Origin of the sequence: Nocardia sp. NPDC052316, assembly GCF_044547795.1 — a bacterium.
Taxonomy (GTDB): domain Bacteria; phylum Actinomycetota; class Actinomycetes; order Mycobacteriales; family Mycobacteriaceae; genus Nocardia.
The window spans coordinates 628,835-683,636 of the sequence record NZ_JBIUBB010000005.1 but is presented as its reverse complement, the minus strand read 5'-3'; the positions used below and the strand labels follow the sequence as shown (position 1 = coordinate 683,636).

56 protein-coding genes and 4 tRNA genes (2 of these 60 cut by a window edge) are annotated in these 54,802 nt (G+C 67.0%); 29 read left to right on the top strand and 31 right to left on the bottom strand.

Going from position 1 to position 54,802, the window contains the following annotated elements; all coding sequences use genetic code 11:
• Positions 1-99: the 3' end of an RDD family protein gene (locus tag ACIHA7_RS26700; RefSeq protein WP_397293659.1), read on the top strand. 615 nt of this gene lie to the left of the window's left edge; only the last 99 of its 714 coding nucleotides appear in the window; its start codon lies off the left edge, out of view; the stop codon is at positions 97-99.
• A gap of 74 nt (positions 100-173) precedes the next feature.
• On the opposite strand, the gene ACIHA7_RS26695 is transcribed toward ACIHA7_RS26700, so the two are convergent.
• Positions 174-707: a DUF4190 domain-containing protein gene (locus tag ACIHA7_RS26695; protein WP_397293658.1), complete on the bottom strand. Its 534-nt coding sequence runs from the start codon at positions 705-707 to the stop codon at positions 174-176.
• 32 nt (positions 708-739) lie between these two features.
• Between ACIHA7_RS26695 and ACIHA7_RS26690 the strand changes: the two genes are divergently transcribed.
• The gene (locus tag ACIHA7_RS26690) at positions 740-1,516 is read left to right on the top strand and encodes a queuosine precursor transporter (protein ID WP_397293870.1); all 777 of its coding nucleotides are present in this window, start codon (positions 740-742) and stop codon (positions 1,514-1,516) included.
• A gap of 51 nt (positions 1,517-1,567) precedes the next feature.
• Here ACIHA7_RS26690 and tgt read toward each other — a convergent pair whose 3' ends face one another.
• The 5 genes from tgt to ACIHA7_RS26665 all read right to left on the bottom strand — a co-directional run bounded on the left by tgt (position 1,568) and on the right by ACIHA7_RS26665 (position 7,817).
• On the bottom strand, positions 1,568-2,812 hold the full coding sequence (tgt, locus tag ACIHA7_RS26685) for a tRNA guanosine(34) transglycosylase Tgt (protein ID WP_397293657.1): 1,245 nt from the start codon (positions 2,810-2,812) through the stop codon (positions 1,568-1,570).
• 55 nt (positions 2,813-2,867) lie between these two features.
• A complete protein-coding gene (locus ACIHA7_RS26680; RefSeq protein WP_397293656.1) occupies positions 2,868-4,787 on the bottom strand; it encodes an ABC transporter ATP-binding protein in 1,920 nt (639 codons plus the stop codon).
• Positions 4,784-6,517, bottom strand: a complete 1,734-nt coding sequence (locus ACIHA7_RS26675) for an ABC transporter ATP-binding protein (RefSeq protein ID WP_397293655.1) — start codon at positions 6,515-6,517, stop codon at positions 4,784-4,786. The genes ACIHA7_RS26680 and ACIHA7_RS26675 overlap by 4 nt, the downstream gene beginning before the upstream one ends.
• 153 nt (positions 6,518-6,670) lie before the next feature.
• On the bottom strand, positions 6,671-7,180 hold the full coding sequence (locus tag ACIHA7_RS26670) for an RrF2 family transcriptional regulator (RefSeq protein WP_397293654.1): 510 nt from the start codon (positions 7,178-7,180) through the stop codon (positions 6,671-6,673).
• A 43-nt stretch (positions 7,181-7,223) separates the two neighbouring features.
• The gene (locus ACIHA7_RS26665; RefSeq protein WP_397293653.1) at positions 7,224-7,817 is read right to left on the bottom strand and encodes a TetR/AcrR family transcriptional regulator; all 594 of its coding nucleotides are present in this window, start codon (positions 7,815-7,817) and stop codon (positions 7,224-7,226) included.
• A gap of 198 nt (positions 7,818-8,015) precedes the next feature.
• On the opposite strand from ACIHA7_RS26665, the gene ACIHA7_RS26660 reads away from it, so the two are divergent.
• On the top strand, positions 8,016-10,310 hold the full coding sequence (locus tag ACIHA7_RS26660) for an MMPL family transporter (protein WP_397293652.1): 2,295 nt from the start codon (positions 8,016-8,018) through the stop codon (positions 10,308-10,310).
• A 205-nt stretch (positions 10,311-10,515) separates the two neighbouring features.
• Positions 10,516-12,816, top strand: a complete 2,301-nt coding sequence (locus ACIHA7_RS26655) for an MMPL family transporter (RefSeq protein ID WP_397293651.1) — start codon at positions 10,516-10,518, stop codon at positions 12,814-12,816.
• A gap of 74 nt (positions 12,817-12,890) precedes the next feature.
• Here ACIHA7_RS26655 and ACIHA7_RS26650 read toward each other — a convergent pair whose 3' ends face one another.
• The 3 genes from ACIHA7_RS26650 to ACIHA7_RS26640 all read right to left on the bottom strand — a co-directional run bounded on the left by ACIHA7_RS26650 (position 12,891) and on the right by ACIHA7_RS26640 (position 13,840).
• On the bottom strand, positions 12,891-13,073 hold the full coding sequence (locus ACIHA7_RS26650) for a hypothetical protein (RefSeq protein ID WP_373889170.1): 183 nt from the start codon (positions 13,071-13,073) through the stop codon (positions 12,891-12,893).
• A 138-nt stretch (positions 13,074-13,211) separates the two neighbouring features.
• A complete protein-coding gene (locus ACIHA7_RS26645; RefSeq protein ID WP_397293650.1) occupies positions 13,212-13,412 on the bottom strand; it encodes a hypothetical protein in 201 nt (66 codons plus the stop codon).
• Positions 13,413-13,639: 227 nt separating this feature from the next.
• Positions 13,640-13,840: a hypothetical protein gene (locus ACIHA7_RS26640; RefSeq protein WP_397293649.1), complete on the bottom strand. Its 201-nt coding sequence runs from the start codon at positions 13,838-13,840 to the stop codon at positions 13,640-13,642.
• A gap of 371 nt (positions 13,841-14,211) precedes the next feature.
• Between ACIHA7_RS26640 and ACIHA7_RS26635 the strand changes: the two genes are divergently transcribed.
• From ACIHA7_RS26635 to ACIHA7_RS26625, 3 genes are read left to right on the top strand one after another with little or no spacing between them, the layout of a single operon-like run.
• The gene (locus tag ACIHA7_RS26635; RefSeq protein WP_397293648.1) at positions 14,212-14,532 is read left to right on the top strand and encodes a hypothetical protein; all 321 of its coding nucleotides are present in this window, start codon (positions 14,212-14,214) and stop codon (positions 14,530-14,532) included.
• Between the two features lies 1 nt (position 14,533).
• Positions 14,534-15,151, top strand: coding sequence for a carboxymuconolactone decarboxylase family protein (locus ACIHA7_RS26630; protein ID WP_397293647.1), 618 nt, complete (start codon positions 14,534-14,536; stop codon positions 15,149-15,151).
• Positions 15,152-15,197: 46 nt separating this feature from the next.
• A complete protein-coding gene (locus ACIHA7_RS26625) occupies positions 15,198-15,635 on the top strand; it encodes a hypothetical protein (protein ID WP_397293646.1) in 438 nt (145 codons plus the stop codon).
• Between the two features lie 10 nt (positions 15,636-15,645).
• Here ACIHA7_RS26625 and ACIHA7_RS26620 read toward each other — a convergent pair whose 3' ends face one another.
• Positions 15,646-16,500, bottom strand: a complete 855-nt coding sequence (locus ACIHA7_RS26620; protein ID WP_397293645.1) for an NAD(P)H-binding protein — start codon at positions 16,498-16,500, stop codon at positions 15,646-15,648.
• A gap of 62 nt (positions 16,501-16,562) precedes the next feature.
• Between ACIHA7_RS26620 and ACIHA7_RS26615 the strand changes: the two genes are divergently transcribed.
• Positions 16,563-16,952 (top strand): winged helix-turn-helix transcriptional regulator, encoded by a 390-nt coding sequence (locus tag ACIHA7_RS26615; protein ID WP_397293644.1) that lies wholly within the window; start codon positions 16,563-16,565, stop codon positions 16,950-16,952.
• Between the two features lie 59 nt (positions 16,953-17,011).
• Here the strand turns inward: ACIHA7_RS26615 and ACIHA7_RS26610 are convergent.
• The 3 genes from ACIHA7_RS26610 to ACIHA7_RS26600 form a co-directional block, all read right to left on the bottom strand.
• Positions 17,012-17,102, bottom strand: a tRNA-Ser gene (locus ACIHA7_RS26610).
• 140 nt (positions 17,103-17,242) lie between these two features.
• Complete coding sequence (locus ACIHA7_RS26605; RefSeq protein WP_397293643.1) at positions 17,243-17,701, bottom strand: nucleoside deaminase; 459 nt, start codon at positions 17,699-17,701, stop codon at positions 17,243-17,245.
• A 1-nt stretch (position 17,702) separates the two neighbouring features.
• A complete protein-coding gene (locus tag ACIHA7_RS26600; protein WP_107653664.1) occupies positions 17,703-18,242 on the bottom strand; it encodes a tRNA adenosine deaminase-associated protein in 540 nt (179 codons plus the stop codon).
• A gap of 58 nt (positions 18,243-18,300) precedes the next feature.
• Here ACIHA7_RS26600 and ACIHA7_RS26595 point away from each other — a divergent pair, with 58 nt between their 5' ends.
• A complete protein-coding gene (locus ACIHA7_RS26595) occupies positions 18,301-19,251 on the top strand; it encodes a prephenate dehydrogenase (protein ID WP_397293642.1) in 951 nt (316 codons plus the stop codon).
• Positions 19,252-19,284: 33 nt separating this feature from the next.
• Here ACIHA7_RS26595 and ACIHA7_RS26590 read toward each other — a convergent pair whose 3' ends face one another.
• From ACIHA7_RS26590 to ACIHA7_RS26570, 5 genes are all read right to left on the bottom strand, one after another.
• The gene (locus ACIHA7_RS26590; RefSeq protein WP_107653662.1) at positions 19,285-19,902 is read right to left on the bottom strand and encodes a putative glycolipid-binding domain-containing protein; all 618 of its coding nucleotides are present in this window, start codon (positions 19,900-19,902) and stop codon (positions 19,285-19,287) included.
• 51 nt (positions 19,903-19,953) lie between these two features.
• Positions 19,954-21,780, bottom strand: coding sequence for an ABC transporter ATP-binding protein (locus ACIHA7_RS26585; protein ID WP_397293869.1), 1,827 nt, complete (start codon positions 21,778-21,780; stop codon positions 19,954-19,956).
• Between the two features lie 53 nt (positions 21,781-21,833).
• Complete coding sequence (locus ACIHA7_RS26580) at positions 21,834-23,657, bottom strand: ABC transporter ATP-binding protein (protein ID WP_397293641.1); 1,824 nt, start codon at positions 23,655-23,657, stop codon at positions 21,834-21,836.
• Between the two features lie 313 nt (positions 23,658-23,970).
• Complete coding sequence (gene fadD32 / locus ACIHA7_RS26575) at positions 23,971-25,896, bottom strand: long-chain-fatty-acid--AMP ligase FadD32 (protein WP_397293640.1); 1,926 nt, start codon at positions 25,894-25,896, stop codon at positions 23,971-23,973.
• Between the two features lie 105 nt (positions 25,897-26,001).
• Complete coding sequence (locus ACIHA7_RS26570) at positions 26,002-27,249, bottom strand: KasA/KasB family beta-ketoacyl-ACP synthase (protein ID WP_397293639.1); 1,248 nt, start codon at positions 27,247-27,249, stop codon at positions 26,002-26,004.
• A gap of 390 nt (positions 27,250-27,639) precedes the next feature.
• On the opposite strand from ACIHA7_RS26570, the gene ACIHA7_RS26565 reads away from it, so the two are divergent.
• The 3 genes from ACIHA7_RS26565 (at position 27,640) to ACIHA7_RS26555 (ending at position 30,218) form a co-directional block, all read left to right on the top strand.
• On the top strand, positions 27,640-28,773 hold the full coding sequence (locus ACIHA7_RS26565) for a DNA cytosine methyltransferase (RefSeq protein ID WP_397293868.1): 1,134 nt from the start codon (positions 27,640-27,642) through the stop codon (positions 28,771-28,773).
• Positions 28,774-28,838: 65 nt separating this feature from the next.
• Positions 28,839-29,270, top strand: a complete 432-nt coding sequence (locus ACIHA7_RS26560) for a very short patch repair endonuclease (protein WP_397293867.1) — start codon at positions 28,839-28,841, stop codon at positions 29,268-29,270.
• Positions 29,271-29,519: 249 nt separating this feature from the next.
• Positions 29,520-30,218: a DUF998 domain-containing protein gene (locus ACIHA7_RS26555; RefSeq protein WP_397293638.1), complete on the top strand. Its 699-nt coding sequence runs from the start codon at positions 29,520-29,522 to the stop codon at positions 30,216-30,218.
• Here ACIHA7_RS26555 and ACIHA7_RS26550 read toward each other — a convergent pair whose 3' ends face one another.
• Complete coding sequence (locus ACIHA7_RS26550) at positions 30,219-31,790, bottom strand: esterase-like activity of phytase family protein (protein ID WP_397293637.1); 1,572 nt, start codon at positions 31,788-31,790, stop codon at positions 30,219-30,221.
• A gap of 119 nt (positions 31,791-31,909) precedes the next feature.
• Between ACIHA7_RS26550 and ACIHA7_RS26545 the strand changes: the two genes are divergently transcribed.
• Together ACIHA7_RS26545 and ACIHA7_RS26540 are read left to right on the top strand one after the other, a co-directional pair.
• Positions 31,910-32,302: a RidA family protein gene (locus ACIHA7_RS26545; protein ID WP_397293636.1), complete on the top strand. Its 393-nt coding sequence runs from the start codon at positions 31,910-31,912 to the stop codon at positions 32,300-32,302.
• Positions 32,303-32,410: 108 nt separating this feature from the next.
• Entirely contained in the window at positions 32,411-33,142 is a 732-nt protein-coding gene (locus ACIHA7_RS26540) for a maleylpyruvate isomerase family mycothiol-dependent enzyme (protein ID WP_397293635.1), read from the top strand.
• Positions 33,143-33,189: 47 nt separating this feature from the next.
• On the opposite strand, the gene ACIHA7_RS26535 is transcribed toward ACIHA7_RS26540, so the two are convergent.
• The gene (locus tag ACIHA7_RS26535; RefSeq protein ID WP_397293634.1) at positions 33,190-33,567 is read right to left on the bottom strand and encodes a hypothetical protein; all 378 of its coding nucleotides are present in this window, start codon (positions 33,565-33,567) and stop codon (positions 33,190-33,192) included.
• A gap of 189 nt (positions 33,568-33,756) precedes the next feature.
• On the opposite strand from ACIHA7_RS26535, the gene ACIHA7_RS26530 reads away from it, so the two are divergent.
• A complete protein-coding gene (locus ACIHA7_RS26530) occupies positions 33,757-33,900 on the top strand; it encodes a hypothetical protein (protein WP_397293633.1) in 144 nt (47 codons plus the stop codon).
• A 45-nt stretch (positions 33,901-33,945) separates the two neighbouring features.
• Here ACIHA7_RS26530 and ACIHA7_RS26525 read toward each other — a convergent pair.
• From ACIHA7_RS26525 to ACIHA7_RS26515, 3 genes are all read right to left on the bottom strand, one after another.
• A tRNA-Arg gene (locus ACIHA7_RS26525) sits at positions 33,946-34,018 on the bottom strand.
• Between the two features lie 35 nt (positions 34,019-34,053).
• Positions 34,054-34,143, bottom strand: a tRNA-Ser gene (locus ACIHA7_RS26520).
• Positions 34,144-34,234: 91 nt separating this feature from the next.
• A complete protein-coding gene (locus ACIHA7_RS26515; protein WP_397293632.1) occupies positions 34,235-34,960 on the bottom strand; it encodes a dienelactone hydrolase family protein in 726 nt (241 codons plus the stop codon).
• A gap of 117 nt (positions 34,961-35,077) precedes the next feature.
• Here ACIHA7_RS26515 and hisC point away from each other — a divergent pair, with 117 nt between their 5' ends.
• Entirely contained in the window at positions 35,078-36,157 is a 1,080-nt protein-coding gene (gene hisC, locus ACIHA7_RS26510) for a histidinol-phosphate transaminase (RefSeq protein WP_397293631.1), read from the top strand.
• Positions 36,158-36,169: 12 nt separating this feature from the next.
• On the opposite strand, the gene ACIHA7_RS26505 is transcribed toward hisC, so the two are convergent.
• Entirely contained in the window at positions 36,170-37,240 is a 1,071-nt protein-coding gene (locus ACIHA7_RS26505; RefSeq protein WP_397293630.1) for an alpha/beta hydrolase, read from the bottom strand.
• An 852-nt stretch (positions 37,241-38,092) separates the two neighbouring features.
• On the opposite strand from ACIHA7_RS26505, the gene ACIHA7_RS26500 reads away from it, so the two are divergent.
• Positions 38,093-39,220, top strand: coding sequence for a nitric oxide synthase oxygenase (locus ACIHA7_RS26500; RefSeq protein ID WP_397293866.1), 1,128 nt, complete (start codon positions 38,093-38,095; stop codon positions 39,218-39,220).
• A 10-nt stretch (positions 39,221-39,230) separates the two neighbouring features.
• Here the strand turns inward: ACIHA7_RS26500 and ACIHA7_RS26495 are convergent, their stop codons facing one another.
• From ACIHA7_RS26495 to ACIHA7_RS26480, 4 genes are all read right to left on the bottom strand, one after another.
• Entirely contained in the window at positions 39,231-39,488 is a 258-nt protein-coding gene (locus tag ACIHA7_RS26495; protein WP_107653649.1) for a DUF4235 domain-containing protein, read from the bottom strand.
• Positions 39,485-40,114, bottom strand: a complete 630-nt coding sequence (locus tag ACIHA7_RS26490; protein ID WP_397293629.1) for a DUF3618 domain-containing protein — start codon at positions 40,112-40,114, stop codon at positions 39,485-39,487. Before ACIHA7_RS26490 ends, ACIHA7_RS26495 begins: the two co-directional genes overlap by 4 nt.
• Positions 40,111-40,524 (bottom strand): phage holin family protein, encoded by a 414-nt coding sequence (locus ACIHA7_RS26485; RefSeq protein WP_397293628.1) that lies wholly within the window; start codon positions 40,522-40,524, stop codon positions 40,111-40,113. The genes ACIHA7_RS26490 and ACIHA7_RS26485 overlap by 4 nt, the downstream gene beginning before the upstream one ends.
• Positions 40,525-40,643: 119 nt before the next feature.
• The gene (locus ACIHA7_RS26480; protein ID WP_397293627.1) at positions 40,644-41,954 is read right to left on the bottom strand and encodes a PucR family transcriptional regulator; all 1,311 of its coding nucleotides are present in this window, start codon (positions 41,952-41,954) and stop codon (positions 40,644-40,646) included.
• 219 nt (positions 41,955-42,173) lie between these two features.
• Here ACIHA7_RS26480 and ACIHA7_RS26475 point away from each other — a divergent pair, with 219 nt between their 5' ends.
• The 7 genes from ACIHA7_RS26475 (at position 42,174) to ACIHA7_RS26445 (ending at position 48,281) form a co-directional block, all read left to right on the top strand.
• Positions 42,174-42,932, top strand: a complete 759-nt coding sequence (locus ACIHA7_RS26475; RefSeq protein ID WP_397293626.1) for an ABC transporter ATP-binding protein — start codon at positions 42,174-42,176, stop codon at positions 42,930-42,932.
• Positions 42,929-43,654, top strand: coding sequence for an ABC transporter ATP-binding protein (locus tag ACIHA7_RS26470; protein WP_397293625.1), 726 nt, complete (start codon positions 42,929-42,931; stop codon positions 43,652-43,654). The genes ACIHA7_RS26475 and ACIHA7_RS26470 overlap by 4 nt, the downstream gene beginning before the upstream one ends.
• 2 nt (positions 43,655-43,656) lie before the next feature.
• Entirely contained in the window at positions 43,657-44,538 is an 882-nt protein-coding gene (locus tag ACIHA7_RS26465) for a branched-chain amino acid ABC transporter permease (RefSeq protein WP_397293624.1), read from the top strand.
• Positions 44,535-45,590 (top strand): branched-chain amino acid ABC transporter permease, encoded by a 1,056-nt coding sequence (locus ACIHA7_RS26460; RefSeq protein WP_397293623.1) that lies wholly within the window; start codon positions 44,535-44,537, stop codon positions 45,588-45,590. The genes ACIHA7_RS26465 and ACIHA7_RS26460 overlap by 4 nt, the downstream gene beginning before the upstream one ends.
• Positions 45,580-46,830 (top strand): ABC transporter substrate-binding protein, encoded by a 1,251-nt coding sequence (locus ACIHA7_RS26455; RefSeq protein WP_397293622.1) that lies wholly within the window; start codon positions 45,580-45,582, stop codon positions 46,828-46,830. The genes ACIHA7_RS26460 and ACIHA7_RS26455 overlap by 11 nt, the downstream gene beginning before the upstream one ends.
• A gap of 297 nt (positions 46,831-47,127) precedes the next feature.
• A complete protein-coding gene (locus ACIHA7_RS26450; protein WP_397293621.1) occupies positions 47,128-47,664 on the top strand; it encodes a GNAT family N-acetyltransferase in 537 nt (178 codons plus the stop codon).
• Positions 47,665-47,747: 83 nt separating this feature from the next.
• The gene (locus tag ACIHA7_RS26445) at positions 47,748-48,281 is read left to right on the top strand and encodes a GNAT family N-acetyltransferase (RefSeq protein WP_397293620.1); all 534 of its coding nucleotides are present in this window, start codon (positions 47,748-47,750) and stop codon (positions 48,279-48,281) included.
• 53 nt (positions 48,282-48,334) lie between these two features.
• On the opposite strand, the gene ACIHA7_RS26440 is transcribed toward ACIHA7_RS26445, so the two are convergent.
• Positions 48,335-48,419, bottom strand: a tRNA-Ser gene (locus ACIHA7_RS26440).
• Positions 48,420-48,443: 24 nt separating this feature from the next.
• Positions 48,444-48,854, bottom strand: a complete 411-nt coding sequence (locus ACIHA7_RS26435; protein WP_397293865.1) for a MarR family winged helix-turn-helix transcriptional regulator — start codon at positions 48,852-48,854, stop codon at positions 48,444-48,446.
• Between the two features lie 277 nt (positions 48,855-49,131).
• Between ACIHA7_RS26435 and ACIHA7_RS26430 the strand changes: the two genes are divergently transcribed.
• Positions 49,132-50,121, top strand: a complete 990-nt coding sequence (locus ACIHA7_RS26430; protein WP_397293619.1) for an NAD(P)H-quinone oxidoreductase — start codon at positions 49,132-49,134, stop codon at positions 50,119-50,121.
• Between the two features lie 52 nt (positions 50,122-50,173).
• Here ACIHA7_RS26430 and ACIHA7_RS26425 read toward each other — a convergent pair whose 3' ends face one another.
• Complete coding sequence (locus ACIHA7_RS26425; RefSeq protein ID WP_397293618.1) at positions 50,174-51,376, bottom strand: cysteine desulfurase-like protein; 1,203 nt, start codon at positions 51,374-51,376, stop codon at positions 50,174-50,176.
• A gap of 251 nt (positions 51,377-51,627) precedes the next feature.
• Here ACIHA7_RS26425 and ACIHA7_RS26420 point away from each other — a divergent pair, with 251 nt between their 5' ends.
• The 4 genes from ACIHA7_RS26420 to ACIHA7_RS26405 all read left to right on the top strand — a co-directional run.
• Positions 51,628-52,233 carry a bacterial proteasome activator family protein gene (locus tag ACIHA7_RS26420; protein WP_397293617.1) on the top strand — a complete coding sequence of 202 codons (606 nt, stop codon included), beginning with the start codon at positions 51,628-51,630 and terminating at the stop codon, positions 52,231-52,233.
• Between the two features lie 352 nt (positions 52,234-52,585).
• Positions 52,586-53,428, top strand: a complete 843-nt coding sequence (locus ACIHA7_RS26415) for an ABC transporter permease (protein WP_397293864.1) — start codon at positions 52,586-52,588, stop codon at positions 53,426-53,428.
• Positions 53,429-53,438: 10 nt separating this feature from the next.
• On the top strand, positions 53,439-54,278 hold the full coding sequence (locus ACIHA7_RS26410; RefSeq protein WP_397293616.1) for an ABC transporter ATP-binding protein: 840 nt from the start codon (positions 53,439-53,441) through the stop codon (positions 54,276-54,278).
• Positions 54,275-54,802 carry the 5' portion of a glycosyltransferase gene (locus tag ACIHA7_RS26405; RefSeq protein ID WP_397293615.1) on the top strand. The gene runs 477 nt beyond the window's last position, so only the first 528 of its 1,005 coding nucleotides appear in the window; the start codon lies at positions 54,275-54,277; its stop codon lies off the right edge, out of view. Before ACIHA7_RS26410 ends, ACIHA7_RS26405 begins: the two co-directional genes overlap by 4 nt.

Genomic DNA, 54,802 nt, shown 5'->3' with positions numbered 1-54,802 from the left:
GGTCTGGCGATCTACATCATGGTCACCATCTCGCAGGACCCGAACAAGCAGGGTTGGCACGACAAGTTCGCCGGCGGCACCCAGGTCGTCAAGTCCTGACGCCGAACGGCTGATATACGCGCAGGGGCGCACCCGTTTCCGGGTGCGCCCCTGACGTTTTCGGCGGGCCGTTGCTACACGCCGCTGAATCCGGCTACGAACGCGACGACGAACCACAGGATGCCGAGCACGATGGAGCCGACGCCGATCCAGATGCCGGCGAGCGCCATGCCGCGGCCTTCCTGACCGGACTGCTTGACCTGGTTCAAGGCGATGGCGCCGAGGATGATGCCGATGATCGAGCCGAGGCCACAGGTGACGAACCCGGCCAGCGAGGAGATCAGCGCGCCGATCGCCATGCCGTTGGTGCCCTGCTGCGGCGGCATGCCGTAGGGCTGGTAGGCGGGCTGGTATCCGTAGTTGGGCTGCTGACCGTACGGCTGCTGCGGCTGGCCATACGGTTGCTGCTGATATCCCGGGTACTGCTGCTGCGGCGGGGGCGTCATGGGCTGGGCTGGCTGTTGCGGGTATTGCGGTGTCGACGGGTACCCCGATGGCTGGTCAGCGTTCGGGTGTTGCGGAACAGAGCTTTGCGCACCGGATTCCGGCGATACGCCTTGGCCGCCGTACTGCTTCCACCATTCGTCGGAATCGCCGGGATTCGTCATTGCTACAGGGTATTCCACAACCTGGTTGGATGATGCGGGTGAGTGAGCCGAATAAACCCCAAGCCCCCGAACCTGGGCACCCCGCGCCGCCACATGCGGCATTCGCCCAGGTAGCGCGGGGGTACTACACACCGATCGTGGCGTTGTTCACGGCGACGCTGATCATCTCCAACATCTGCGCGACCAAGGGCGTGCAGTTCTTCACCGAACAGTCGGTCAAGATCGGGCCGGTGGAGCTGCTGCCGATCAGCACCGACGGCGCCTTCTTCCTCTTTCCCCTCGCTTACATCCTCGGCGATGTGCTGAGCGAGATCTACGGCTTCCGGTCCGCGCGCCGGGCCATCTACTACGGCTTCGCCGTCCTGCTGCTGACGGTGGTGTGCTTCAAGATCGCCATCGAGTTGCCCGCCGCGGCGTTCTACGAGAATCAGGACGCGTTCCGCTCGGTCATCGGCAGCACGCCGCAGCTGGTGGCCGCCGGCCTGGCCGGCTACTTCGTCGGCGAGATGCTGAACTCCGCGACGCTGGTGCTGATCAAGGAGCGGACCAAGGAGAAGCACCTGTGGGCGCGGCTGATCGGCTCCACCGTGGTCGGTGAGTTCGGTGACACGCTGATCTTCTGTTCGATCGCGGCCACCGCCATCGGTATCGACTCGTGGAGCCAGTTCGTGAACTACGTGATCGTCGGCTTCCTGTGGAAGACGCTCGCGGAGATCCTCGTGCTGCCGATCACCTATCGGGTGATCGCCTGGCTGAAGAAGAACGAGCCGACCTACGCACCCCGCAAAGAACCCGCACTACAGAGCTGAAAGACGGTGGCGGCCATCGGACTGCACGCGGTGGAGTCCGGGGCCGCCGGTCTACGGCGTCGGGATGCGGCCCTTCCAGCGACCGAGCGTCTCGGCCTTGTGCTCGTCGAAGTAGCCGCCCTCGATGCTCTCGCGGATACGGTCGACCAGCCGAATCGTGTAGCGCTCGTTGTGAATGGTGCACAGGGTGGCGGCAAGGATCTCCTTGGCCTTGAACAGATGGTGCAGGTAGGCCCGGGTGTAGTTGGCGCAGGTGTAGCAGTCGCAGGTCTCGTCGATGGGCGTGAAGTCACGCCGGAAGCGACTGGTGTTGATGTTGAATCGGCCCTCGGCGACATAGATGGCGGCGTTGCGCGCGACCCGCGACGGGTTCACGCAGTCGAAGGTGTCCGCGCCGTTCTCCACGGCGGTGAAGATGTCCTCGGGCTCGCTGATGCCGAGCATGTGCCTCGGCTTGTCCTCGGGCAGTTCGTCGCAGCACCAGCCGACGATGGTGCCGAGGTTGTGCTTCTCCAGCGCGCCGCCGATGCCGTAGCCGTCGAAACCCGTTCCCGCGCTGCCACGCAGCGACTCCAGGCCGCGACAGGCCTTGCGCCGCAGGTCTTCGTACTGCGCGCCCTGGATCACGCCGAACAGCGCCTGGTACGGGCGATGGGTACGGGCTGCGGTCAGTCGCTCGTGTTCATCGAGGCAGCGCTGCGCCCACTCGTGCGTGCGCTGCAACGACTTCTCTTGATAGCCGCGGGTATTGAGCAGAGTGGTGAGCTCGTCGAAGGCGAACATGATGTCGGCGCCGAGCTGATGCTGGATGCCCATCGACACCTCGGGGGTGAACCGATGCTTCGAGCCGTCGAGGTGCGAGCGGAAGGTGACGCCGTCGTCGTCGACGGTGGCCAACCGCTCCTTGCCCTTCGCGATCACGTCGTCGCTGCGGACGTCCACCGCTTCCATCGCGAGCACCTTCTTGAAACCGACGCCCAGCGACATCACCTGGAAGCCGCCGCTGTCGGTGAAGGTGGGCCCCGGCCAGTTCATGAACTTGCCGAGCCCGCCCGCCTCGTCCACGATGTCGGACCCCGGCTGTAGATAGAGGTGGTAGGCGTTGGCGAGCAGCGCCTGCGCGCCGATCTCCTTCATCGTCTCCGGTAGCACCGCCTTCACCGTCGCCTTGGTGCCGACGGGGATGAACGCGGGGGTGGCGATATCGCCGTGCGGCGTGCTGATCACGCCCGATCGGCCGTGCCGCGCTTCCAGGCGCTTACGAACAGCGAACGAAAAAGATCCAGGTCCAACCACTCGGCCATCCTCCCAGGTCCGCGACTCGGCGCTCACCGAGGCAACCGATAGCCCGCTACACCTCTGCGGCCGCCGCCGCGAACTGCGCGTTGTAGAGGCGGTAGTAGGCGCCGCGTTCGGCCAGCAGGCGTTCGTGGGTGCCGTGTTCGACGATGCGGCCCGCCTCCATCACGACGATCAGGTCGGCGTCGCGGATGGTGGACAGCCGATGCGCGATGACGAAGCTGGTGCGGTCGCGGCGCAGCGCCGCGGTCGCGTGCTGCACCAGCAGCTCGGTGCGGGTGTCCACCGAGCTGGTCGCCTCGTCCAGGATCAGAATGGACGGCTTCGCCAGGAAAGCCCTGGCAATGGTGATCAGCTGCTTCTCCCCGGCGCTGACACCGGAGCCCTCCTCGTCGATGACGGTGTCGTAGCCGTCGGGCAGCGCGTGCACGAAGCGATCCACGTACGCGGCCCGCGCGGCGGCGAGGATCTCCGCTTCGCCGGCGTTCGGGTTGCCGTAGGCGATGTTCTCCCGGATGGTCCCCTTGAACAACCAGGTGTCCTGCAGCACCATGCCGATGCGCGACCGCAGGTGGTCGCGGCTGATCCGGGTGATGTCGACACCGTCGATAGTGATCGCGCCGGAGTCCAGCTCGTAGAACCGCATCAGCAGATTCACCAGCGTGGTCTTGCCCGCCCCGGTCGGGCCGACGATGGCGACCACGTGGCCGGGCTCGGCGAGCAGCGACAGCCGTTCGATCACCGGCTGCTCCGGTTCGTAGCGGAACGAGATGCCTTCGAACTCGACTTGCCCGCGGTCCACCGGGCGGGTGTCGGCCTCGACCGGGTCGGGGCTCTGCTCCTCGGCGTCGAGGATCTCGAAGATCCGCTCGGCCGAGGCGACGCCGGACTGCAGCAGGTTGGCCATCGCGCCGATCTGGGTGAGCGGCTGGCTGAACTGCCGCGAGTACTGGATGAAGGCCTGCACATCGCCGAGCGAGAGCTGGCCGGTCGCGACCCGCAGGCCGCCGACCAGCGCCACCAGCACGAAGTTCACATTCCCGAGGAACATGATCGCGGGCATGATCAGCCCGGAGATGAACTGCGCCTTGAAACTCGACTGGTAGAGCTCCTCGTTGCGCTTGTCGAACTCCGCCCCGACCTCACGATTGCGGCCGAACGCGGTGACGATCTCGTGCCCGGTGTAGGCCTCCTCGACCTGGGCGTTCACCAGGCCGGTGTTCTTCCACTGGGCCACGAAGTGCGGCTTGGAGCGCTTGGCGATCAGCGCGGTGACGTACACCGCGGCGGGCACGGTGAGCAAGGCGATCAGCGCAAGCAGCGGCGAGATCCAGAACATCATGACCAGGATGCCGAGCACGGTGAACACCGAGACGATCAACTGGCTCATCGTCTGCTGCAGGCTCTGCGCGACGTTGTCGACGTCGTTGGTGACCCGGCTCAGCACGTCACCGCGCGGTTGAGAGTCGAAGTAGCGCAACGGGAGTCGGTGAATCTTGTCCTCGATGTCGCTGCGCAGCCGCTTGACCGTCCGGTTGATCACCAGGTTGAGCAGGTAGGCCTGCAACCAGCCGAACACCGACGCACCGAGGTAGAGCGCCAGCACCAGCAGCAGCACCCGGCCGACCGCGTCGAAGTCGACGCCGACCCCGGGCACCACGTGCATGGCGCTGAGCATGTCGGCAAAGGTGTTGTCGCCCTTGGCCCGCAGGTACTCGACCGCCTGCTCCTTGGTGGTCCCCGCGGGCACATCCAACTGCTTGCCGACCACACCGTCGAAGACGATGTTGGTCGCCTTACCGAGCAGGTACGGACCGAGCGTGTTCAGCACCACCGAGACGATGGCGAGCACGACGACGAGCCAGACGAACAGGCGTTCCGGCGCGAGCCTGCGCAGCAGCCGCTTGAGCGACGGTACGAACGACTTCGGCTTGGCGTCCGGCGCACCGGGGGCCGGCATTCCTGGCCTCATCGCACCTCCTCCGCGCTCAGCTGGGACGACACGATCTCTTGGTATTCCTTACAGTCGCGCATCAGTTGCTCGTGGGTACCCACCCCGGCCATCTCGCCGTCCTCGAGCACCACGATCTGGTCCGCGTCACGAATCGTGGTAATCCGTTGCGCCACAATGATGACCGCGCAGTCCCGGGTCGCCGGCCGCAGCGCGTCCCGCAATCGGGCATCGGTCGCCACGTCGAGCGCGGAGAAGGAGTCGTCGAACAGATAGACCCGCGGCTGCTTGACCAGTGCCCGCGCGATGGCGAGCCGCTGGCGCTGACCACCCGAGACGGTCGTGCCGCCCTGCGCGACCGGAGTTTCCAAGCCCTGCGGCATGTCTCGCACGAAGTCGGCGGCCTGCGCGATCTCCAGGCAGCGCCACAGGTCCGCGTCGGTGGCGTCCGGATTGCCGTAGCGCAGGTTGCTGGCCACCGTTCCGGAGAACAAATAGGCCTTCTGCGGGACCAGGCCGATCTGTGCCCGCAGCAGTTCGAGGTCGATGTGCCGGACATCGGTGCCGCCGAGGTAGACCGCGCCGTCGGTGACATCCATCAGCCGCGGAATGAGGTTGAGCAGCGTGGTCTTGCCCGAACCGGTGGCACCGACGACGGCGGTGGTGGTGCCCGGCTTCACCTGGAACCGAATGGCTTTCAGCACCGGCTTCTCGGCGCCGGGGAACGCGAACTCGGCGAACTGGAAGTCGACGTCGGCGGGGTCACCCTGGAACGGTTGCGGCAGCGGCGGCGCGGCGACCGACGACTCGGTCTCCAGCACCTCGCCGATCCGGTCGGCCGAGACCGCGGCGCGCGGCGCCATCATGGCCAGGAACGAGGCCATCATCACCGCCATCAGGATCTGCATGATGTAGGACAGCAACGCGGTGAGCGAGCCGATCTGCATGGTGCCCGCGTCGACGGCGTGCCCGCCGAACCAGATCACCGCGACGGCGGTGACATTGCTGATCAGCATGACCAGCGGGAACATCAGCGCCATCAGCCTGCCGACGCGCAGCGCGGTGTCGGTCAGCTCGGAGTTGGCGACGCCGAAGCGCCAGGTCTCCTGACGCTCCCGGACGAACGCCCGCACCACGCGGATACCGGTGATCTGCTCGCGCAGCACCCGGTTCACCTCGTCGATCCTGGTCTGCATGTCCCGGAACCCGGGCACCATCTTGCTGATGAGGAAGGCCATCGACAGCCCGAGCGCGGGCACCGCGATCAACAGCAGCCAGGACAGGCCGAGGTCTTCGCGCAACGCCATGACGATGCCGCCGACGCACATGATCGGCGCCATCACCAGGATGGTCGCCGACATCGCGATGAGCAGCTGCACCTGCTGAATGTCGTTGGTGTTGCGGGTGATCAGCGAGGGCGCGCCGAACATGCCGACCTCCCGCGCGGAGAAGGTGCCGACCCGGTGCAGCAGTGCGCCGCGCATATCGCGGCCCGCGCCCATGGCCGCCTGCGCGCCGAGGTACACCGAGCAGCCCGAGGCGATGATCTGCACGCCGGTGACCGCGAGCATCCACAGGCCGGTGGTCCAGATGTAGCCGATATCGCCCTTGGTGACGCCGTAGTCGATGAGATCGGCGTTGAGACTCGGCAGATACAACATGGCAATCACCGAGATCAACTGCAGCACAACGACCCCGGCCAGCTGGGCGCGGTAGGGGTACAGATAGGTGCGCAGTAGTCGAATCAGCATGATGGATCGCAGGCTACCGGCAACCGGTGGTGGTCGTCGTAAACATTTCTGACCAGCATCAATACCCTCCAGTCGAGGCGCTTGCCGCGGCGCCTGCCGTCCGATCACCCGGCCCTGGCGGCTGATTCAGCCGATGCTTCGTCATCCGGCGGCCTAATTCAGCGGATGCTCTCTGCGCGCCCACGCGCCAGGGTCGTTGGTGAGTGCGTCGATGAACTCCGGCAGCCGATCGTCGGCGACCTCCTCGATCGACACGTTCTCCAGTACCGCACGGATGTTCACCCGCAAGGCGATCCAGACCCGCTGCAGCGACTCGGCCGCACCCGAATAGGTCACGTCCTCGGGCCGTTCGCCGCGCACCGAGGCGAGCGGGCCCTCGATCGCCCTGATCACATCCGCGACGGAGATCTCCGACGCCGGGCGGGCCAGCCAGTAGCCGCCGTCGGGGCCGCGCCTGCTGATCACCAGATCGGCGCGGCGCAGATCGCCGAGGACGGTCTCGAGCACCTTCGGCGGAATGCGCTGCGCGGTCGCGATGGCGTCGGCCTTGACGACCGGCGCCGCCTGCACGACGGGGCCGCTCGGCACCTGGTTCAACCGCGGCGCGCGGGCGATTTCGAGCAGCGTCCGCACCGCGTAGTCGACCTTCGCGGTGATGTGCACAGCGTCTCCTGGCGTTTGCGGTGGTCCGACGAGTAGCTGCAATCTACGCGCTACGCAGCGGAGTCAGCACGCAGGTCGCCGCATCGAGCAGCGTGGCTTCCACCAGCGCGTCGTCGGCGCCCGGCGCGAACTCCTTGGACATCAGCGCGACGCCGAGCATCGCCAGCGCGGCGCTGGCGCGCAGTTTGGCCTCATCGGTGGGCTCCGGACCGGCCAGCCATTCGCGCAGGGCCTGATCGTCGTCGACGAGGTCGGGGTGTCGGTCGGCCACCGCATTGACGATGGTCACGGTGTCACGCAGCACCAGCGCTCCCGCGTCCCGGTGGTGCACCATGCCGCGCAGATAGGAGCGCAGCACGTAGCGGATGCCGTCCGCGTCGTGCGGCGTCCGGTCCAGATCGACGACCACCGAGCGGAGGTGATCGATGATCGGATCGATGATCGCATGCAGCAGATCGAGCTTCGAGGCGTAGTGATAGTAGAGCGACGCCTTTGTGATTCCCACCGCATCCGCGACCTCGCGCAGGCTGGTCTGTTCGAATCCTTTGTCACCGAACAGCTTCACCGCGGCGTCGCGTATCGCGGATTTAGTGCCCCGACCAGCGGCAACGGTGGCGGGGACGGAACGAGCGGCCATCAAGTGATCCTCTCACCATTCGTGTGCCGAGCTAACGATGCCCGCGAAATTGAGGTTGTGCCTCCGCTTAGACCTCGATAGTCTACCTACCGCACGGTAGGCAGAAAGCGCCAGTGGAGGCGGGGGCATGCAGGGCATCCCGCGAGTGCTGTCTACGGCTTAATCAGCACGCACCCAGCTATCGCTAGGAGATCCTTCGTGTCCGTTTATCTGTACAGATGGGGAAAGTTCGCTTTCCGAAAAAAATGGATAGTGCTTCCCGCCTGGCTCGTCCTGTTCCTGCTCCTCGGCGGCCTCGGCGCCCAGCTGAGCAAGCCGATGACCAACGACTTCAGCATGCCGGACCTGCCGTCCGCACGCGCCAACGACATTCTCGACCAGCACTTTCCCGGCGCCTCCGAGGCGTTCAAGTTCGATGCGGTCACCGGTACCTATGTGATCGGCGCGCCGGCAGGCCAGAAGCTCACCGACCAGGTGAACCGGACGGCACTGGACGCCTTCATCGCCAAGCTCGGCGCGCTCGACATCGTCGATCACAGCAAGCCGATCGTGAACCCGGTCGAAGCGGCCGACAAGATGGGCTGTCTGGCCAATCCTGATCCGGCTCAGTGCAGTGGCGCGCCGTTGAACGTCCTGAGCAAGACCGTGCCCGACTCGGTCGCGGTGCTGAACGTGCCGTTCGCCATCAAGAAGTTCACCGACGTCACCGACGAGCAGCGCGACGCGGCCTACGCGGTCGCCGCCGACGCGCGCAACGCCGGGCTGACCGTCGAGATGAGCGGCTCGATCGCGATGAAGCAGGAGGCGCCGAGCGGCAAGTCCGAGCTGATCGGCATGGGCGTCGCGCTGGTCGTGATGATCGTGGCGTTCGGCGCGATCGTCGCCGCCTTCGTGCCGATCGTCACCGCGATCGTCGGCCTCGGTGCGGCCACCTCGCTGATCATGCTGGGTACCTCGGTGATCGAGGTGCCGAGCTTCACCACCTTCCTCGCCTCGATGATCGGCATCGCGTTGTCCATCGACTACGCACTGTTCATCGTCTCGCGCTACAAACACGAACTGGCAGTGCAGGATTCACCAGAAGAAGCGGCAGGCACCGCGCTCGGCACGGCCGGATCCGCAGTGGTGTTCGCCGGTCTGACCGTGATCATCGCGCTCGGCGGGCTCAGCATCGTCGGCGTGCAGTTCATGACCTTCATGGGGCTGGGTGGCGCGATCGCCGCCGGATTCGCGGTGCTCACCGCGATCACACTGATGCCCGCGCTGCTGGGCGCGTTCGGCCGGTTCCTGTTCAAGCAGAAGCTGCCGCTGGTCGCCAAGCACGACCCGGAGGACGACAACTCGGTCACCAACGGGATGCGCTTCGGCAAGCTGATCGGCAAGGCGCCGTGGGTGGCGCTGATCCTGAGCGTCGTGGTGCTCGGCGCGCTGGCCGCGCCCGCGGCCGGACTGAACCTCGGCCTGCCCGGCGACGACAGCCAGCCGAAGACCTCCACCATCCGCAAGGCCTACGAGCTGCGCACCGAGGGGTTCGGTGAGGGCAGCAACGGCGTGCTGAACGTGGTCGCCGACCTGTCGAAGGTGCCTGCGGAGAACCGGGACAACGCGGTCAAGGCCTTGCGCGACAAGCTGTCCGCCTACCCGGGCATGGACTACGTGACCGAGCCGCAGTGGAGCAAGGACAAGCAGGGCGTGCTGCTCGACGGCGTGCCGAAGTCGGGTCCGAACAACCAGGCCACCAAGGACCTGGTCAGCGACGCCCGCGACGCGGAAGGTCAGCTGAAGGCCGAGTTCGGCATGGAATACGGCATCACCGGCACCACCGCCATCTATGCCGATGTGGACAACGTGCTGCTCGGCAAGATCGTGCCGTACCTGGCGATCGTCGCAGGCGCCGCGTTCGTCCTGCTGATCCTGGTGTTCCGCTCGATCCTGGTGCCGCTGACCGCGGCCTTGGGCTTCCTGCTCTCCATGGCGGCGACGTTCGGCGCGACCGTGCTGATCTTCCAGGAGGGCAAGTTCGGGCTGATCGAGGACCCGCATCCGCTGGTCAGCTTCCTGCCGATCATGTTGATCGGCTTGGTGTTCGGCCTCGCGATGGACTATCAGGTGTTCCTGGTGACCCGGATGCGCGAGGAGTTCGTCAACGGCAAGTCGCCCAAGGAAGCGGTCGTCGCCGGTTACCACCACGGCGCCCGCGTGGTGACCTCCGCGGCGATCATCATGATCTCGGTGTTCGGCTCGTTCCTGATGGAGACCGACGTGACGGCGAAGTCGTTCGGCTTCGCGCTGGCGGCCGGTGTGCTGTTCGACGCGTTCATCGTCCGGATGGTGCTGATCCCGTCGCTGCTGATCCTGATGGGCAAGTGGTCATGGTGGATGCCGCAGTGGCTGGACCGGATCCTGCCCGACATCGACGTCGAGGGCGCGAAGCTGCGTGAGCTGCAGCAGCGCTCGGCGGACACGGCGAAGGAGCCGGTCAGCGTCGACTGATCGCCGGTAGTACCGCTCGGCCCCGCCCCCGTTTCCGGGTGCGGGGCCGAGTCGTCTCCGGGGTCGGTTCTTGATCTTGTGCGCTGTCCACAGCAGACTCAGTAGCAGTTCGGCCTCCAGCTCGGTAGTTCCCCGGCGGGTGCAGTCGGCCCGCGCGCGTTTGTCGCTCGATCCGGCACGACTCGATCACCGCGAGGAGAACCCTGTGTCCGTCTACCTGTACCGATGGGGAAAATTCGCCTTCCGCCACAAGTGGATCGTGCTGCCCATCTGGATCGTCGGCTTCCTGGTTCTCGGTGCGCTGGGAACCCAGTTGAAGGAGCCGATGAGCGACGACTTCAGCATGCCCAACCTGCCGTCGGAACGCGCGACGCAGATCCTGGACAAACACTTCCCCGGCATGTCCGAGGCGTTCAAGTTCGACGCCGTCACCGGGACCTACGTGCTCGGCGCGCCCGCGGGGCAGCGGCTCACCGACCCGGTCAATCGGCAGGCGATCGACGCGCTGATCGAGAAGCTGAACCAGCTCGACATCGTCGACCACAGCAAGCCGATCCCCAACCCGATCACCGCGACCGAGGAGATGGGCTGCCTCGTCCCCGACCCGGACGCCTCGAAATGCAGCGGCGCGCCATTGAACGTGCTCAACAAGACCGAGCGCGACACCGTCGCGTTCTTCAGCGTGCCGTTCGGCATCAAGAACTTCACCGACGTCACCGCCGACAACCGCAAGGCCGCCTACGACGCGGCCGACCAGGCGCGCGGCGCGGGGTTGTCGGTCGAGCTGAGCGGCACCATCGCGATGGAGCAGCAGGCGCCGAGCGGTAAATCCGAGCTGATCGGCATGGCCGTCGCGTTGATCGTGATGATCGTGGCGTTCGGCGCGATCGTCGCCGCGTTCGTGCCGATCATCACCGCGATCGTCGGACTGAGCGCGGCCACCTCGCTGATCTTCCTCGGCACCTCGTTCCTTTCCATCCCCAGCTTCACCACGTTCCTCGCCTCGATGATCGGCATCGCGTTGTCCATCGACTACGCACTGTTCATCGTCTCGCGCTACAAACATGAACTGGCAGTGCAGGATTCACCGGAAGAAGCGGCAGGCACCGCGCTCGGCACGGCCGGATCCGCGGTGGTGTTCGCCGGCCTGACCGTGATCATCGCGCTGGTCGGGCTCAGCATCGTCGGGGTTCGATTCCTCACCTTCATGGGTTTGGGTGGCGCGGTCGCCGCGGCGTTCGCGGTGCTCACCGCGATCACCCTCATGCCCGCGCTGCTCGGCGCGTTCGGCCGGTTCCTGTTCAAGCCGAAACTGCCGGTCATCGCGCAGCACGATCCGGAGGACGACAGCTCGGTCACCAACGGCATGCGGGTCGCCCAGGCGATCGGCAAGGCGCCTGCTGTCGCGCTGATTCTCAGCGTTGTCGTGCTCGGTTTGCTCGCCCTGCCCGCCGCCAATATGAACCTCGGGCTGCCCGGCGAGGACAGCATGCCCAAGACCTCCACCGTCCGAAAGGCCTATGAGCTGCGCACGGCCGGGTTCGGTGAGGGCAGCAACGGTGTCCTGCAGATAGCTGTGGATCTCAGTGCCGTACCGGCCGAGAAACGCACGGCGGCACTCAACTCCCTGCGCGACGAACTGGCGTCCTACCCGGACATGGACTATGTGACCGAGCCGCGGCTGAGCCAGGACGGCCTCGGCGCCGTCATCAACGGTGTGCCGAAATCAGGTCCGAACGATCAATCCACCAAGGACCTGGTCCGCGACGCCCGCGACGCCGAGGGGCGGCTCGAATCGGAGTACGGGATGGAGTACGGCATCACCGGCACCACCGCCATCTACGCCGACATCGACCATGTGCTGCTCAGCAAGATCGTGCCGTACATGGCCATCGTCGCAGGCGCCGCGTTCATCCTGCTGATCCTGGTGTTCCGCTCCATCCTGGTGCCGCTCACCGGTGCGCTCGGCTTCCTGCTCTCCATGGCGGCGACCTTCGGCGCGACGGTGCTGATCTTCCAGGAGGGCAAGCTCGGGCTGATCCAGGATCCGCGGGCCATCGTCAGCTTCCTGCCGATCATGTTGATCGGCTTGGTGTTCGGACTCGCGATGGACTACCAGGTGTTCCTGGTGACCCGGATGCGCGAGGAGTATGTGCACGGTAAACCGCCGAAGGAGGCGATGATCAGCGGTTATCACCACGGCGCCCGGGTGGTCACCTCCGCGGCGATCATCATGATCTCGGTGTTCGGCTCGTTCCTGCTGGAGTCCGACGTCACCGCGAAGATGATGGGTTTCGCGTTGGCGGCCGGCGTGCTGTTCGACGCCTTCCTGGTGCGCATGCTGTTGATCCCGTCACTGCTCGCGCTGATGGGCAAGTGGGCCTGGTGGATGCCGCGCTGGCTGGACAAGATCGTGCCCGATATCGATGTGGAGGGTGCCAAGCTGTTCGCGTTGCGCGGCCAGCCGACGCCGGGTGCGGCGCGGCAATCCGCTGACGTCGGTTGATGCCACGAACTCGCCCCACCGCGCGGTGGGGCGAGTTCGTTTACTGGCTCGACTGCGCGATGGGGCGAGTTGGTTTACTGGCTCGGCTGGGGCAACGTGCAGTCGTCGACCTTCGGGTTCACACCCATGTAGTTGAGCGGGCCCGCGATCGCCGTGACGGCGATCGTGCCCCAGCCCGCGCAATTGGTCGGGCTGCTGTCGAAATAGTGACGCTGACCGGCGGCGAGCAAGCCGACGGCCAACCAGATCAGCAACAGAAAGCTGAAGAACCGGGTACCTGTATGGCGCACTGCTCGACCGCGGGCACCGCGGTCGCGAATCTCGTGGTCGCGCATGTCGTCGCTCCCTTTCCGTGCTCCCCACCTGGGAATACCCCTCTGAGCACGGTTTATCCCCTACGGGCTCGGCTGCGGCACGTTGCAGTCGGCGACCTTCGGATTCACGCCCAGATAATTCAGCGGGCCGGCGAGGATGGTGAGCGCGGTATTGCCGAATCCGGCGCAATTGATCGGACCGCTGTCGAAGTAGTCGCGCTGGCCCGCGGCGATCACGCCGACCACCAGCCAGAGCACGACAATCAAGCTGCCAAGTCGCATCGCTGCCTCGTTCGTCGGCGTCCGTTGAGCAACATCATTATGTGGCGCGGAACGCGACGCGCCGAACGCGGCGAGGGAGCCTGCGCGCCGTCGGCGCGGCGGAGAACTCCTGCGGGGCGGCGGAACCGCTGCGCTCCCGCACCCGGCGGACCTCGCGCCCACTGCCGGGCGCGAGGTCACCGAATGGGTTGGGCCGGTGCGCTATCCGCGATCACCGGATCTGTCGACTACGGGCTGGGTTGCGGGACATTGCAATCGTCGACCTTGGGGTTCACACCCATGTAGTTGAGCGGACCTGCGATCACGGTGACGGCGATGGTGCCGAACCCGGCGCAGTTCACCGGGCCACTGTCGAAGTAGTCGCGCTGGGCCGCGGCGACAATGCCGATCAGCAACCAGACCAGGACAATAATGCTTCCGATTCTCATGTTTCTCTCGCTCATCGGTCTCGAGCGGACTGTTCGACGGCGCATGGGCCACCACGTCCTTCCCGCGTTTAGCTATCCGGCGTATACCCCGGTTCGCTCGAAATATCCGTTGCGGGCGAACTATTGCTCGCCGGCGCGCGAGCGGGCGTGTCGTCGCTGGTCAGAGGGTTGCGGCACTTGTAACCGGCCGAGACGGAGTTGGACCACGGTGCATCGGTGTCGATGCCGCGCGACGAAGGGACGGAAACCGCACCCCATCGGTGTCGCGCACCGTAATGCCGCGACCCGAGGGCACGAAGGGCGAATGAGCTTGTCCCACCGAGCCTTCCGATAGTGAGCCGTCGGCACGCCACGCGAGGGATGATGTGTCGATGGAGCGGTCGATGGACGAGCAGTGGCAGCGGTTGGGCGAACATCTCGAGTCCGCGCCGGGACGGCTACCCGGCGAGGTGCGGCGGCAGATCCGCGAGCGCGCAACCGATTCGGCCGACGGTGCCGGCATTCCCGCCGAGCTCGCCGCCTTCACCGATCTGGTCGCGCAGCGTTCCTCCCGGGTTACCGCGGCGACCGTCGCCGCGCTGACGGCGGCGGGTCACAGCGACGACGAGATCTTCGAGGCGGCCGCCGTCGCGGCGTACGGTGCCGCCGATCGGCGCCTGCGTGCCGCCCGCCGCGCCTGGGAAGGACGCTGAAATGTGGCTTACCGCAATCGAATCCGGGCACGATCGGGCGACCCGGTTGATGTTCGCCATGATGCGGCTTTTCACCAGAGGCGACGTGCCCGCGGTGCTCAAGGTGATGTGCTATCGGCATCGCTTTCTCGGGACACCCCTGTCCGACCTCACCCAGCGGGCCATGCGCGGCCCCTCGTTCTGGACCGAGGCCGAACGGGAGATCTTCGCCACCGGCACGGCGCAGACCAACGAGTGCCCCTTCTGCGCGTCGGCCCATCACGCGATCGCCAGCGCGTATGTGGACAGCAACGTCGTGCGTCTGGCCTTGGCGGCCGGCGACGATTCGCCGCTGCGCCCTGAGGCGCGGGCGATGCTCGAATTCCTCGAGCAGCTCGCCCGCGACCCGGACGGACTCACCCCGGACGACGCGGACAAGGTACGGCAAGCGGGCGTCAGCGCCGAAGCGTTCGACGAGGCCGTGTGGGTGGGTGTCACCTTCGGCGTGACCACCCGCATGATGAACATGGTCGGCGCCGATCCGTTGCAGCCCGAAGAAGCCCGGGTCGGCGCACGATTCATCAAGAGTTTCGGTTACCGGATGCCGCCACCGATTACGCTCATGTCACGCGGCACTTGACCCTTGCAGCTCGCCCGCATACCCCACCTGTCCAGGAGGTAGCACGATGAGCAGGTCCTTTCCCCGAACCATCGTGAGCGCCGCGGTCTTCGCCGCCCTCACCGTCACCGCCGCCACCGTCGGTCCGCCGGCCAACGCCGACGTGGTCTCCGTCAGCGCCGCCGTCGGGGCCGAGGGACTGCTGACCGGCTGTCGCTACACCGTGACGGCCACCGTCACCGACGCGATGATCCCGCCAGGCTCGGTGTTCTTCATGCTGGCCGGCGGGGTGATCCCGGGTAACGGTGAACGGATCCCCGGCGAGGTCGTGCACCATCCGGAGAGCAACACCGTCACCGCCACCTGGACGCCGACCCGGATCGGCTCGCAGAATCTGATCGGCATCCAGAGCGAACCGGGCAAGTACACCTCGACGAAGTTCATCACCGTCGAGGTCGTCGGCAGCGGGCTCGACACCGGCAGTTCCTGCGTGCGGATCGGTTAGCCGCGTTCCGTCAGGCGAAGTCCGCGGCGTGGTCGACGGCCCACTGCTGGTAGCTGCGGGCGGGTGACCCGGTGACCTCCTGAACAGTGGATGTCGGCTGTCCGGGTGCGTCGACCATCGCGGCGAGCCCGGACAGCACGAAGTCGGCGTATTCCGCCGGGAGCCAGGTCATCTGCTGTGCGGCCTGCTCCGGCGGAAGTTCCACCCATTCCAATGAGCGGCCGAGTGCTGCGTCGATAGCGGCGACCTGCTCGACTCTGCTCAGCGAAATCGGGCCGGTCAGTTCATATTTCGCACCGGCATGCCCGTCGGTGGTCAGCGCACGAACGGCGACCGCAGCGATATCCGCCTCGTGCAGCAGCGTCATCGATGCCGCACCGTAGGCACCGCGCACGACATTGCCCGCGCGGGTCTGCGGCGCCCACTCCAGGGTGTTCGTCGCGAAACCGTGTGGGCGCAGGAAGGTCCACTCCAGCCCGGACTCGACGATCGGTCGTTCGACCGCCGCGTGTGCCGCGCCGATCGGGTTGTCCTGCTCAACGATGTCGTCACGCACCGCGCCGGAGGACAGCAGAACAATACGATCCGCGTGCTCAGCGATCACCCGAACCGCCGAGTTCGCCACGGAGGCAGGCAAAGTGGGCCAAGTCAGGTACACGGCGTCCACACCGTCGAGTGCGCGAGCCAGCGTCTCCGGCGCGGTCAGATCGCCGGGCGCGATCTCGACATCGGCAGGCAGCGATGCCGCTTCGGGTCGGCGAACCAGTGCACGCACCGCCACCCCGGTTTCCGCCAACTGTGAAACCACTTGTCCGCCAACATGACCGGTCGCGCCGATCACCAGAATTCTGTTCGGTTGAGCCATGCGCTCACGATACGAAGGAAGCTAACTTCAGGTAAGTCCCTACCTCGAAGTAAGCTCATAGCGTGGACGTAGGTTTCCAGAGCAGCAAGCTGCCACCCGCTCCGCAGCGTGACGTATTCGACAGCGACTGCCCCGCCCGCACCGTCCTCGACAAACTGACCAGCCGCTGGGGCGTCCTCATCCTCTCGGCTCTGCGCTGCGGCCCCATGCGCTTCCACGCCCTGCGCGACCACATCGGTGGCATCAGCGAAAAGATGCTCTCCCAAAACCTCCGCACCTTCACCAATTACGGCCAGGTAGCCCGCACCGTAGAACCCACCACCCCACCCCAGGTCACCTACGCCCTGACCCCCATGGGTATAGAAGTGGCCGAACAATTACATGGCCTACTGTCCTGGGTCAGCACCAATGCCGCAGCCATAGTGCAGTTCCAATCAGACTCGGCACCCTGAGGACGAGGCAACCGGCATAGAAAAAGCCCTTCACCTGCTAGTGCAGCTGAAGGGCTTTTTGGCGGTGGCGGAGGGATTTGAACCCTCGGAGGGGGGTTACCCCTCACACGCTTTCGAGGCGTGCTCCTTAGGCCGCTCGGACACGCCACCGCCGACAACCATACCGGAATGCCTCCGGATCACTAAATCGCCAGCGCACCCACGGGCCGGGTGTGACTTGACGCACGGAAGGTGCTCCTGAAGGAGGTTGCAACCTGCCTCAGGAGGACGGACGGTGCGTCAGGTGCGGATTAGCGCTGGGTGTGGAAGAAGGTGTTGAGGAGGGCGGCGCAGTCGGGTTCCAGGATGCCGCCGTGGACTTGGGGACGGTGGTTGAGGCGGCGGTCGCGGACTACGTCCCAGAGGGAGCCTACGGCGCCGGTTTTGGGCTCCCAGGCGCCGAAGACCAGGCGGGAGATGCGGGCCAGGACCAGGGCGCCTGCGCACATGGTGCAGGGCTCCAGGGTGACGGCCAGGGTGGCGCCCTCGAGACGCCAGCCGTCGCCGTGGCGTTCGGCGGCGCGGCGGAGGGCGAGGATCTCCGCGTGTGCGGTCGGGTCGCCGAGGGCCTCGCGCGCGTTTGCCGCGCGCGCGAGTTCCCTTCCGGTGGAGTCGAATACGACGGCGCCGACGGGGACGTCGCGTGGGTCGGCCGCCGCGGCGGCGGCGATCGCGGCGCGCACCATGTCGGTGTCCGACGGGACGGTCATGTCAACGGGGGAGCTTGTCCAGCACCGCCGCTAGTTCGTCGGCGAAGCCGAGGCGTTGGGCGATCATGCCGAGCTGCTCGTCGGGGTAGAGGTCGGTCTCGGCGAGGATGACGCTCAGCACCGGCTCGGGCAGACCCAGATCGGCGAGCACGCCGAGGTCGCCCTCTTCCCACGGCTCGATGTCGTCGAGTTCGTCCGGGTCGATGTCCGGAATTTCCACGTTGAGGGCGTCGAGGACGTCCGCGGCGATGTCGTAATCAATGGCGGCGGTCGCATCCGAAACCAGCATTCGGGTGCCGCTCGGCGCGGGCCGGACGACGATGAAGAACTCGTCATCGATGTCCAGCAGGCCGAACACGGCTCCTGAGCTACGCAAGGCCTTCAGTTCGTTTTCCGCGGCGGACAAATCCGTGAGCGCGGCCTGGCTCAACGGGCTGCACCGCCATTTGCCTTCTTCGCGGACAACCGCCACTGCGAACCCTTCTACGTCGTCGTAATCATCCGACGCCGCCCTATTCGTGCCCGAGCGCTGTGCTGCCATGGGCGCAACGGTAGTCTGCCCGAGCCGAAATGTTGAAGTCGTATGCGAATCTGTTCCGGTGACTTCGACTGAGAAAGCCTCCGTTTGTGTCCTCGGCACCGGCTTGATCGGCGGTTCCCTGCTGCGCGCGGCCGTCGGCGCCGGGTATGACGCCTGGGGTTACAACCGATCGCCGGCCGGCGCACAGGCCGCACAGGCCGACGGATTCGACGTCACCGAGGAGCTGCCCACCGCGCTGACCCGGGCCGCCGCGGCGGACGCGCTGATCGTCCTCGCGGTGCCGATGCCCGCGGTCGGGCACCTGCTCTCCGCCGTCGCCACCTTCGCACCGGACTGCGACCTGACCGATGTGGTCAGCGTGAAGGCTCCGGTCGCCGAGGCGGTGCGTAAGGAAGGGCTGTCGGCCCGCTACGTGGGCGGGCACCCGATGGCGGGCACCGCTGAATCCGGGTGGGGAGCCACCGATTCCGACCTGTTCCTGGACGCCGTGTGGGCGGTCGGCGTCGACGAGGGCACCCACGTCGAGCCGTGGACCAGGGTGGTGCGGCTGGCGTTGGACTGCGGTTCGGTGGTCGTCCCGGTCGTCGCCGCCGAGCACGACCGCGCGGTGGCTCGGATCTCACATCTACCGCACGTGCTCGCCGAGGCGCTGGCGCTGGCCGGGGCGAGCGGCGGCGAGCTGGCCCTCGGGTTGGCGGCGGGTTCTTTCCGCGACGGCACCCGCGTCGCGGGCACCGCGCCCGATCTCGTGCGCGCCATTTGTGAACCGAATTCCGACGCGCTGTTGGCGGTCCTCGAAGAAACCCTCACCGTGCTCGGCGCCGCCCGCGACAGCCTGCGCGCCAACAATTCCCTGGCCGATCTCGTCGCAGCCGGACACGATGCCAGGCAACGCTACGAAACCGCGCGCCGGTGGGAAATCACCGACATCCGCCCCGGCGACCACAATTGGCTCGCGAACCTTCGGGACGCCGGGCAACGCGGCGGAGTAATCACTCGACCGGCCTGATCCCGAAGCACCACCGAAAAGCGCGACGGAAACTCAGATGCGTTCGGCGAGACCCGGGTAGTCGAGCAGGAAGCCGTCCGCGTCGACGGTGACCGTCGCGCTGGAAACCGGGGACAGCACGCTGATGCCGTCGGCGGCGCTGCTGTAGGTGAGGCTCGCTTCCTGCACCAGCAGATCGGGCAGGCGCACGTAGACGACCGGGACCTGGACGTCGTGCACCGCGTGCTGCAGGTCGAAGCGGCGGATCGGCAGCGTGTTGAAGAACGGGCTGAGCACCACGTCGACATCGAGCGCGCCGGCGAAGGTGGAGCGCACGTGGCTGCCGCCCGCGTCGACCAGCCAGTAGTTCTCCTCGTCCCTGGCGATGGACGCGTGCCGTTCACCGGCGGCCGTGGTGGTGCGCAGCGAGAGCCGCTTGGTGGCGCCACTCTCATCGGTGACCAGGTCGTAGGACGCGCTGAACGCCGGGTGGTCGTCGCACGCGCCGCCGATCATGCGACCGGCGGCGCGGATGCGATTGCCGTTCAGGGTCACCCGCACCGACTCCATCCGCGACGCGTTGTGGGCGCGCCAGGTGAGAATCGCCGGCCAACGGGAGGCCGGGGGCGTCTCGGGGCCGGAGGCCTGGCTCTCGGGGGCTGGAGTCGTCACGTATCTACCGTAAGCGACACGGGGCTGTAGCCCGCACCACACCAGCTCGCATCACACGAGGGATTCGCGCCATGCCGCGTGCAGGCTGGCGAACCGGCCGGTGCCCGCGATCAGCTCGGCCGGGGTGCCGTCCTCCACGATGCGCCCGGATTCCAGCACCAGTACCCGGTCGGCGATGGCCACGGTGGACAGCCGGTGGGCGATGATCACCGCGGTGCGCTCGCGCAGCACCGTTTCCAGGGCCCGCTGCACCAGCCGCTCGCTCGGGATGTCCAGGCTGGACGTGGCTTCATCCAGCACGATCACCGCCGGATCCGCCAGGAACACCCGAGCGAACGCGACCAGCTGACGCTGCCCCGCGGAGAGCCTGCCGCCGCGCTTGCGCACGTCGGTGTCGAAGCCCTCCGGCAGCGCCCGCACGAAGTCGTACAGGCCGACGGCGCGGGCCGCGGCGAACACCTCCTCGTCGGTCGCGTCCGGCCTGCCGAGCCGGATGTTATCGGCCACCGAGCCGGAGAACAGATAGGACTCCTGCGTGACCATCACGACATTGCGGCGCAGATCGGCGTCGGAGATCCGGCGCAGATCGATACCGTCCAGGGTGACCGTGCCCTCGGACGGGTCGTAGAACCGGGTCAGCAGCTTGGCCAGCGTCGATTTGCCCGCGCCGGTGGCACCGACCAGCGCGACGACCTGCCCGGCCGGGATGTCCAAGGAGAACTCCGGCAGCACCTGACGTTCGGTGCCGTAGCCGAACGACACGCGATCCATCAGGACCGCACCCTCGGCCTTCGCCAGCGGCGTCGGCTCGGTCGGTTCCACCACCGAGGGCTCTTCCTCGAGCACGCCGGAGATCTTCTCCAGCGCGGCGGCCGCGGACTGATACGAGTTGAACACCTGGGCGAGTTCGTCCAGCGGACCGTAGAACTCGTTGAGGTACAACAGGTATGCCGCGAGTACGCCCACCGCGAGATTGCCCTCGATCACCTGCCATGCGCCGACCAGGATGATGATCACCGTGGTCAGGTTGCCGAGCAGCCTGGTCAAGCCCGCGTAGTCGCCCATGCCGCGCATGGCCGTGGTGGTCGCCCGCTGGTATTCGGCGTCCTCATAGGCCAGCACCGACTCGTTGCGCTGCTCGCGGCGGAAGGTCTGCACCGCGCGCATACCGCCCATCGACTCGACGAACTGCACGACCACCTTGGCGATGGCGCCGCGGGTACGGCGGTAGCCCGCCCGCTGCCTGCGCTGCGCCCACCGGGTGACGAACACCAGTGGCACGAAACCGATCAGCACGATCGCGGCCAGCGTCAGATCCAAATAGATCAGCAGCGCCGCGATGGTCACCACCGAGAGGATCGCGCTCAACGCCTGGTTCAGCGCGCTCTCCAGCAGTTCCTGCAGCGTCTCGATGTCACCGGTGAGGCGCGCGACGACCTTGCCCGAGGTGTACTTCTCGTGGAAGGCGACGCTGAGCCGCTGCATGTGCGTGAACGAGCGCACCCGCAGGTCGAACAGCACGCTCTGGCTGAGCCTGCCGGACACCCGCAGGAACAAGAAGGTGGTCGCGATGCCGAGCAGCACCGCGCCGAGGTACCCGCCGACCGTCCAGGTGAGCGGTGCCCAATTCCCGTTGCGCCCTTCGGCTATGCCTTTGTCGAGCCCGTACGCGACGAACAGCGGCGCCGAGACCATCGCGGCGTTGTCGACCACGATGAGCACCAGCGCGAACGCCGCCAGCTTGCGGTAGGGGCGGACCAGGTCGAGCAGCAGTCGGCGAGAACGCTCGGCCAGCACCAGGTTTCCGGCCTGGGTGACCTCCTTGTCCTCGCTGGCGATGCCGCGCCAATCGGCGGCTTCGTCGCGGGGCTTGTCCAGAACCGTCGAATTCGCTGTGCCGGTCCCCTCTTTCGACGTGACCGTCTCCGTACTCACTGCTGTTCACCTCCCATCAGGTCGCGGTATCGGCTGCTGGTGCGCAGCAACTGGTCGTGCGTGCCTTCGGCGACGATCCGGCCCTCGGCCAGCACCGCCACCCGGTCGGCCAGCGCCGCCGTCGAGGGCCGGTGCGCGACCAGCAGCGTCGTCGCGCCGGCCAGCACGCTGCGCAGCCGCTCCTGCACCCGCTCCTCGGTCTCCACGTCGAGCGCGGACAGCGGATCGTCGAGCACCATGATCCGGCTGCTGCTGCCGGGGCCCGCCCCGCTCAGCACGGCGCGAGCCAGCGCGAGCCGCTGGCGCTGGCCGCCGGACAGGCTGAGTCCCTGCTCGCCGATCCTGGTGTCGAGTCCCCACGGCAGGTTGTCCACGAACTCGGTGGCCTGTGCGACGTCGAGTGCGCGGCGCACATCGGCGTCGGTGGCGGTCGGGTCGCCGAGCGCGACGTTCTCCCGCACGCTCGCCGAGAACAGCACCGGCTCCTCGAACGCGACCGAGACGAGCGAACGCAGATCGCTCAGCCGCATCGACGCGATGTCGATGCCGTCGATGGTGATCACACCGCCGGACAGGTCGTAGAGCCGCGGAATCAGGTTGAGCAGGGCCGTCTTTCCGCTGCCGGTCGCGCCGACCAACGCAACCGTCTCGCCGGGCCTGATCTTGATCGAGACATCGTTCAGCACCGGCTTTTCCGCGTCGGGGAAGGCGAATTTCACGCCCTCCAAACGCAATTCGCCGACCATCGGCTCCGGCAAATTCACAGGGTCGGCGGGGTCGGTGATGTCGACCGGGGTGTCGATGATCTCCCAGTACCGGTCCCCCGCCGTGCGGGCGTCGTTCAGCTCGGCCAGCAGGAAACCGGTCCAGATGATCGGCCACTGCAGGAAGTTCGCCAGCGTGATCGCCGCGACCAAGGTGCCAAGCGTCATCGAGCCCTGCACCACCGCGTAGCCGCCGTAACCGAGCGCGAACGCGATCGCCAGCTGCGGCAGGCCCGTCATCGCCGACCACAGCCGCGCGTCCAGCCGCACCTTGTGCAGTTCGGTCTGCTGCAGCTCGCGTGACTGAGCGAGGAACCGCCCACCGAAGAACGCGCCGCGCCCGAACGCCTTCAGCACCCGCACACCCTGCGCCGACTCCTCGGCGATGGTGGCCAGGTCGCCGGACTGGTCCTGGGACTTCCGCGAGGCCACCGAGTACTCGCGCTCGAAGCGAATGCAGATGTAGGTCAACGGAATCGAGATGATCGCGAAGATCAGCCCGACCTGCCAGCTCAGCCACACCAGCACCAGCAGGCCGACCGGGATCAGGATGATGTGGATGATCAGGAACGGGCCCGCGAACGCGACGAAGCGGCGCAGGGTGGCCATGTCGTCGACCGCCCGGGACAGCAGCTGACCGGACTCCCAGGCCTCGTGCCGCCCGATCGCCAGCGACTGAAGTTTGCGAAAGATCTTGGCGCGCATGGTGATCTCGACCATGGACGCCGGTTTGGACACCAGCCAGCGGCGCCCCCAGACGCCGAGTGCTTCCAGCAGGCCGAGCACGAACACCAGCAGCACCGGCGCGACGGCCGCGCCGAGATCGCGCTCGGCGATCGGCCCGTCGATGATCCTGGCGATCACCAGCGGGATCACGATCGCGGTCAGCGAGGCGAGGACCGCGAGCGTGGTGGCGCCGAGCAGCGCGCGCCGATACGGGCGCACGTAGGGCCAGAAACGCCGCAGCGAATGCAGGCGGCCCGGCACCGACGCACCGGGCCGCTCCGGTCTGTCGGCCTCCGGATCCACCGTCGCGACATCAAGTGCAACTGACATAGTTCCCCCTCGAGGTCTGTGGATGGCAGGGTCGAGAACCCGGACACTCGGTGATGTTCGCATCGAGGTCCGACATCTCAGGGTTGCAGCATCGCCCGGATCGGCCAACTGGTTTTCCGGGCCCACCGATACCCCGGCGGCGGCGTTCGTGCTGGATATCACGGTCGGACCGCAGGCAGCGACAACCTTCATGAGGCAAGCCAACAACCTCGAGCAACCTCGAGGTCAAGAGCACCGCGACCACAAACGACCTCGGCGCCCACATCGTGGGCGCCGAGGTCAGTGCATTCGAGTGTGCGAACGAAACGCGGCTCTAGCGAACGCCCGCGCTCTCCCGCTCCGCCAGGGGGGCGTCCGGGAAGGCTTGCTGCTGGTATCCGCCGCGCAGGGTGCCGTCCAGATACGCGGCCCGGCAGGCACGTCGGGCGATCTTGCCGCTGGAGGTCCGCGGGATCGACCCGGCCGGCACGAGCAGCACATCGCGCACGGTGACGCCGTGCCGCTGTGAAACGGCCGCCCGCACCGTGTCCGCGACCGGCCCGGTTTCCAGCTTGCCCGCGCCGGTGTTGCGTTCGGCGACGATCACCAACTGCTCGGAGTTGTCTTCGGCGTCGAACTTCAGCCCGGAGTGACTGCCCTTCTCGAAGACCAGCGCGGGCAGCTCGTTGGCGGGCACCGAGAAGGCCGCGACGAAACCGGGCCGCAGTGCGGTGCTGGATTCCTGCGCCGAGAACTCCAGATCCTGCGGGTAGTGATTGCGGCCGTCGACGATCACCAGGTCCTTCACCCGGCCGGTGATGTACAACTCGCCGTCGAGGTAGGCACCGTAGTCGCCGGTGCGCATCCAGTGCGCGTCCTCGGGCGTGCCCTCCGCGTGGCTACCCGTCGGCTGCCGGGCCGCCAGTTTGGCCTGGAAGGTGGCCACGGTCTCCTCGGGACGCCCCCAGTAACCGATGCCCATGTTCTCGCCGTGCAACCAGATCTCGCCGACCTCACCGTCGGCCCGCTCGACGCCGGTCTCCGGATCGACGATCGTCGCCCACTGCGACAGCGCGACATAGCCGCAGGACACCTGCGCGATCGAGTTCTCCGCGCCCTCCTCGACCTGAACCATGCGGCCCGAATTGAGCTGGGCGCGATCGACATACACGACCCGCGCCTCGTCCTCGGCCTTGGTCGCGGACACGAACAGCGTCGCCTCCGCCATGCCGTAGCAGGGCTTGATCGTCGTCTTCGGCAACCCGTACGGCGCGAACGCCTCGTTGAATTTCCGCATCGACGACACCGATACCGGCTCGCTGCCGTTGATCAACCCGATCACATTCGACAGGTCGAGCTCTTCGCCCGGTTTCGGCTTGCCGCGCGCCGCGGCGTGCTCGAACGCGAAATTCGGTGCCGCCGCGAACGTTCCGGCACCGTCGGAGGCGGCGGCCAGTTCTTTGATCCAGCGGTACGGCCGACGGACGAACGCGCTCGGCGACATGATGGTGATGAATCCGCCACCGACGGTCGGCAGAATCACACACAGCAGACCCATGTCGTGGAACAGCGGCAGCCAGGTGACGCCGCGCGAATTCTCTTTGACACCGATCGCATCGATCATCTGCAGCAGATTCGTGCCGACGGCCCGGTGCGTGATCTCCACGCCCGCAGGCGTTCTGGTGGAGCCGGAGGTGTATTGCAGGTAAGCGACACTGTCGATATTGATATCCGGGCGCACCCACGTCGCGCCGACGCTGTCCGGAATCGCTTCCACCGCAATAATTCGCGGCCGCTGTGCCGCGGGCAGATGGCGGAAGAAGTTCCGCACACCGCCCGCTGCGGAGCCGACCGTCAGAATCGCGGCGGGCGTGCAGTCGCTGAGCACCGCGGTGAGCCGGTCGGTGTGCCCCTGCTCCTCCGGATCGAACAGCGGCACCGCGATATTGCCCGCGTAGACGGCGGCGAAAATGGAGACGACATAGTCGAGCCCCTGCGGTGCCAGAATCGCTACCCGGTCACCGGGTTTGGTCACCTGCTGTAGCCGGGCCGCGACGGCCCGCAGCCGGACGCCGAACTGTCGCCAGGTCAGCTCGTGGTACTCGCCATCGCGTTCCCGCGAATAGTCGATATAGCGGTAGGCGAGGTCGTCGCCGTTCTCCGCGCTGTGCTTGTCGACGAAGTCGATCAGGGTCTTGTCGCCGCGGATTTTGATATTGCCCTGGTCGTCCAAATAGTCGTCGAAGGTCTCGTCGATCATCGCCTTATCCTTTTGCCAAAGCACGCACACAGCCGTGCAGTTACACCGAACACAGGTCGATAACGAAGCGTCGGGAAGGCTAGCAGGTGCGCAGCCTTCCGACGCTCAGTACCGCCCGAAGGCGATCGCCACGTTGTGTCCGCCGAAACCGAACGAGTTGTTCACGGCGTAATCGATCCGACCCGGCCTGCTCTGCCCCTTGACCACATCGAGGTCGATCTCGGGGTCCTGATTGTCCAAATTCAGGGTCGGCGGGACGATTCCGTCCCGAATGGACAGCACGGTGATCACCGACTCCAGCGCACCGACCGCGCCGATCGAGTGCCCGAGCGCCGATTTCGGCGCGTAGACCGAGGTGTGACTTCCGATCGCAGACGAAATAGCCTGCGCCTCAGCGGTATCCCCGATCGGTGTGGCGGTGGCGTGCGCGTTGACGTGGGTGACGTCCTGCTTCGACAGCCCGGCCTTCTCGATCGCCCTGGTCATCGCGCGCGCGGCGCCCTTGCCCTCCAGATCGGGCGCGACCAGATGGAAGGCGTCGGAGGTGATGCCCGCCCCCATGATGCGCGCGTGGATCGTCGCGCCGCGGGCCTTGGCGTGCTCCTCGGTCTCGATGATCATCATCGCCCCGGCCTCGCCGAACACGAAGCCGTCCCGGTCCTTGTCGAACGGGCGCGAGGCACTCTTCGGATCGTCGTTGCGGGTGCTCATCGCGCGCATCATGGTGAACGCCGCGATCGGCACCGCCTGGATGGAGCCCTCGACGCCGCCGGTGACGACCATGTCGGCGTCGCCCATCACGATCATCTGCCACGCGTTGGCGATCGCCTCCGAGCCGGACGAGCAGGCCGACACCGGCGTGACCACGCCCGCGCCCGCGCCGAGTTCGATGCCGACGCACGCGGCCGACCCGTTGGGCATGATCCGCTGCACGGTCAGCGGTGAAATCTTGCGGTAACCACCGTTTTTGATCCGGTCCCTCGCGTCGACGATGTACTCGCCGCCGCCGAGGCCGGTGCCGATGGCGACGCCGAGCCGGGTCTTGTCCACCTCCGGGCTGCCCGCGTTGCGCCACACCTCGCGGCACAGGACCGTGGCCATCTGCTCGACGTAGGACATGTTGGACGCCTCGACCCTGGTGAGGCTCTCGGCGGGCGAGACCTTCAGGTGCCCGCCGATGCGGACCGGCAGTTCGAACTGTTCGATGAAGCTGTCCTCTAGGACGTCGATCCCGCTCTCCCCGTTGAGCAGGCCTTTCCACGTCGAGTCGATATCGCCCGCGATCGAGGTCGTCGCCGCCAAGCTGGTGACCACGACGCTGGGAAAGCTCCTGTTTTTCGAAGGTATCTGCATGTTCGCTCACTTTCCCTAGCGTGACGACTAAGAAATTTGTCGAGCCCAAAACCTTGTGGAGCACAGACGCTGTGGAGCAAATGCGTTTCGCATGCGGACGCGCCGCCGAGCACGTGGGGCGGCATCCGCGCGGATAGCGCTGGAGCGCAGGCGGATCAGCCTGCCGAGCCTGTCATCAGGGCCACGCACGTGATCGGCCGATGAGCATTATCGAGCAGCAGCAGACCGATCATGTTGCTGACACGCGGACGGTACCAGGCCGCCTTCGCGGTCGCTTCGTCGCGCCGTCATGGCGGTGTTCGCGAACGGCAACCGGCAACTCGAGTAACCTCTGCCGGGCACGGGGGAACCGAGGACGCGGAGAAGGGACAGTCGGTGACGGGCGCGCGGATGGTCGGGCTGTTCGCCGGGATCGGCGGGCTCGAGCTCGGCCTCGCCCGCTTCGGCTGGCAGTCCGAGCTGCTGTGCGAGATCGACGCGGGCGCGCAAGGCGTGCTTGCCGCCCGTTTTCCCGATGTGCCACTGCATTCCGACATCACCGGTCTGCGCGCGCTACCGGCGGGCACCGAACTGGTCGCGGCAGGCTTCCCCTGCCAGGACCTGTCCCAGGCCGGGCGCACCGCGGGCATCACCGGCAAGCGGTCGGGCCTGGTCGACGAGGTGTTCCGGTTGGTGCGCCGTAAGCGCGGGCCGCGCTGGCTGCTGATCGAGAACGTGCCGTTCATGCTGCAGCTCGGTCGCGGCGCCGCGATGCGGCACATCACCACGGCCTTGGAAGAGCTCGGCTACACCTGGGCCTATCGAGTGGTGGACGCACGCGCGTTCGGCTTGCCACAGCGGCGTCAGCGGGTGCTGATGCTGGCTTCCCGGACCGAGGACCCGCGCGGGGTGTTGTTCGGTGAGGACGCGGGGCCGCGGATCGTCGGCGACCCGGACCGCGATCCGTGCGGGTTCTACTGGACCGAGGGCGTGCGCGGGCTGGGTTGGGCGGTGAACGCGGTGCCGACGCTGAAGGGTGGGTCCGCGCTGGGTATCGCCAGCCCGCCCGCGGTGCGGCTGCCGTCCGGCGAGATCGTCACACCCGGACTGGTGGATGTGGAACGGCTGCAAGGCTTCGAACCCGATTGGACCGCACCCGCGGGTGACGTGCCGGGTATCCGGCAGGGGCATCGGTGGAAACTGGTCGGCAACGCCGTGAGTGTGCGGATGGCCGGGTGGGTCGGGTCCCGGCTGGCCGCACCGCTGCCTCCGCTGCCCGGTGATCAGCCATTGCCACCGGGAACACCGTGGCCGGTGGCGGCCTGGGGACACAACGGGGTCGCCCATCGGGTCGCGGTGTCGACCTGGCCGGTGCACGAGCCGTACGAGGACCTGCGGAACTTTCTCACCGATTCGCGCCTGCTGTCCGCGCGGGCGACCGCGGGGTTCCTGCGCCGGACAAGCATGGGCAGCCTGCGGTTTCCGCCGGGGTTCCTCGATGATGTGGAGAGTCATCTCGATCGGATGGGCGGCTGGGCGGCATGAGCGACTCGCGGGACGGTCTCGACGACGCGCCCGACGACGCGCAACAACCTAGTGACCTGCGGCCGATCGGGCGCGCACCCCGCCCGACCACCGATGCGGCGACCAGCGCACGGATGGCCCGGCAGCGGCGCAGCGGGACCAAACCGGAGCTCGCGTTGCGCAGAGAACTGCACCGGCGCGGGCTGCGGTACTTCGTCGATCGGGCACCGCTGCGCGGGCAGCGGCGACGAGCCGACCTGGTGTTTCCGCGACTACGGGTCGCGGTGTACGTCGACGGCTGCTTCTGGCATCGCTGCCCACAGCACGCGACCGATCCGCGCAACAACGCGCAATGGTGGGCCGACAAGCTTGCCGGAAACGTGGCGCGGGATCGGGCGACCGATGCGGCACTGACGGCAGCCGGCTGGCAGGTCGTTCGCGTGTGGGAGCACGAAGACGCCGTGGCCGCCGCCGATCGAGTGCAGGCCGCGCTGGGACGCCGGCCTAGCGGGACCTGACCCGGACCAGGGTGCGCGGTGCGTGCGCGGCGAGGTAGCTCGACGCCACCATCACCGACATCACGGCTACTCCGGCGGCGGCTGTTGCGAAGCCGATCATGTGGGACCTCCTTGGGAACGCTTCCCTGTCAGCCTGTCGGTCGAACCTGACAGGAGCCTGTGTGCTGGTTGGCAATGGCGTGTGTTTGCCGACGCGCTGACCTACCGTTCGATCATCGGCCCGGTGGCAGGGAGGAGAATGGATCCGTGATGAATAGCCAGGAGGTCGCCGAGCGGCGGGTGCGGATGGCGTCCCTGGCGATCGCGGTGGCGATCCTGGTCGCGGGCGTCTGTTACTCGTCCTGGGTGCTCGAGTTCTTCCTGAAGGTCGACGTCGATCCGGTCAACTCGTTCCTCAGCGAGTTGGATGCCGAAGGCAAGCCCTACCGTGCGGTGTTCGCGACCGCCGACAAGATCGTCGGCGCGCTGCTCATCCCCGCCGCGATCGGCGGACTGCTGGTTTTTCCACGGCGCCGGTTCACCACGATCGGCTGGGTCGCGCTGCTCTGCTTCGGTGCCGCGACGATCGCCGATGTGTTGCTGCCGCTGCAGGACTGCACGGCCGGCGACAGCGCGTGCGGTGGCGAAAGCGAACTTTTCCCGCAGTTGCACCAACCACACGCGCTGTCGAGCACCATCGCGGTCACCTCGATCGCCGTCGCCACGTTCGCATTCAGCCTGGCCGCGTTCCGCTATCACCGCTGGCGGATCCTGCGCGAAGCCGGACTGGTCGTGCTGGTGGTCGGGTCGGCGGCGACCGTGTGGATGCTGGTCGCCGACAACCTCTCCGGCGATTACGCGCTCGGGATCGCCCAGCGGATCCAGGTCGGTGCGATGTCGCTGTGGCTGATCACGTTGGCCGCCGCGGTGATGCTGGAGGGCCGAGAGTGGACCGATCGCGGCGATTAGCTACTTCACCGTCAGCTTGACGGTGTGTTCCGCGGTCTTCGCAGGCAGCTTGGTGGTGTCGACGAATAGGATCTCGCCGCTGTCCTGCACACCATTGGGCAGCGTCTTGGGCTTCAGCGCGAACGGCGGCTGCTCGCCCTTGCTACCGGCCAGGCCGAAGTCGCTGTCGTTGGCGATGTAGAGCGTCTTGCCGCCGTCCAAGGTGGCGACGCCCTCGATCTTGTCGTGGCCGAAGAACTCTCCGTCGGCGTCGAGTTCCTTGACCAGAGCGGCGAGATCGAGGTTCGCGGTCTTGGCGGCCGGGGTGACGCCCGCCTTGGTCAGTGCGGCGACACCGTCGGCGGTCGAGACCGAGCCGACCAGCGCCTCCAGCGGCTTGCCCTCGATCTGCAGGCCGCGTTCCGGATCGTACTGCGCGCCAGGCACCTTCGCGTCGGGGCCGACGTCGGTGGCGCTGGCGATGTCGACGGTCCACAGCTTCTTGTCCGCCTTCGGCGCCAGGCTGCCGTCGCGCTCGTCGATCAGGAAGGTGGTCGCGCTGAGCGCGGTGATCTCCGAGTCGGCGACCTTGCTGCTCTTCGGGTTCTCCAGCGGGACAACGAACTCCTTCAGCGCCTTCGTCTGCAGATCGACGGTGACGATGCGGGTCAGCGGTGTCTCCTTGGCGGAACCGGTGAGGCCGGGCGTGTTCAGGCCGCTCTGCATCAGGCCGACGAGGGTGCTGCCGTCCGGGGTGATGGTCAGGCCTTCCATGCCCTGGTTCGGCGTGCGCAACGACAGTTCCTTGGGCAGGCCGGATCCCGGTGCGAGCCGCTCGATCTCGGCACCCTTGGCGTCGAAGTGCACCAGGAACGGGCCGTATTCGTCGGAAACCCAGAAGGTTCCGTCGGGCAGCGCGACCAGGCCCTCCGGATCGAGGCCGTGATCGGTGGGCGGCAACACATTTCCGGCCAGGTCCTTGATGGTTTCGCCGGTGTTCGCGGCGACATCGACCTGGCCGTTGAACGGCACACCTGCCGCGGTGTGCAGGTCGATGCTCGATTGCAGCACCGCTCGGGTGCCGACCAGCTTGAACCGGCCGATCTTGGGCACGAAACTCGGTATCGGCGCGAGCTTCTCGTTCTTGCCGGGGCCGTCCACGTTCGGACCGCGGTCGGTGAGCCCGTAGAACTCGTCCGCGCTGCCCGGCACCGGCGTCCACGCGGAGCCGAAACCGCTGCCCTGCACCGTCGTTCCACCGAACTCACCCAGCGGCGGAATGTCGGTGGTGTACAGGCGCACCGCGTCGGTGGTGGTCACCGTGAAAGTGTCGGAGCCGCGGTAGCCGGCGTCGGGGGTGTAGACCAGCGCACCGTCCACCCGGCGGCTCAGCTTGCCGTGCTCCGGATCGGCGATGCGGACGGCGGCGCTGCCCCCGGTCTTGTCGAGCAGATCATCCAGCGAGATCCCCAGCGGCTGATCCGCGGTCGCGGTGAAATCCGCGGCCGAACTCGCGGAGGAACAGCCGGTAGCCAGCGCGCCGACACAGAGGACGGCGGCGGCGGTGACGCGAGGACGAGAATGAGCTTTCACCGGGACTGCCTACCCTGCCGATCCGACTTCCGGTCGACGCGCAGGTGACAACTCGGTGTCGAACATCGGCGTTGCTGGCCGTTGACTGCCCGGTCGAAGGCGCATGCGATGCTGTCGCCATGACCGCACGCGTGAACATCTCCTCCGGCTCCGAGTTCGAAGATATCGTCGGCTACAGCCGCGCCGTCCGAGTCGGCAACCACGTCGCGGTCAGCGGCACCACCGCCTCGATCCCCGGCGGCGGCGCGGTCGGCGGCGACGACATCGGCGAACAGACCAGGGAAACCCTGCGCCGCATCGGCACCGCCCTCACCGAGGCGGGCGCGAGCCTCGCCGACGTCGTGCGCACCCGCATCTTCGTCACCGATATCGCGCGCTGGCCCGAGGTCGCCAAGGCACACGCCGAGGTCTTCGGGGACATCCGCCCGGCCACCGCCATGTATCAGATCAGCGCCCTCATCACTCCCGCGCTGCTGGTCGAGATCGAAGCGGACGCGATCGTCGCCGAGTAGTCCTGCTTAGTCCTGCTCGAGCGACGCCGCGGCCACTCGCTACCGAGGCACCCCGTAGATCACGAAGAAGCACGGCGGGGTCTGCCGGAGATCGCTAGGGTCAAATCTGTGACCAGTGCTGCTTTGGAAGGCCCCGTCTCGCTCGACATACTCGCCGAGGCGACCGATCGTTTCCTCGACTCCGTGCGCAAGCTGAGCAACGACGACGTCAACGAACCGTCGCTGCTGCCGGGCTGGACCCGCGGACATGTGTTGGCGCACACCGCGCGCAACGCCGACAGCTTGCTCAACCTGCTGCTGTGGGCGCACACCGGGGTGGAGATCCCCCAGTACGCGAGCATGTTCCTGCGCGATTTCGACATCGACGCCGGAGCGCCCCGCCCCGCCACCGAACAACTCATCGACAACGAAGCGGCCACCAAACGCTGGTTCGCCCTGGCCAATTCGTTCGCCGACGACACCTGGCACGCGGAAGTCCGCACCCGCCAAGGGCGGCCGATCCCCGCCAGCGAAGTGCGATGGATGCGCCTGCAGGAGGTGGAGATTCACCACGTCGATCTGAACGCCGGATACACCCCTGCCGACTGGCCCGCCGCCTTCGTCGCCCGGGTACTGCATCAGGCGACCGTCGACATGAACCGAATCACCGCCGCCGCAACCGAACCGGTCCCCGGCTTCGAGCTGCACGCCACCGACACCGACTTCCACGGCATCGTCGGCGCCGAGGCCCCCACCCGCTCCGTCAGCGGTTCCGCGTCGGCGATCGCCGCCTGGCTCATCGGGCGCTCCGATGGTTCCGACCTCACCGGTGAGCTGCCCGAGCTGCCCGCCTGGAAGTAGCGCAATCCGACTGCGTCAGTTGGGCATTCCGAAGGCGAGTGGTCCGATCAGCGGAAGGTCTCGTACAGGCGAGCGTCGGTGGCGATGCCGAAATGGCCGGTGATGAACTCGTTGCACTCGGCCCTGGGATGGGTTTGCGTCGCATCCATCTCAGGGTGCGGGCCCGCGTAGGCGTGGCGCTGGCTCGACTGCCGGTACGGGCCGATCCCCACACCGCCACGGGTGACGAACACACCGATGCAGTCGGCTTCCACGGTGAAAAACCCGTCCCCGCCGGGGCAGAAACCCGTCGCCCCGGTCAACGACCGATCGAGAACACAATCCCTCGGCTCGGCCACCGCCGCACCGGCAGTCACGATGGCCGCGGCCGCCGCGACGCCGATGAGGGTCGAACCAGTGATGACGCGGCGCCAGATAGCTGCCATTTCGATCTCGGTTCGTCAGTCCTTCGGTGCAATGTAGCGGCCGACCCCGCCGCACCCGATCACCTTCGCTGCCCCCACTTCCAGTGGCAGCGCGACGGCAGAGCTGTTCGGGTTGGGCGACCGAACGGCCCGGGGGACGGTTACCTACCCCCGAGGCACCCGCTCTCAACTGGCCCCCTGGGCACGCGCATGATCGAGCTGCGCGACTTGTCAGCATCTGTGCTGGGCTTTCGCGCTTCAGCGCGTCGCACGCCAGGTGAGCACCCAACTGCGGAGAAAGTGCGGGACGACGGCGAGATTGCGATCATCACCGGTGAAGCGGATGTGCCGTGAAATGATGAAAGCCCTGGCAGTTGGACCGCCAGGGCTTTCATCTTGTGCGGCTGAAGGGATTCGAACCCCTAACCTTCTGATCCGTAGTCAGATGCTCTATCCGTTGAGCTACAGCCGCATGGGTATTCAGTTGTGTACCGGTTGCCCGGGTTGTGGCGGAGGCGAGAGGATTTGAACCTCCGGTCCCCGTGAAGGGACAACTCATTAGCAGTGAGTCCCATTCGGCCGCTCTGGCACGCCTCCTGGAGCCTTCTCTTCGAGGGCACCGGTCCTTTCGAACCGCCGAGCATGAAGATTACAGTAGCCGTTGTCCAGATCGCAAAACGGCTGGTTATCAGCGTAAGTTGCTGTCGAACCAGTCGAAAATCCGGGTCTGTGAGTCGACCAGGCCGTTGTCGTCTTCGGTGGCGGGGTGGTCGGCGCGGTGGCGCAGGCCGGGGTAGCTGACGACCAGGCTGGCCACCGCAGCCCGGCCGGTCGCGTCGCGTAGTCGCTCGACCTCCGCGGGCGGGGTGGCCGGGTCGTCGGTGCCGAACAGTCCGAGCCACGGCGCCTGCAGGTGCGGGGCGACGCGGACGAGGGCGTCGGCCTGCTCGGTGAGCGGTTCGATGATGCCGGGCGCTGCGACGCTGACCGCGGCGCCGACCGGGCGGTTGGTGGCGACGAGGAACGCGGCGGTGCCCGCGGAGTCGAAGCCGAGCACGCCGATGGTGTCGGGGAACACCCCGTGCCGGGTCAGCCAGTCGAAGCAGGCGTCGAAGTCGTCGAAGAGCTCGTCGCCGAACACCTCGGCGACCGACTCGCGGCTGGACCGGTGGAACAGGTTGGGCGCGACCACCGTCCAGCCCTCGGAGGCCAGCGAGTTCATCAGCTCGAGCAGCGCGCCGGTGAACTCGCGGGATTCGTGCAGCATCACGATGCCGCCGCGGGCATTGCCCTCGGGTTCCACCACGATGATGGGCACCTGGGTGTCGGCGGCCTGATGTTTCGAGCCGGTCTCGGGTTCGGGCGACGGGTCGTCGCGGCGCAGGGGGGCGAGGTCGTTGTAAGTGCCCGACATGAAACCAGCGTAGGGCGACTTCTTGATCTTCGGTAGAAATTGCTGTTGGGGGCCTATCGACCACAGATTTTCCGGTACGCGGGCCATGCTTTGCGCTCGGCCACCTATGGTTGGTATGTGACAGCGTCAACCCGGCCGGATCTCGACTCGATTCCGGCGTATGTTCCCGGCCGCAACCACCCCGGCGCGGTAAAGCTCGCCAGCAACGAGACCACCTTCGGCCCGCTGCCCGCCGCGGCCAAGGCCATCGCCGAGGCCGCCGAGCTGGCCAACCGGTATCCGGACAATCTGGCCCTGGAATTGCGCGCCGCGCTGGCCGAGTTCCTCGGCGTCGCGCAGGACAACGTCGCGGTCGGCTGCGGCAGTGTCGCGCTGTGCCAGGAGCTGGTACAGATCACCTGCGACGCACCGACCGACGAGGTGCTGTTCGCCTGGCGCTCGTTCGAGGCCTATCCGATCGTCACCAAGGTGGGCAACGCGACCGCCGTGCAGGTGCCGCTGACCCCGGACCACGTGCACGATCTGGACGCGCTCGCCGCCGCGGTGACCGAGCGAACCAAACTGATCTTCGTCTGCAACCCGAACAACCCGACCGGCACCGCGGTCGGCAAGGCCGAGCTGACCCGCTTCCTCGACTCGGTGCCCAAGCGGGTGCTGATCGTGCTGGACGAGGCGTACTTCGAGTACCTGCGGCTGGCCGAGGACGACTACCCGAACGGTATCGAGCTGGGTCGCACCCGCCCCAATGTGGTTGTGCTGCGCACCTTCTCGAAGGCGTACGGCCTGGCCGGGCTGCGCGCGGGCTACGCGGTGGGCGATCCGGCCGTGATCACGGCGCTGACGAAGGTGCACATCCCGTTCAGCGTCAACCGGGTCGCGCAGGCCGCGGCGATCGCGTCGCTGGAGGCGCGCCACGAATTGCTGGACCGCACCCACGCTCTCGTGCTCGAACGCGAGCGGGTGCGGGACGCGCTGCTGGCCGTGGGCTATCAGGTGCCGCCGAGCGAGGCCAACTTCGTCTGGCTGCCGCTGGGCGCGCGCAGTGTCGAGTTCGGCGAGGCCAGCGCCGAGGCAGGGGTGCTCGTCCGGCCCTACGGCGGCGACGGGGTGCGGATCACCACCGGCGACCCGCACGAGAACGACCTGTTCCTGAGCTTCGCCACCGATCCCGCAGTGCTCGAACGCTTCTCGATCTAGACCGCGGCCGGGTCAGACACCGAGAGCACCCGCCATGACCGGCCACGACCGGACCAACTCGTCGGCCCAGTACGGCCACGAGTGGGTTCCGGTCGGCCGGAAGTGCGCGGTCACCGGAATGCCGAGGACGCGGAGTCGATCGGCGAGGCGGTGCGTGCAGATGTTGGTCGCGGCCTCCAGCGGGCCGCCGAAGCTGATGGCGGTGGCCACGTCGACGTCGGGGTTGCCGGGGACGTCGTGGATTCCCGGGATACCGCTGCCGACGGACATGTAGATCGTCTTGCCGCGCAACGCTTCCGCGTGCAGCGTCACGTCGTGGTCCAGCCAGGCGGGGTCGTCCTGCGGGCCGAACATGTTGTCCGGCTCGCCCTGATAGGTGGCGATCACCGTCCTGGCTTGCGCCTGACCGAGGTCGGTGCCCATGGAGAAGCATCCGCTGTGCGCCGCGATCGCGGTGTACAGCTGAGGGTTCCGGAACGACAGCATCATCGCGGCCTCGGCGCCCATCGAGACGCCCATCACGGCGTTGCGCCCGTTGCCGTTGAACTTCGCGTCGATCAGCGGCGGCAGCTCGCGGGTCAGGAACGTCTCCCACATGTTGGTGCCGAGCACCGGATCGGGCTTCTTCCAGTCGGTGTAGAAGCTGGCCGGGCCGCCGACGGTCAGCACGACATTGACGTCTTTGTCCTCGAAGAACCGATCGGCATGGCCCATCTCGGTCCAGTTGTTGCTGTCGGGGCTCGCGCTGCGACCATCGAGCATGTAGACGGTCGGGCGGGGCTTCGACGTGTCCCGCGGCAGCAGCACCTGCACCTCCACGGCGCGGCGCATGGCGGGCGACTCGACGAAGACGCGCAGCCACCGATCGTTGATCGGTTCGATGCGGTCGATCGCCGGTTTCGCGGCCCGGCCCGTGGTCGGCTCGGCCGGGGCCGGGCCGTCCGAGGAGCCGGTGCTTGGTTTGGGTGCATCCGAAGGGGCCGCCGACAACTGGGGAGCGCCGAACACCGCGGCACCGGAAACCAGTGCCGCACTGACCAAGACGCTGGAAACCCAGCGCCGCATTCTGCGCCGAGACAGCATGCGACCCATCCTGCCAGAAATGCGTGGATCGATCGGATGGCCATAGCGAGTCGCCATAATGTGTGACCAGGGCCACGTTTGCGGTTCGGCGCGGGAGTATTCGAGCCCTGCCAGGAGCGTTGCAGCACCGCCGACCGCTCGATGGCGAAGGCGGCTACCCAGTGGGTCGCAAAACATCCGGCGATCCTGTTGCCGAGATCACTCGCATCCGTAGACAGCCCGTGTTGCCCGCTGACATCCGGGGACACGACTTGGCTCCGTCGACGGCCGCGTCGCCCGCCGACATCCGGGGACGTGACGTGGCGTGGGCGCTGCCGCACCCTGCGGCATCCGGGTGACACGGCCGGCGCGTACAGCGCCCCACCCCACGGGGACACCGCAAAGAGGGCCATCCGCCGCGTAGCAAACTCCTGGTACGCGAACCCCTACCCCGTCAATGGGTCTCGACGCCACTCGATTTCGGTCCGCGACGTGGCCCGACCCAGCAAATCCAGCAAATCCGGGCACACCACCAGCACACCCGCCGTACGCTACTCTCCGGGCCTCTCCCGGGCATGAACAAGGACGCACATGATCGTGGATCCGCACTATCGGCACCGAGCTCGCCGCGCTGCGCTTATGCCCAGCAAGCGGACCGGCCGCTCGGTACGCACTCGCGACAGCCCACGCCGGTCCGCACTCCTCTTCGAGCCGAAGCTAATTCGCGGCATCACCCTGCGCACCCCTCCGCGCGGACCACCGTGGGGCCACGGTGTCGGCCGCGCGCCCGTAACGAATTCTCCCGCTCGAACTTGTCTGTTTCACCGCAGTACCGATGCCCGACCGGAGAAAACCGTGAACCCTGTGTTACCCGTGCCACCGTTCGAAAACTCCCCTGACACACAGCCTTTCAGTAACGATCTGAAACGCCGGCTCCGTGAGTGCGACGAATTCTTCCGCATGCCCGAACTGGCCCATCTGTCGTCCCAGCGCCGCCGCACCGCGCTGGAGCAGCTCGAACAGACCGGCGGCTATCTGCAGACCGCCGAGGAGATCCTGATCGGCGCCAAGCTCGCGTGGCGCAACCACGCCCGCTGTGTCGGCCGAAAACATTGGCGCTCATTGAAATTGCTCGACGCGCGGCGCGTGCGGTCCGCGCGTGATCTGGCCGAGGTCTGCTGGCAACATCTGCAGATGGCCACCAATGGCGGCGCTATTCAATCGATGATCACCGTCGGACCGCCGCGTCAGCCCGACGGGCGCGAGTTCCGGATCGTCAGCCCGCAGCTCATCCGCTACGCCGGTTACCGCAACGGCGACGGCACGGTGACCGGTGACGCGGCGAATGTGGCGCTCACCGAGTTCGCGAGGAAGCTCGGCTGGCGCGGCGCCGGAACACCATTCGACATTCTGCCGCTACTGATCAGCACGCCGGACGAGCCGATCCGCTGGTTCGATATTCCGCCCGAGCTGGCCCGCGAGGTGGAGCTGGAGCACCCGGAGTTCGAGTGGTTCGCCGGGCTCGGCCTGCGCTGGCACGCGCTGCCCGCGGTCTCCAATATGAACCTGGAGGTCGGTGGCGTCACCTACCCGTTCGCGCCGTTCAACGGCTGGTATCTGGGCGCGGAGATCGGCGCACGCAACCTGAGCGACACCAACCGCTACAACATGCTGCCGCTGATCGCCGAAATGATGTGTCTGGACACCCGTTCCGAGCGCACGCTGTGGCGGGACTCGGCGCTGGTCGAACTCAATCGTGCGGTGCTGTACAGCTTCCGCAAAGCGGGGGTGTACATCGTCGATCACCACACGGTGGCCAAACAGTTCTGCGATCACGTCAAACGGGAGGAGGCCGCGGGCCGGACCTGCCCGACCGACTGGAGTTGGATCAACCCGCCGATCTCGTCGGGCCTGACCCCGACGTTCCACCGGTATTACGATCCGCCGGACCCCGACATCCGCCCCAACTTCGTCCGCCGGGATTTCAGCGCAGACGAATGAACCGGTCCGATTACTCGGGCCAGGTGCCGGTCAACGACTTGTAGCCGGTCGCGCCCGCCCGGTCGATGGCGGCTTTGACGAGGCCGAAGATGGCGCCCTGGAGCGCGGCGGCGATCAAGACCTCGCTCCAGGTGTAGTTGCGGGCCGTGGCGCTGGGGGCTTCGTCCTCACCGCTGACGGTGCGCCACACCCGGGTGAACGCCGCGTTGGCCGCGAGTCCGCCGACCACGCTGACCAGCATGCCGAGCGGCTTGTACAGCGTCTTCATGCCTGCCGCCTGCGCAGGATCCACCAGACGAGCAACGCCGCGAGCACTGCGGCTCCGGCCACGGCGGCGGGTTGCCGACGGGCCACGTCGGCAGCTTGCCTGCCGCGTTCGACGACCGGCTCCGGGGCAGCGGCTTCGGCTTTGTCGACCAGGTCGCGCGCCTGCGCCTTGGCCTGCTGCGTCTTCACCTCGGCGGCCTGTTTTACCTGCTCGGCCTTCTCGAGGGTCGCGGCCTCCACCTCTGCGGCCTTCCTGCTGGTGGTTTCTTTGGCCTCAGCAGCCTTCTTGCTCGCGGCTTGCTTGGTCGCGGCGGCCTTCTTGGCCGCGGCTTCCTTGGTTTCGGTCGCCTTCCGGCTCGCGGCGGCTTTGGCCTGCGCGGTCTTCTCGGCGGCGGCTTCGGTTGCCTCCGTGGCCTTTTCGCGCACGGTGTCGGCAGTGTCGTGCAGCTTGTCCTGCGCTCGCCCCTTGACGTCCAGCTTGTCGGTCAACTCCGAAACCGTTTGCCCGAGTTGTTCTCTGGTCGCGTCGCGGTCGGCGCGCAGTGCTTCCTCTTCGATCGGGCCGCTCACAATCGGCTTGTCGACTTCAGTGGCGTCGTCGGTGGCGCGACGTCCTTGGTCGCTCATCGGTGTCTCCCGTCCTTGATGGTTTCGATGTCGCGTTTGACGCCCGCGGCCGCTTCCTGCGGCACCGGCGGGACCGCCTCCTGGACGTCCTTCTTGCCGAGGAGGGCGAGCACGGCACCGACAACCACCAGCACCCCACCGACGATCAGCGCCGCGGCCCACGCGGGTAGCGGGATCGCCAGCGCGAATATCGCCGCCGCGATCAATGCCGCTCCGCCGTAGAGCGCCAAGAGGGCGCCGACTCCGGCAAGCCCGGCGCCGCGGCCGATGAGTTTGCCCTTTTTCTGTACCTCTAGCCTGGCCAGCGCTAGTTCGTCGCGGATCAGCCTGCTGATCTGCTCCGTAGCGTCGTTGACCAATTCGCCGACCGACCGGGTCTCCGCCGGTGGGCCGCTGCGCGCTTCTGTCATGTGGCACCTCCAGTCGACGGCCGGTTACCCGGCGTCGCGGGGGACAAACACGCGTTCTGGGCGGTGATAGGCGGCGGCGACACCTATCGGCCTGCCCTGGACACCAAAAACGGTGTCGGTCAACCACTCAGGAGCCGACTACCCGCCGCGGGTTGCTGCAGCTCGATTGCCACCAGTAGTTCGATCAAATCGTTGACGCTGCGGACGCTGCGGCCGGTCAGGTCTTGGATGCGGCGAAGGCGGTATTTGGCGGTGTTGTGGTGGATGCGCAGGGTGGCGGCGGCTTCGCGCAGGTTCATGTCGGCGGCGGCGAAGGCGCGGATGGTGTCGGCGAGCACGCCGCCGCGGGTTCGGTCGTCGGACAGCACGGCCGCGATGCCGGGGTCGATCAGGTGGCGGGCGGTGTCGTCGGCGCGCAGCATGAGGTAGCGGAACGGGGTGATGTGCGGCAGCGCCAGGACGCCGCCCGCCTCGAGCAGCAGACCGAGGGCGTTGCGGCTCTGCTGGTACGCCTTGGGCAGCTGCGCGATGCCCGCGACGACGGTGCTGACCCCGACGGCGAGGGTGATCCCTGCTGCGCTCAGTTTGCGCTGCATCGCCTGTAGTCGCTCGCAGAGTTCGCCGGTGCTCGCGCTGCGATTGAGCGCGGGTACGGCGATGATCTCGGTGCCGCGCACCACGGCGAGGGTGCGCAGGCCGTTGACGCCGACACCCGCCATCGACGCGGCGGCGAGTTGTCTTGCCTCGGTGTCGGTTCCGTCCCGGGCCTCGCGCAGCTTGCTGTCGAGCACGGTCGCGGTGACCACCACCATCGCGGCGGTGCTCTCCGCGCCGATGCCGTGCGCGCTCGCCTTGGCGAGCAGCGGTCCACGCTCGGGCAGCGCGCCGGCGAGCAGACGTTCCAGCAGTTCCTGTCCTTCGCGACCGAAGTCGGCCGAGCACGCCTGCTGGAACTCGAGGTAGGCGTTGGCGGCCTCGGTACTGACCAGATCGTTGTAGCGAGCCAGCGGAGCGACCATCGACAGCGCGGCCTGCCGCCCGGCCTCGGATTCACCGGCGAAGGCCAGCAGCGACTTCCACGTCGCCTGCTGACCGAGCCGGAAGGCGGTGATGTAGTCGACCAGGGTGAGCCCGGCTCTGGCTCGGCGCACCGCGGCCCGGCGGGTGCAGGCGAGTTCCTCGACGGTCACCTTGCGGTGCTCCAGGAACGCGCTGAGCCCGGACCGGCACAGCCTGGTCAGTTGATCGTGCACGTCGGCGTGGAAGGCGCTGTCGCGAGCCGCGTAGCTGGGGATCTGGGCGAGGATCGCCGAGAGTCCGGCGTCGGCGATCTCCTCCGCATGGGCATAGGCGTCGCCGATTATTCGAATGCGCTCGGCCTGTACTTCGTCCGGATACACCGTGCTGTCCGAATGTGACCCAGCTGACATATGCGGATACTCCATCGCTGTATCGGGGGTGTCAACACGACTAGAGCCGGGCCGTCCATGTCCGGCGAGGACAACATCGCGGGCCGGGTTTGGCCTCCACGGCCGATGTGCCCGCTGACCAGCGCACTTACGCTGACCATCTGCACTCCGGGCGGGCAGCAGAAGTCGTTGTCCCGCGGGGATTTTTTCCCACGTCTCAAACGTGGGCTGGGAGGCCGAATGCTCGAAATATCCGACCTGACCGTCCGCTTCGGCGGCATCACCGCACTGCACGAGGTCGGATTCCGGGTGGAGCCGGGACAGATGGTCGGCCTGATCGGACCCAACGGCGCGGGGAAGACCACGCTGTTCAACTGCCTGACCCGCCGCCATCCGCCGGATTCGGGTGCTGTGCGCTATCTGGACACCGATCTGCTGACCGTGCGACCGGATGCGCTCGCCGCGCTCGGTATCGCCAGGACCTTTCAGAATCTCGGACTGTTCCCTCGGATGTCGGTGCGCGACAACGTCCTGGTGGGTGCGCACCACCGGGCCGGTGCCGGATTCACCAGCGCGGCATTGCGGTTGCCGCGCGTGCGCCGCGAGGAACGAGCCTTACACAGCGAAATCGACGCGCTGCTCGACCGTTTGGAGCTGGCCGAGGTAGCCGATCATCCGGCTGCCGGGCTGCCGTTCGGCACGCTCAAACGGATCGAACTGGCCAGGGCGCTGGCCGTTCAGCCGCGGTTGCTGCTGCTGGACGAGCCGGTCAACGGGCTCAACCACAGTGAGGTCGGCGAATTCGCCGATCGCCTGCGGGCGCTGCGCGCGGAGTCGGATCTGACGGTGATAGTCGTCGAGCATCACATGGGGTTCGTCATGAGCACCTGCGATCGGGTGGTCTGTCTCGACTTCGGGCGGCTGATCGCCGAGGGCGATCCCGAAGCGGTACAACGTGATCCGGCCGTCATCGCGGCGTACCTGGGGACAGCGGCATGAGCGGAGAACCCTTCCTGTCCGTCACCGAGTTGCGCGCCGGATACGGCGGTGCCCAGGTCTTGCACGGGGTGAGTTTCACGGTCCGCCGCGGCGAGGTCTGCGCGATCCTCGGCGCCAACGGTGCCGGGAAATCGACCTTGCTGCGGGCTATCTGCGGCATGATCCGGCCCCGCGGCGCGGTGCGGCTCGACGGCGCCGAGGTCACCGGACGCGCACCGGAGGCGATGGCCAGGCTCGGCGTCGCCCACGTGCCGGAGGGACGCGGCACCTTCATGCCGCTGACCGTCGAGGAGAACCTGCGGCTCGGCGCGTACCCACGGCGCGATCGCGCCCGCGTCGAGACGGACCTGCAGCGGGTGTTCGGGTACTTCCCGGTGCTCGCGGACAACCTGCACAAGCCGGCCGGTGGCCTGTCCGGCGGTCAGCAACAGATGCTGGCCATCGGCCGGGCGCTGATGCTTGCGCCCCGGCTGTTGCTGTTGGACGAGCCGTCGCTCGGGCTTTCACCGCTGGTCACCCAGGAGCTGTTTCGCATCGTGCACACCATCAACGAAGAGGAAAAGACCACGGTGATCGTTGTCGAGCAGAACGCTCATCTGGCATTGGCGAACGCGCATCAGGCGCATGTGCTCGAGACCGGCCGAATCGTGTTGTCCGGCACCGCCGCCGAGATCAGGGCCGATGAGCAGGTCGCCAGGTCTTACCTCGGATACCGGGTGTAGTCGTGGCCGGATTCCTACAGCAGATCTTCGAAGGCATCAGTTCGGGCGCGTTGTACGCCGGGCTGGCGCTGGCCTTGGTGCTCATCTACCGGTTTACCGGAATCGTGAACTTCGCCCAGGGTGAGCTGGCCATGTTCTCGGCGTTTCTCGCGTGGCAGTTCATGCAGCACGGCTTTCCGTTCTGGTTGTCGCTCATCGCGACACTGATTGTCTCGTTCATCGGCGGCATGCTCATCGAACGGGTGATCATCCGGCCCGTCGAGGGCGCCCCGGAATTGACGCTGGTCATCGTCACGGTGGGGTTGTTCTTCTTCATCAACGCCGCAGCGGGCTGGATCTGGTCTTTTCAGGTCAAGTCGTTCCCGAATCCGTTCCCGGACGGTGCGTTACGCGCCGGTGGCGTGACCGCCGGATACGGGAACCTCGGCGTGCTCGCGGTGGTCGGGGTAGTGATGGGCCTGCTGTATCTGCTGTTCCGCTACACCAAGATCGGGTTGGCGATGCGGGCGGTCGCCTGTAATCCACAGTCCGCCAGGCTTGTCGGAATTCGGGTCGGCACCGTCCTCTCGCTCGGCTGGGGGCTGGCGGCTTTGGTCGGCGCGGTGTCCGGGGTGTTGTCCGCCCCGCTGCTCTTCCTCGAGCCCACCATGATGGGCGGCGTTCTCATCTACGCCTTCGCCGCGGCGACGCTCGGTGGATTCGACAGTCCGGGTGGCGCGGTGGCAGGCGGTTTGATCGTCGGGATCGCCGAAACCCTCACCGGCGCATACGTCGACGTGATCGGGACCGAACTCAAGATCGGTGTGCCGCTGGTGATCATTCTCGGTGTCCTGCTTGTTCGGCCGCAAGGTCTGTTCGGCCGAGCGGTGGTGGAGCGGGTATGAGTGACACCACCAAGCCGGTCACCGAGACAGCGACCGTCGAACTCGCTGTGCCACAACAGAAGACATCGCTACGGGGACTCGCGGCGCAACACTGGCGATGGCTCGCGGTCGCTGCGGTGATCGTCCTCGCCTGCTATGCGCCGTTCCAATTGGTGCCGTTTCGCACCTTCCAGCTCGCCATGGCGATGATCTACGCCATCGCGCTGGTGGGGCTCAATCTGCTGGTGGGACACACCGGTCAGATCTCGCTCGGGCACGGAGCGTTCTTCGCGATCGGGGCCTACACCACCGCGGTCCTGATGAATCGTTGGGATACACCCTATTTGGCGACACTGCCGGTCGCGGCACTGGTTGCGTTCGTGCTCGGCTTCGCGCTCGGCGTGCCCGCGCTGCGGCTGCGCGGGCTCTACCTGGCCTTGGTCACGCTGTCCATCGCGATCTTCCTGGTCCCGCTGCTCAAACGATTCGAGACACTGACCGGCGGATCCATGGGCCTGACCTTGACCAAACCGGTACCGCCGCACTGGACCGGGCTGGCCGAGGACCAGTGGCTGTACTTCCTGGCATTGGTCACCACCGGGTTGTGCTTCCTGCTCGTCGCCGGGCTGCTCCGCTCGCGAGTCGGCCGCGCCCTGCACGCCATCCGGGACAACGAGATCGCCGCGGAGATGCTCGGCGTGCGCACGGCGTTCTACAAGACGCTCGCCTTCGCCTGGAGCGCGATGCTCGCCGGCGTCGCGGGCTGTGTCTACACCTGGGTGATCGCCTTCGTCTCGCCCGACTCGTTCGCCGTCGGGCTATCGATCACGCTGCTGGCCGGACTGGTCGTCGGCGGGCTCGGCGCCCAGTGGGGACCGCTGCTCGGCGGGCTGTTCGTGCTGTACGTGCCGAGCTTCGCCCAGGACATCAACCAGGCCGCGCCCGGCGTCATCTTCGGCCTGCTGATCATCGCGGTCATGTACCTCGCGCCGCACGGATTGGCCGGGCTCATCGGCCGGGCGGCGCGCTGGATCGAAAACCTCCTTCGGAAAGGGAAAACCCATGCGCACTAAGGCGATCCGAGCCGTGGGAGCGGCGGTGGCCGTGCTGCTCACGGCGACCGCATGCGGTGGCCGCGGCGAAGACGGCGGCACCGTGGGCCAGGGCGACTGCAAGGGGCAGCAGACCACCGGCATCACCGATACCAGCGTCAAACTCGGTGGCGTCTACCCGCTGTCCGGGCCCGCCTCCGCCTACGGCGAACTGCCCAAAGGCGTGCGCGCGTACTTCGACTACGTCAATGCCGAGCAGGGCGGGGTGGACGGTCGCAAGGTCGAGTTCCTGATCCGCGACGACGGCTACCAGCCGCCCAAAACGGTGGAGGAAACCCGGCGGCTCGTCGAACAGGACCAGGTGTTCGCGGTCTTCTCCACTTTGGGTACGGCGACCTCGGCCGCCGTATGGGACTACCTCAATCAGCGGAAGGTGCCGCAGGCGTTCATCGCGGGCGGCGCGACCAAATGGGGCAGCGACACCGAACACCCGTGGACCATCGGCTGGCAGCCCAGCTATCGGGCCGAGGGGCAGGCGTTCGCGCGCTACGTCCGCGAACAGCGGCCCAACGCGACCGTCGCGGTGCTCTACCAGAACGACGACTTCGGCAAGGACCTGCTGACCAGCTTCTCCGAAGCCGTCGCGGGCAGCGGCGTCAAGATCGTGGGTGAGCAGAGCTACGAGGTCACCGACCCGACCGTGGAGCCGCAGCTGCGCAATCTGGCCAACACGAAAGCCGATGTGCTGCTGAACTTCTCGACCCCGAAATTCGCATCGCAGGCCTTGGCCGCCGACGCACGCAACACCGACTGGAACCCGCTGCACATCCTCGCGCAGGTAGCCAACAGCGTCACCATGCTCAAGCAGGTCGGCTTCCAGAACGTGCAGAACGTGGTGTCGGTCGCGTTCATGAAGGACCCGGCCGACGCGCAGTGGGACACCGACCCCGGCATGCGCACCTACCGCGACAAAGTGGCCCAGTACACGCGCGACGCCGACCCCACCAACCAGTACACGGCCGTCGGCTGGGCCATGGCGCAGACCTTCCACAAAACCATGGAAGCGGCGAAATGCCCCACCCGCGAAGGGCTCCGCGACGCCATGCGGGCCCTCGACAACATCGACATCGGCCTGCTGCTGCCCGGAATCACGGTGAAGACCGGCCCAGGTGATGCGTTCCCGCTCGAAGCCATGCGGATCCAGCGGTTCGAAGGCGACCACTGGACGCTCATCGGCGACCTGATCAACACCAGCAAATAGCCGCTGGGCCGCACCCTGCCGCTCGAGTTTCAGCTGCGAACGGACTCGACAACATTACTCGTCGACCCCGCCGATCAGCTGGATCAGGCCAGCCACTCGGCTGAAATCCGCGACCTTGCTTCCCCTGTGCGGTAACGAAACTTATTTTCAGGCTGTGAGTTTCGATATCGCAGATATTGTCAGCGGTTGCCCGGCGGCCGCACGCCGCGGGGTACGTAGTCGCGAAACCTGCCTGCGCGGCTGGACCGGAGACGATCTCGGGACAGCTGTCGGGGCACGATGCGAGTAGGAGTACCGATGGTGCACATCGAGATGGTGCCGACGGCGGCGGCGGGCGATACCGTGCTGGTCGCGGAGCTGACCGACCTGGTGAATCGGGTGTACGAGGTGGCAGAAGAGGGACTGTGGTGTGACGGTGCCAGCCGCACAACGACATCCGAGGCGGCGGGGCTGATCGCCGCAGGCCATGTCGCCGTGGCGCGCGATGCGGATCACCGAATCGTTGGCGCGGTCTGTATTCGGCTATTGGCCGACGGTATCGGCGAATTCGGCATGCTGGTGTGCGCGCCCGAGCAGCGCGGCACCGGAATCGGCCGAGCCATGGTCGATTTCGCCGAGCGCCACTGTGTCGATCGGGGTGCGCGGACGGTGCAGTTGGAGCTACTGGTGCCCCGCGACTGGACACATCCGGTGAAGGAGTTCTTGCGCGGCTGGTATCTGCGGCTCGGGTATGTCCTCGAGCGTAAAGGTCAGCTGGAGGAGAGTTACCCACACCTGGTGCCGCTGCTCGCCACCCCCTGCGATTTCCTCATCTTCCACAAGCTGATGCGCTGACTCTCGATGTCTCACGCGACGCGGTTGCCCCGGGAGCCCGCCGGTGCCGGAGCTCCGCCGATCGTCCGGAAAGGAACCCGCTCATGGCCGCACAGTCGCCCTATCAGTTAGAGCTACCCCGCGACGCCCTCTCGAACGTGCTCGCCGACTCCACACTGTCCCTCTTCACCGCAGACGATCTCGCCGAACTCGTTGTCTTACAACGATGCTGCTGGGTTCCGGAAGCAGCGCTCAACAACATGCTCGACCTTCCCCCACTGCACGAAACCCACGACGAGGTACTGGCGTGGGCTACCACGTCGACGACGCTGGTCGTTCGGCAACGCGGTCGACTTGTGGCTGCGGTACGGGGCCAGGTCGAAGGCAGTGACTGGCACGTCGGACGGCTCATGGTCGCTCCCGACCTGACCGGCCAGGGAGCCGGTGCCCAGCTGCTGCGCCTGATCGAAACGCTCGCTCCACCGCACATCGAGCGATTCATCCTGTTCACCGGCGCCCGCAGCGAACGCAACATCCGCATGTATCAGAACGCGGGCTACCGACTTCTGCCCACACCGGACCCCCTCCCGCCCAACCACATCAGCGGCGCGGTCCACATGGCGAAGCCCCGGCTCTGAGCACACCGAGCGGGACACGCCGCAGGCCAACAGCGTGACCTGGGCGTCTGTTGCGGAGACGGAGGGATTTGAACCCCCGGTCGATCTCTCGACGCTCGCTTTCAAGGCGAGTGCATTCGGCCGCTCTGCCACGTCTCCAGGATCACGATGGTAGCGGACGGGTCAGCGGGGTCGCTTTCCGATTTCCTGATCGATGCGGGCGAAGACTTCGGCGATGACCTCTAGCTGGTGCGGGGTGAGCAGGTCGACGAAGTCGCGGCGGACGGCCTCGACGTGGCCGGGAGCGGCGGCTTCGAGGCGGCGCATGCCTTCGTCGGTGAGCTCGGCCATGACACCGCGGCCGTCTTCGAGGCAGGTGTTGCGGCGCACCATGCGCTCGCCTTCCAGGCGCCGGATCTGGTGGGTGAGGCGGCTGCGGGAGGAGAGCACGCCGTCGGCGAGTTCGCTCATCCGCAAGGCGCGTCCTGGCGCCTCCGACAGCAGGACCAGGATGCGGTACTCGGCGACACTGAGGTCGCTGTCGCGCTGTAGCTGCCGGTTCAGCTCGGTCATCAGCCGCTGGTGGCCATCCATATAGGCCCGCCAGGCCCGTTGCTGCGCCGGGGTGAGCCACCTCGGTTCGGCCACGGGACTACTCGGTTCTGGATGCACGATGCTCATTCTATGCCGCCCTCAACTGCGGAAATTCCCTGTGGGGAAAGATGTATCGCTCAGTGGGCAGTCTCGCTCGATGATCTATCCAGCTCGGCAGGGTTCGCGAAACCGCGAGAACGCACTCGAGCCCGACCGCACGAACCGTTCGCGAGGGCCCACGGTTCGCGACGGTACGGACGGGGGCACTATGGAACCCGTGCGTGCTATCGAGCTGAACGGATTCGGCGGGCCCGAGGTAATGACGTGGTCCGAGGCGGCAGACCCGGTACCCGGCCACGGCGAGGTGCTGATCCAGGTGGCGGCCGCCGGAGTGAACCGCGCCGACCTGATGCAGCGCCAGGGCCATTACCCGCCGTCGCCGGGCGCCAGCGAGGTGCTCGGACTGGAATGCTCCGGCGTCATCGCCGAACTCGGTGACGGCGTGCGCGACTGGCAGGTCGGCGATCGGGTGTGCGCGCTGCTGTCCGGCGGCGGGTACGCCGAAAAGGTGGTCGCCCCGGCTACCCAACTGCTGCCGGTGCCCGACGGGCTCGATCTCGGCGCGGCCGCGGGGCTGCCCGAGGTGGCGGCGACGGTGTGGTCGAACCTGGTGCTGACGGCGGGGCTGCAAGCGGGTCAGCTGGTGTTGATCCACGGTGGCGGCAGCGGGATCGGCACGCACGCCATCCAAGTGGCGCGCAGCCTCGGCGCGCGGGTCGCGGTCACCGCGGGGTCGGCCGAGAAGTTGCGGCAGTGCGAAGAACTCGGCGCGAGCGTGCTCATCAATTACCGGGACGACGATTTCGTCGCCGCGGTGCGGGCCGACGGCGCAGGCGCCGACGTCATCCTGGACAACATGGGCGCGGCCTACCTGTCCCGCAATGTCGAGGCCTTGGCGAATTTCGGGCACCTGGTGGTGATCGGCATGCAGGGCGGGGTCGGCGGCGAGCTGAATCTCGGTGCGCTGCTGCGGAAATGGGGCACGGTGCACGCCACCAATGTGCGCAACCGGCCGGCCACCGGCCACGGCAGCAAGGCCGAGATCATCGCCGAAGTGCGCCGGCAGCTGTGGCCGTTGGTCGCCGACGGCACGGTGGCGCCGATCATCCACGCGGAATTGCCGATCAGTGCGGCGGGCGAGGCGCATCGGTTGCTGGAATCCGGTGACGCGTTCGGCAAGGTCGTGCTGCGAGTACAGGACCTCTGAGCTCGTACGACCCGCGGGGAGCTGATCCGAGCGCGAGCCGGCCGCTGCTGAACTACTCCATCGCGGCGAGCGCGCGGCCGAGCTGGTCGATCTCGAACTTGGTGGTGTAAGGCGCCAGCCCGATGGTGACCGCGCCGCCTTCGTCGTTCACGCCGAGGGCGTCGAGCAACCGACTCCCCCCGTGCACGCCACTGAGGGTGCCGATGCGGTTGTCGGCGAGCTTGGCGGCGACCTTCTCGGCCTGCATGCCCGCGAGAGTGAAACTGACCGTGGGGATTCGGGTGGAGGCCCGGCCGATCACGGTCAGGCTCGGGATCTTGTCCAGCACATCCATCAGGTGCTCGAACAGCTGATCGTGGTAGTCCTGCAGCGAGGTGATCGACATTTCCAGGCGCTGGCGGCGGCTGCCGCGGGCCCGCTCGTCGAGGCCGGCCAGGAAGTCGATCGAGGTGGTCAGCCCGGCGAGCAAAGCGTATTGGTGTCCGCCGACCTCGAGCCGCTCGGCGCCCTTGGCGTAGGGGTTCAACGACATCGAGGGAATCCGGTCGAGGAAGGCCGGATCGCGGAACACCAGCGCGCCGATCTGCGGGCCGCCCCAGGCCGGCGCGCTGAGCGCGACCACGTCGGCATTGAGTTCATCGATGTCGATGAGCGCGTAGGGCGCCGCGCCGAACGCGTCCGCGACGAGCAGTCCGCCCACCTCGTGCACCCGGTCCGCGGCCACCCGGACCGCGGGGGCCGAGCCGACGATCGGCGAGGCGGCGGTGAGCGCCACCAGACGCGCGGTGGGCCCGATCAACTCCTCGAACTGCCAGGACGGCATCTCGCAGGTCTCGATCTCCACTTCGGCCCAGCGCACATGCGCGCCGTAACGATTGGCGATGCGCAACCACGGCGCGACGTTCGCCTCGTCGTCCAGCCGGGACAACACGATGCCGGTGCCGAGTCCGAGCCGCGAGCTCAAGGATTCGGCCAGCCAGGCGAGCAGCACGGCCCGGTCCGGGCCGAGCACAACGCCCGCCGGATCGCCGCCGACCAGATCCGCCACCGCCTCGCGGGCCGCGTCGAGAATGGCGGCACTACGCACCGCCGCGCCATTGCGACCGATATGCGAAAAAGAGGAAGTTCGGAAACCTGTTGAGACGGCGCGAGATACCGCATCGGGCACCAGCATGCCCGCCTGCGGGTCGAGATGGATCCAGCCGTCGCCGAGGGACGGTATCAGGCCCCGAACCCTCGCGACGTCGTAAGTCATGTTGGCCACTCTAAGGGCAGCGGGCGAGCCTGTGTAACCGTGTTCCCCTCCGCTTCATAGCGGGGGCACAGCGACCTGGGACTCAGCATGGCAACCGACTTTCAGCAAATCCGAACCACACGACCCGAACAGAATAGAACGCCGCCCCGCGCCTATGACGAGGACCGGGCAACCTGGTCGCAGCCGGTTATCCACACGCGGCGTGAACACCGCCTTAGCGCGTTCGGGAGCGACGCGACATGATAGGGACCATGACGCAATCGGATGAGGCCCCGGACCACATCGTCGTAGTCGGGCCCGACGGCCGCCCGTTGGTCATCCCAGCGGAGGCCGCGGACGACGCGCCCTTCACCGCGCAGGTGGTGACCGACGAGGACAAGAAGGACAAGTCGGACGACCGGGATGATTCGGGCGAATCGCTCGCCGACATGGTCGAGCAGCCCGCGAAGGTCATGCGCATCGGCACCATGATCAAGCAGCTGCTGGAGGAGGTGCGCGCGGCTCCGCTCGACGACGCCAGCCGCAGCAGGCTGAAGGAGATCCACAAGTCGTCGGTGCGCGAACTGGAACAGGGCCTGGCCCCGGAACTGCGCGACGAGCTCGAGCGGCTCACGCTGCCGTTCACCGACGACGCCATCCCGTCCGACGCCGAACTGCGGATCGCGCAAGCCCAGCTGGTCGGCTGGCTGGAGGGCCTGTTCCACGGCATCCAGACCGCGCTGTTCGCGCAGCAGATGGCCGCACGGGCGCAACTGGAGCAAATGCGCCAGGGCGCGCTACCGCCCGGCATCCACGCCGGCGACCCCCGCGGCGGCCCGGCCAATCACGTGACCGGCGGTTCCGGGCAGTATCTGTGAGGCGCTGACCCGCGTGTGCCACGCGGGTCGGTAGGAATGTCCAAGGGTAGTGTCGAGCACCGTGCCCGCCGCTGCCGCTCGCCCCGACTCGGAACAGAGTCCGGGGCGTCCTGAAGAGAGCTCAGTGCGTTCAGATGACAGCCAAGTGCGTTCAGATGACTCCGTGCGTTCGGAGGAGGATTCCTCCGGCGACAGCGCGGTGCGCTCAAATGACACCAGCGCGGTGCGCTCCGATGACACCAGCGCGGTGCGCTCAAATGACACCAGCGCGGTGTGCTCCGATGACGGCGCGGCGGAAGAGTATCCGGTGAGTCCCGCGGAGACCCCGGCTGCGCCCACGGTCGCCGAGCCGGTGGACACCGAGCCGATCGCCTCGGATTCGCAGACCCTGCAGCGGGCGTTCAAGGATTTCCGCGTCGGTTTCGGCCAGCGGGAACTGTGGTTGTCGCTCGGCTGGCAGGACATCAAGCAGCGGTACCGGCGCTCGGTGCTCGGACCGTTCTGGATCACCATCGCGACCGGCGTTCAGGCGGCCGCGATCGGCCTGCTGTACGCGGCGCTGCTCAATCAGCCGATCAAGGACTACCTGCCCTACGTGGCGGTGGGCATCATCGTCTGGAATGTGATCAACGCGAGCATCCTCGAAGGCTCGGATGTTTTCATCGCCAACGAGGGGCTGATCAAACAGCTGCCCTCGGCGTTGAGCGTGCACGTCTATCGGCTGGTCTGGCGGCAGCTGCTGTTCTTCGCGCACAACATGCTGATCTATCTCGTGGTGCTCATCGCGTTCGGCGTGTGGGAGAAGCTGCACTGGACCGCGCTGTTCGCCATTCCCGCGCTCGGGCTGCTGTTCCTCAACGCGATGTGGGTGTCGATCGTGTTCGGCATCTTCAGCACCCGCTACCGCGATATCGCGCCGATCCTCGGCAGCCTCACGCTGATGCTGTTCGTGCTGACGCCGGTGATGTGGAATACCAAGAGCCTCGAGGCGCAGGGCGGCCAGGTCAGCGAGCGCGCGAAACTGGCCGAGCTGGTCCCGACGTTCCATTACCTGGAGATCATCCGCGCGCCATTGCTCGGCGACGATCAGCATCTGTATCACTGGGGCATCGTCGGCGCCATCACCGTGGTCGGCTGGCTCGTCGCGATCTACGCGATGAAGCAGTTCCGCTCCCGCGTGCCGTACTGGGTTTAGGAGGGCATCGATGACCGACCATGTGAGTATCGAAACCCGCCAGGCCTGGGTTGAATTCCCGATCTTCGACGCCAAATCGCGGTCGCTGAAGAAGGCGTTCCTCGGCAAGGCGGGCGGCGCGATCGGGCGCAACCAATCCGATGTGGTGGTGGTCGAGGCGCTGCGCGACATCACCCTGTCGCTGAAGGAAGGCGACAAGATCGGCCTGGTCGGGCACAACGGCGCGGGTAAATCCACGCTGCTGCGGCTGCTTTCGGGCATCTACGAACCGTCGCGCGGTAGTGCGCGCATCCGCGGCCGGGTGGCGCCGGTGTTCGACCTCGGCGTCGGCATGGACCCGGAGATCTCCGGCTACGAGAACATCATCATTCGAGGGCTGTTCCTCGGGCAGACGCGTAAGTCGATGCTGGCCAAGATCGATGAGATCGCCGACTTCACCGAGCTCGGCGAGTACCTGTCGATGCCGCTGCGCACCTACTCCACCGGTATGCGGGTTCGCTTGGCCATGGGCGTGGTGACCTCGATCGACCCGGAGATCCTGCTGCTGGACGAGGGCATCGGCGCGGTGGACGCCGAATTCATGAAGAAAGCCCGGCTGCGTCTGCAGAAATTGGTGGCCCGATCGGGCATCCTGGTATTCGCCAGCCATTCCAACGAATTTCTCGCGCAACTCTGCGATTCCGCGTTGTGGATCGATCACGGACAGATCCGCCTGCGTGGCGGTATCGAAGAAGTGGTTCGAGCCTACGAGGGTCCGGACGCGGGAAACCACGTCGCAACTGTGCTGCGCGAATTGGAAGCCGAAAAGACTATGGACACCGAACGAGAACTGGAGCGGAACCAGGCATGAGTGAGCCGACCGGGCAGGACACCCCGATCGAGAAAGGGGCATCTGCTCCGGTCGACGCCACCACACCGCAGGCGAGCGCGAGCGCGGCCGTCGGCACCGGCCCCGACGCGCGGATCGTGGCGATCGTCGTCACGCACAAGCGTCGCGAACTGCTTGCCGAGTCGTTGAAAGTCATTGCTTCCCAGTCACGTCCGGTCGATCACCTGATCGTGGTCGACAATGCCAACGAGTCCGAGGTCGCGGACCTGGTGCGTGATCAACCGATCGAGACCACCTACCTCGGCTCGGCACACAACCTCGGCGGCGCGGGCGGTTTCGCGCTCGGCATGCTGCACGCGCTGAGTCTCGGCGCGGACTGGGTCTGGCTGGCCGACGACGACGGTCGGCCCGAGGGCCCGGAAGTCCTTGCCACCCTGCTGGATTGCGCGCGGCGGCACGGTCTGGTCGAGGTGTCGCCGGTGGTCTGCGACATCAACGAGCCCGACCAGCTGGCCTTCCCGCTGCGCCGCGGCGTGGTGTGGCGG

What these genes read in the sequence shown, in the direction of transcription:
- ACIHA7_RS26695 (WP_397293658.1), bottom strand. Translation starts at nt 707, where the DNA reads ATGACGAATCCCGGCGATTCCGACGAATGGTGGAAGCAGTACGGCGGC.
- ACIHA7_RS26690 (WP_397293870.1), top strand. Translation starts at nt 740, where the DNA reads ATGCGGGTGAGTGAGCCGAATAAACCCCAAGCCCCCGAACCTGGGCAC.
- ACIHA7_RS26680 (WP_397293656.1), bottom strand. Translation starts at nt 4,787, where the DNA reads ATGAGGCCAGGAATGCCGGCCCCCGGTGCGCCGGACGCCAAGCCGAAG.
- ACIHA7_RS26675 (WP_397293655.1), bottom strand. Translation starts at nt 6,517, where the DNA reads ATGCTGATTCGACTACTGCGCACCTATCTGTACCCCTACCGCGCCCAG.
- ACIHA7_RS26665 (WP_397293653.1), bottom strand. Translation starts at nt 7,817, where the DNA reads ATGGCCGCTCGTTCCGTCCCCGCCACCGTTGCCGCTGGTCGGGGCACT.
- ACIHA7_RS26645 (WP_397293650.1), bottom strand. Translation starts at nt 13,412, where the DNA reads ATGCGACTTGGCAGCTTGATTGTCGTGCTCTGGCTGGTGGTCGGCGTG.
- ACIHA7_RS26640 (WP_397293649.1), bottom strand. Translation starts at nt 13,840, where the DNA reads ATGAGAATCGGAAGCATTATTGTCCTGGTCTGGTTGCTGATCGGCATT.
- ACIHA7_RS26635 (WP_397293648.1), top strand. Translation starts at nt 14,212, where the DNA reads ATGGAGCGGTCGATGGACGAGCAGTGGCAGCGGTTGGGCGAACATCTC.
- ACIHA7_RS26630 (WP_397293647.1), top strand. Translation starts at nt 14,534, where the DNA reads ATGTGGCTTACCGCAATCGAATCCGGGCACGATCGGGCGACCCGGTTG.
- ACIHA7_RS26625 (WP_397293646.1), top strand. Translation starts at nt 15,198, where the DNA reads ATGAGCAGGTCCTTTCCCCGAACCATCGTGAGCGCCGCGGTCTTCGCC.
- ACIHA7_RS26620 (WP_397293645.1), bottom strand. Translation starts at nt 16,500, where the DNA reads ATGGCTCAACCGAACAGAATTCTGGTGATCGGCGCGACCGGTCATGTT.
- ACIHA7_RS26605 (WP_397293643.1), bottom strand. Translation starts at nt 17,701, where the DNA reads ATGACCGTCCCGTCGGACACCGACATGGTGCGCGCCGCGATCGCCGCC.
- ACIHA7_RS26600 (WP_107653664.1), bottom strand. Translation starts at nt 18,242, where the DNA reads ATGGCAGCACAGCGCTCGGGCACGAATAGGGCGGCGTCGGATGATTAC.
- ACIHA7_RS26580 (WP_397293641.1), bottom strand. Translation starts at nt 23,657, where the DNA reads ATGTCAGTTGCACTTGATGTCGCGACGGTGGATCCGGAGGCCGACAGA.
- fadD32 (WP_397293640.1), bottom strand. Translation starts at nt 25,896, where the DNA reads ATGATCGACGAGACCTTCGACGACTATTTGGACGACCAGGGCAATATC.
- ACIHA7_RS26570 (WP_397293639.1), bottom strand. Translation starts at nt 27,249, where the DNA reads ATGCAGATACCTTCGAAAAACAGGAGCTTTCCCAGCGTCGTGGTCACC.
- ACIHA7_RS26565 (WP_397293868.1), top strand. Translation starts at nt 27,640, where the DNA reads ATGGTCGGGCTGTTCGCCGGGATCGGCGGGCTCGAGCTCGGCCTCGCC.
- ACIHA7_RS26555 (WP_397293638.1), top strand. Translation starts at nt 29,520, where the DNA reads ATGAATAGCCAGGAGGTCGCCGAGCGGCGGGTGCGGATGGCGTCCCTG.
- ACIHA7_RS26545 (WP_397293636.1), top strand. Translation starts at nt 31,910, where the DNA reads ATGACCGCACGCGTGAACATCTCCTCCGGCTCCGAGTTCGAAGATATC.
- ACIHA7_RS26535 (WP_397293634.1), bottom strand. Translation starts at nt 33,567, where the DNA reads ATGGCAGCTATCTGGCGCCGCGTCATCACTGGTTCGACCCTCATCGGC.
- ACIHA7_RS26530 (WP_397293633.1), top strand. Translation starts at nt 33,757, where the DNA reads ATGATCGAGCTGCGCGACTTGTCAGCATCTGTGCTGGGCTTTCGCGCT.
- ACIHA7_RS26515 (WP_397293632.1), bottom strand. Translation starts at nt 34,960, where the DNA reads ATGTCGGGCACTTACAACGACCTCGCCCCCCTGCGCCGCGACGACCCG.
- ACIHA7_RS26505 (WP_397293630.1), bottom strand. Translation starts at nt 37,240, where the DNA reads ATGCTGTCTCGGCGCAGAATGCGGCGCTGGGTTTCCAGCGTCTTGGTC.
- ACIHA7_RS26495 (WP_107653649.1), bottom strand. Translation starts at nt 39,488, where the DNA reads ATGAAGACGCTGTACAAGCCGCTCGGCATGCTGGTCAGCGTGGTCGGC.
- ACIHA7_RS26490 (WP_397293629.1), bottom strand. Translation starts at nt 40,114, where the DNA reads ATGAGCGACCAAGGACGTCGCGCCACCGACGACGCCACTGAAGTCGAC.
- ACIHA7_RS26485 (WP_397293628.1), bottom strand. Translation starts at nt 40,524, where the DNA reads ATGACAGAAGCGCGCAGCGGCCCACCGGCGGAGACCCGGTCGGTCGGC.
- ACIHA7_RS26480 (WP_397293627.1), bottom strand. Translation starts at nt 41,954, where the DNA reads ATGTCAGCTGGGTCACATTCGGACAGCACGGTGTATCCGGACGAAGTA.
- ACIHA7_RS26475 (WP_397293626.1), top strand. Translation starts at nt 42,174, where the DNA reads ATGCTCGAAATATCCGACCTGACCGTCCGCTTCGGCGGCATCACCGCA.
- ACIHA7_RS26470 (WP_397293625.1), top strand. Translation starts at nt 42,929, where the DNA reads ATGAGCGGAGAACCCTTCCTGTCCGTCACCGAGTTGCGCGCCGGATAC.
- ACIHA7_RS26460 (WP_397293623.1), top strand. Translation starts at nt 44,535, where the DNA reads ATGAGTGACACCACCAAGCCGGTCACCGAGACAGCGACCGTCGAACTC.
- ACIHA7_RS26455 (WP_397293622.1), top strand. Translation starts at nt 45,580, where the DNA reads ATGCGCACTAAGGCGATCCGAGCCGTGGGAGCGGCGGTGGCCGTGCTG.
- ACIHA7_RS26450 (WP_397293621.1), top strand. Translation starts at nt 47,128, where the DNA reads ATGGTGCACATCGAGATGGTGCCGACGGCGGCGGCGGGCGATACCGTG.
- ACIHA7_RS26445 (WP_397293620.1), top strand. Translation starts at nt 47,748, where the DNA reads ATGGCCGCACAGTCGCCCTATCAGTTAGAGCTACCCCGCGACGCCCTC.
- ACIHA7_RS26435 (WP_397293865.1), bottom strand. Translation starts at nt 48,854, where the DNA reads ATGGATGGCCACCAGCGGCTGATGACCGAGCTGAACCGGCAGCTACAG.
- ACIHA7_RS26425 (WP_397293618.1), bottom strand. Translation starts at nt 51,376, where the DNA reads ATGACTTACGACGTCGCGAGGGTTCGGGGCCTGATACCGTCCCTCGGC.
- ACIHA7_RS26420 (WP_397293617.1), top strand. Translation starts at nt 51,628, where the DNA reads ATGACGCAATCGGATGAGGCCCCGGACCACATCGTCGTAGTCGGGCCC.
- ACIHA7_RS26410 (WP_397293616.1), top strand. Translation starts at nt 53,439, where the DNA reads ATGACCGACCATGTGAGTATCGAAACCCGCCAGGCCTGGGTTGAATTC.